The organism is Streptomyces sp. bgisy027 (assembly GCF_057710365.1).
In genome coordinates this window covers 1-55,581 of sequence record NZ_JBYIVZ010000063.1, presented here as the reverse complement: position 1 = coordinate 55,581, position 55,581 = coordinate 1, and the positions used below count along the sequence as shown (strand labels likewise).

General features: G+C 72.2%; 52 protein-coding genes and 4 pseudogenes (1 of these 56 only partly in view). 22 read left to right on the top strand and 34 right to left on the bottom strand.

The features are described 5' to 3' along the window. The 5 genes and pseudogenes from AC3ETA_RS41190 to AC3ETA_RS41170 form a co-directional block, all read right to left on the bottom strand. A protein-coding gene (locus AC3ETA_RS41190) for a serine/threonine-protein kinase (protein ID WP_432198029.1) crosses the window boundary here: on the bottom strand, nt 1-1,854 show its 5' portion. 387 nt of this gene lie to the left of the window's left edge; the window shows 1,854 of its 2,241 coding nt (coding positions 1-1,854); its start codon is at nt 1,852-1,854; its stop codon lies off the left edge, out of view. Further along, nucleotides 1,836-2,408: pseudogene (locus AC3ETA_RS41185) on the bottom strand (oxygenase MpaB family protein); the annotation flags it as partial. The gene AC3ETA_RS41190 and the pseudogene AC3ETA_RS41185, both read right to left, overlap by 19 nt. Before the next feature lie 33 nt (nt 2,409-2,441). Continuing rightward, a complete protein-coding gene (locus tag AC3ETA_RS41180; protein WP_432198028.1) occupies nt 2,442-3,620 on the bottom strand; it encodes an acyl-CoA dehydrogenase family protein in 1,179 nt (392 codons plus the stop codon). Nucleotides 3,621-3,692: 72 nt separating this feature from the next. Then, nucleotides 3,693-4,064 (bottom strand): four-helix bundle copper-binding protein, encoded by a 372-nt coding sequence (locus AC3ETA_RS41175; RefSeq protein ID WP_432198027.1) that lies wholly within the window; start codon nt 4,062-4,064, stop codon nt 3,693-3,695. A 58-nt stretch (nt 4,065-4,122) separates the two neighbouring features. Further along, a complete protein-coding gene (locus tag AC3ETA_RS41170) occupies nt 4,123-4,464 on the bottom strand; it encodes a hypothetical protein (RefSeq protein ID WP_432198026.1) in 342 nt (113 codons plus the stop codon). Nucleotides 4,465-4,600: 136 nt separating this feature from the next. Between AC3ETA_RS41170 and ppk2 the strand changes: the two genes are divergently transcribed. After that, entirely contained in the window at nt 4,601-5,404 is an 804-nt protein-coding gene (gene ppk2 / locus AC3ETA_RS41165; RefSeq protein ID WP_432198025.1) for a polyphosphate kinase 2, read from the top strand. 3 nt (nt 5,405-5,407) lie between these two features. On the opposite strand, the gene AC3ETA_RS41160 is transcribed toward ppk2, so the two are convergent. The 4 genes from AC3ETA_RS41160 to AC3ETA_RS41145 form a co-directional block, all read right to left on the bottom strand. Next, on the bottom strand, nt 5,408-6,292 hold the full coding sequence (locus AC3ETA_RS41160; protein WP_432198024.1) for a universal stress protein: 885 nt from the start codon (nt 6,290-6,292) through the stop codon (nt 5,408-5,410). Between the two features lie 365 nt (nt 6,293-6,657). Further along, nucleotides 6,658-9,051, bottom strand: a complete 2,394-nt coding sequence (locus tag AC3ETA_RS41155; RefSeq protein WP_432198031.1) for a glycoside hydrolase family 65 protein — start codon at nt 9,049-9,051, stop codon at nt 6,658-6,660. Between the two features lie 26 nt (nt 9,052-9,077). After that, entirely contained in the window at nt 9,078-9,821 is a 744-nt protein-coding gene (locus AC3ETA_RS41150) for an HAD family hydrolase (RefSeq protein WP_432198023.1), read from the bottom strand. 417 nt (nt 9,822-10,238) lie between these two features. Further along, the gene (locus AC3ETA_RS41145) at nt 10,239-11,093 is read right to left on the bottom strand and encodes a LysR family transcriptional regulator (RefSeq protein ID WP_432198022.1); all 855 of its coding nucleotides are present in this window, start codon (nt 11,091-11,093) and stop codon (nt 10,239-10,241) included. 68 nt (nt 11,094-11,161) lie between these two features. Here AC3ETA_RS41145 and AC3ETA_RS41140 point away from each other — a divergent pair, with 68 nt between their 5' ends. From AC3ETA_RS41140 to AC3ETA_RS41125, 4 genes are all read left to right on the top strand, one after another. Continuing rightward, nucleotides 11,162-12,088 carry an EamA family transporter gene (locus AC3ETA_RS41140; RefSeq protein WP_432198021.1) on the top strand — a complete coding sequence of 309 codons (927 nt, stop codon included), beginning with the start codon at nt 11,162-11,164 and terminating at the stop codon, nt 12,086-12,088. A gap of 329 nt (nt 12,089-12,417) precedes the next feature. Continuing rightward, nucleotides 12,418-13,410: a dihydroxyacetone kinase subunit DhaK gene (dhaK, locus tag AC3ETA_RS41135; protein ID WP_432198020.1), complete on the top strand. Its 993-nt coding sequence runs from the start codon at nt 12,418-12,420 to the stop codon at nt 13,408-13,410. Between the two features lie 76 nt (nt 13,411-13,486). Then, nucleotides 13,487-14,086, top strand: a complete 600-nt coding sequence (dhaL, locus tag AC3ETA_RS41130; RefSeq protein WP_432198019.1) for a dihydroxyacetone kinase subunit DhaL — start codon at nt 13,487-13,489, stop codon at nt 14,084-14,086. Then, on the top strand, nt 14,079-14,498 hold the full coding sequence (locus AC3ETA_RS41125) for a PTS-dependent dihydroxyacetone kinase phosphotransferase subunit DhaM (protein ID WP_432198018.1): 420 nt from the start codon (nt 14,079-14,081) through the stop codon (nt 14,496-14,498). Before dhaL ends, AC3ETA_RS41125 begins: the two co-directional genes overlap by 8 nt. Before the next feature lie 208 nt (nt 14,499-14,706). On the opposite strand, the gene AC3ETA_RS41120 is transcribed toward AC3ETA_RS41125, so the two are convergent. Then, nucleotides 14,707-15,402 carry a glycoside hydrolase family 75 protein gene (locus AC3ETA_RS41120; RefSeq protein WP_432198017.1) on the bottom strand — a complete coding sequence of 232 codons (696 nt, stop codon included), beginning with the start codon at nt 15,400-15,402 and terminating at the stop codon, nt 14,707-14,709. A gap of 445 nt (nt 15,403-15,847) precedes the next feature. Between AC3ETA_RS41120 and AC3ETA_RS41115 the strand changes: the two genes are divergently transcribed. Further along, complete coding sequence (locus tag AC3ETA_RS41115) at nt 15,848-16,831, top strand: fibronectin type III domain-containing protein (protein ID WP_432198016.1); 984 nt, start codon at nt 15,848-15,850, stop codon at nt 16,829-16,831. Between the two features lie 181 nt (nt 16,832-17,012). Continuing rightward, the gene (locus tag AC3ETA_RS41110; RefSeq protein ID WP_432198015.1) at nt 17,013-17,552 is read left to right on the top strand and encodes a hypothetical protein; all 540 of its coding nucleotides are present in this window, start codon (nt 17,013-17,015) and stop codon (nt 17,550-17,552) included. Between the two features lie 43 nt (nt 17,553-17,595). Here AC3ETA_RS41110 and AC3ETA_RS41105 read toward each other — a convergent pair whose 3' ends face one another. Beyond that, nucleotides 17,596-18,147, bottom strand: coding sequence for a PadR family transcriptional regulator (locus AC3ETA_RS41105; protein WP_432198014.1), 552 nt, complete (start codon nt 18,145-18,147; stop codon nt 17,596-17,598). A gap of 51 nt (nt 18,148-18,198) precedes the next feature. After that, entirely contained in the window at nt 18,199-20,214 is a 2,016-nt protein-coding gene (locus AC3ETA_RS41100) for an oxidoreductase (protein ID WP_432198013.1), read from the bottom strand. 270 nt (nt 20,215-20,484) lie between these two features. On the opposite strand from AC3ETA_RS41100, the gene AC3ETA_RS41095 reads away from it, so the two are divergent. Then, nucleotides 20,485-21,642, top strand: a complete 1,158-nt coding sequence (locus tag AC3ETA_RS41095) for a M20 family metallopeptidase (RefSeq protein WP_432198012.1) — start codon at nt 20,485-20,487, stop codon at nt 21,640-21,642. A 25-nt stretch (nt 21,643-21,667) separates the two neighbouring features. Here the strand turns inward: AC3ETA_RS41095 and AC3ETA_RS41090 are convergent, their stop codons facing one another. Both AC3ETA_RS41090 and AC3ETA_RS41085 read right to left on the bottom strand, forming a co-directional pair. Then, a complete protein-coding gene (locus AC3ETA_RS41090) occupies nt 21,668-22,048 on the bottom strand; it encodes a hypothetical protein (RefSeq protein WP_432198011.1) in 381 nt (126 codons plus the stop codon). 170 nt (nt 22,049-22,218) lie between these two features. After that, nucleotides 22,219-23,091, bottom strand: coding sequence for a hypothetical protein (locus AC3ETA_RS41085; protein ID WP_432198010.1), 873 nt, complete (start codon nt 23,089-23,091; stop codon nt 22,219-22,221). A gap of 267 nt (nt 23,092-23,358) precedes the next feature. On the opposite strand from AC3ETA_RS41085, the gene AC3ETA_RS41080 reads away from it, so the two are divergent. Further along, nucleotides 23,359-25,437: a SpoIIE family protein phosphatase gene (locus tag AC3ETA_RS41080; protein WP_432198009.1), complete on the top strand. Its 2,079-nt coding sequence runs from the start codon at nt 23,359-23,361 to the stop codon at nt 25,435-25,437. A 103-nt stretch (nt 25,438-25,540) separates the two neighbouring features. Here AC3ETA_RS41080 and AC3ETA_RS41075 read toward each other — a convergent pair whose 3' ends face one another. Together AC3ETA_RS41075 and AC3ETA_RS41070 are read right to left on the bottom strand one after the other, a co-directional pair. Continuing rightward, nucleotides 25,541-26,827, bottom strand: coding sequence for a SufS family cysteine desulfurase (locus AC3ETA_RS41075; protein WP_432198008.1), 1,287 nt, complete (start codon nt 26,825-26,827; stop codon nt 25,541-25,543). Further along, nucleotides 26,814-28,205 (bottom strand): family 2B encapsulin nanocompartment shell protein, encoded by a 1,392-nt coding sequence (locus tag AC3ETA_RS41070; protein WP_432198007.1) that lies wholly within the window; start codon nt 28,203-28,205, stop codon nt 26,814-26,816. Before AC3ETA_RS41070 ends, AC3ETA_RS41075 begins: the two co-directional genes overlap by 14 nt. 492 nt (nt 28,206-28,697) lie before the next feature. Between AC3ETA_RS41070 and AC3ETA_RS41065 the strand changes: the two genes are divergently transcribed. Next, nucleotides 28,698-29,408: a hypothetical protein gene (locus AC3ETA_RS41065; protein ID WP_432198006.1), complete on the top strand. Its 711-nt coding sequence runs from the start codon at nt 28,698-28,700 to the stop codon at nt 29,406-29,408. A 62-nt stretch (nt 29,409-29,470) separates the two neighbouring features. Here AC3ETA_RS41065 and AC3ETA_RS41060 read toward each other — a convergent pair whose 3' ends face one another. Continuing rightward, nucleotides 29,471-30,292: a putative protein N(5)-glutamine methyltransferase gene (locus tag AC3ETA_RS41060; RefSeq protein ID WP_432198005.1), complete on the bottom strand. Its 822-nt coding sequence runs from the start codon at nt 30,290-30,292 to the stop codon at nt 29,471-29,473. Between the two features lie 305 nt (nt 30,293-30,597). On the opposite strand from AC3ETA_RS41060, the gene AC3ETA_RS41055 reads away from it, so the two are divergent. The 3 genes from AC3ETA_RS41055 (at nt 30,598) to AC3ETA_RS41045 (ending at nt 32,630) form a co-directional block, all read left to right on the top strand. Beyond that, nucleotides 30,598-31,203 carry a sulfite oxidase-like oxidoreductase gene (locus tag AC3ETA_RS41055; RefSeq protein WP_432198004.1) on the top strand — a complete coding sequence of 202 codons (606 nt, stop codon included), beginning with the start codon at nt 30,598-30,600 and terminating at the stop codon, nt 31,201-31,203. Next, the gene (locus AC3ETA_RS41050; RefSeq protein ID WP_432198003.1) at nt 31,196-31,960 is read left to right on the top strand and encodes a ferredoxin reductase; all 765 of its coding nucleotides are present in this window, start codon (nt 31,196-31,198) and stop codon (nt 31,958-31,960) included. The genes AC3ETA_RS41055 and AC3ETA_RS41050 overlap by 8 nt, the downstream gene beginning before the upstream one ends. A 148-nt stretch (nt 31,961-32,108) precedes the next feature. Next, the gene (locus tag AC3ETA_RS41045) at nt 32,109-32,630 is read left to right on the top strand and encodes an Rv1733c family protein (RefSeq protein WP_432198002.1); all 522 of its coding nucleotides are present in this window, start codon (nt 32,109-32,111) and stop codon (nt 32,628-32,630) included. A gap of 70 nt (nt 32,631-32,700) precedes the next feature. Here AC3ETA_RS41045 and AC3ETA_RS41040 read toward each other — a convergent pair. Both AC3ETA_RS41040 and AC3ETA_RS41035 read right to left on the bottom strand, forming a co-directional pair. Next, nucleotides 32,701-32,916: pseudogene (locus AC3ETA_RS41040) on the bottom strand (8-oxoguanine deaminase); the annotation flags it as partial. 86 nt (nt 32,917-33,002) lie between these two features. Next, complete coding sequence (locus AC3ETA_RS41035; RefSeq protein ID WP_432198001.1) at nt 33,003-33,467, bottom strand: amidohydrolase family protein; 465 nt, start codon at nt 33,465-33,467, stop codon at nt 33,003-33,005. A gap of 141 nt (nt 33,468-33,608) precedes the next feature. Here AC3ETA_RS41035 and AC3ETA_RS41030 point away from each other — a divergent pair, with 141 nt between their 5' ends. The 4 genes from AC3ETA_RS41030 to AC3ETA_RS41015 all read left to right on the top strand — a co-directional run bounded on the left by AC3ETA_RS41030 (nt 33,609) and on the right by AC3ETA_RS41015 (nt 37,140). Further along, complete coding sequence (locus tag AC3ETA_RS41030; protein WP_432198000.1) at nt 33,609-34,577, top strand: acetylxylan esterase; 969 nt, start codon at nt 33,609-33,611, stop codon at nt 34,575-34,577. Nucleotides 34,578-34,586: 9 nt separating this feature from the next. Next, a complete protein-coding gene (locus AC3ETA_RS41025) occupies nt 34,587-34,991 on the top strand; it encodes a nuclear transport factor 2 family protein (RefSeq protein WP_432197999.1) in 405 nt (134 codons plus the stop codon). 108 nt (nt 34,992-35,099) lie between these two features. After that, the gene (locus AC3ETA_RS41020) at nt 35,100-36,266 is read left to right on the top strand and encodes a serine hydrolase domain-containing protein (RefSeq protein ID WP_432197998.1); all 1,167 of its coding nucleotides are present in this window, start codon (nt 35,100-35,102) and stop codon (nt 36,264-36,266) included. Between the two features lie 130 nt (nt 36,267-36,396). Beyond that, on the top strand, nt 36,397-37,140 hold the full coding sequence (locus tag AC3ETA_RS41015; protein ID WP_432197997.1) for a GntR family transcriptional regulator: 744 nt from the start codon (nt 36,397-36,399) through the stop codon (nt 37,138-37,140). Nucleotides 37,141-37,172: 32 nt separating this feature from the next. On the opposite strand, the gene AC3ETA_RS41010 is transcribed toward AC3ETA_RS41015, so the two are convergent. Continuing rightward, a complete protein-coding gene (locus AC3ETA_RS41010; RefSeq protein WP_432197996.1) occupies nt 37,173-37,904 on the bottom strand; it encodes a class I SAM-dependent methyltransferase in 732 nt (243 codons plus the stop codon). Nucleotides 37,905-37,914: 10 nt separating this feature from the next. Continuing rightward, nucleotides 37,915-38,472 carry a PadR family transcriptional regulator gene (locus AC3ETA_RS41005; RefSeq protein ID WP_432197995.1) on the bottom strand — a complete coding sequence of 186 codons (558 nt, stop codon included), beginning with the start codon at nt 38,470-38,472 and terminating at the stop codon, nt 37,915-37,917. A gap of 71 nt (nt 38,473-38,543) precedes the next feature. On the opposite strand from AC3ETA_RS41005, the gene AC3ETA_RS41000 reads away from it, so the two are divergent. The 4 genes and pseudogenes from AC3ETA_RS41000 to AC3ETA_RS40985 form a co-directional block, all read left to right on the top strand. Further along, the gene (locus tag AC3ETA_RS41000; RefSeq protein WP_432197994.1) at nt 38,544-38,942 is read left to right on the top strand and encodes a nuclear transport factor 2 family protein; all 399 of its coding nucleotides are present in this window, start codon (nt 38,544-38,546) and stop codon (nt 38,940-38,942) included. Between the two features lie 98 nt (nt 38,943-39,040). Then, nucleotides 39,041-39,868: a class I SAM-dependent methyltransferase gene (locus tag AC3ETA_RS40995; protein ID WP_432197993.1), complete on the top strand. Its 828-nt coding sequence runs from the start codon at nt 39,041-39,043 to the stop codon at nt 39,866-39,868. A 244-nt stretch (nt 39,869-40,112) separates the two neighbouring features. Then, nucleotides 40,113-41,249, top strand: coding sequence for a transcription termination factor Rho (rho, locus tag AC3ETA_RS40990; protein ID WP_432197992.1), 1,137 nt, complete (start codon nt 40,113-40,115; stop codon nt 41,247-41,249). A gap of 90 nt (nt 41,250-41,339) precedes the next feature. Further along, nucleotides 41,340-42,179, top strand: a pseudogene (locus AC3ETA_RS40985) (D-alanyl-D-alanine carboxypeptidase family protein); the annotation flags it as partial. 83 nt (nt 42,180-42,262) lie between these two features. Here the strand turns inward: AC3ETA_RS40985 and AC3ETA_RS40980 are convergent. From AC3ETA_RS40980 to AC3ETA_RS40930, 11 genes and pseudogenes are all read right to left on the bottom strand, one after another. Beyond that, nucleotides 42,263-43,618 carry a glycosyltransferase 87 family protein gene (locus AC3ETA_RS40980; protein WP_432197991.1) on the bottom strand — a complete coding sequence of 452 codons (1,356 nt, stop codon included), beginning with the start codon at nt 43,616-43,618 and terminating at the stop codon, nt 42,263-42,265. Next, nucleotides 43,615-45,009: a polyprenol phosphomannose-dependent alpha 1,6 mannosyltransferase MptB gene (gene mptB, locus AC3ETA_RS40975; protein ID WP_432197990.1), complete on the bottom strand. Its 1,395-nt coding sequence runs from the start codon at nt 45,007-45,009 to the stop codon at nt 43,615-43,617. The genes AC3ETA_RS40980 and mptB overlap by 4 nt, the downstream gene beginning before the upstream one ends. 159 nt (nt 45,010-45,168) lie before the next feature. Further along, entirely contained in the window at nt 45,169-46,110 is a 942-nt protein-coding gene (locus AC3ETA_RS40970; RefSeq protein WP_432197989.1) for a glutaminase, read from the bottom strand. 49 nt (nt 46,111-46,159) lie between these two features. Next, entirely contained in the window at nt 46,160-47,569 is a 1,410-nt protein-coding gene (aspA, locus tag AC3ETA_RS40965; RefSeq protein ID WP_432197988.1) for an aspartate ammonia-lyase, read from the bottom strand. Between the two features lie 117 nt (nt 47,570-47,686). After that, a complete protein-coding gene (locus tag AC3ETA_RS40960) occupies nt 47,687-48,703 on the bottom strand; it encodes an asparaginase (protein WP_432197987.1) in 1,017 nt (338 codons plus the stop codon). A 58-nt stretch (nt 48,704-48,761) separates the two neighbouring features. Beyond that, nucleotides 48,762-49,770: pseudogene (locus tag AC3ETA_RS40955) on the bottom strand (amino acid permease). Then, nucleotides 49,767-50,498: a FadR/GntR family transcriptional regulator gene (locus AC3ETA_RS40950; protein WP_432197986.1), complete on the bottom strand. Its 732-nt coding sequence runs from the start codon at nt 50,496-50,498 to the stop codon at nt 49,767-49,769. The pseudogene AC3ETA_RS40955 and the gene AC3ETA_RS40950 overlap by 4 nt, the downstream one beginning before the upstream one ends. A 107-nt stretch (nt 50,499-50,605) precedes the next feature. Beyond that, a complete protein-coding gene (locus AC3ETA_RS40945; RefSeq protein WP_432197985.1) occupies nt 50,606-51,442 on the bottom strand; it encodes an undecaprenyl-diphosphate phosphatase in 837 nt (278 codons plus the stop codon). 95 nt (nt 51,443-51,537) lie between these two features. Beyond that, a complete protein-coding gene (gene crcB / locus AC3ETA_RS40940; RefSeq protein WP_432197984.1) occupies nt 51,538-51,912 on the bottom strand; it encodes a fluoride efflux transporter CrcB in 375 nt (124 codons plus the stop codon). Beyond that, the gene (locus AC3ETA_RS40935; protein ID WP_432197983.1) at nt 51,909-52,289 is read right to left on the bottom strand and encodes a DUF190 domain-containing protein; all 381 of its coding nucleotides are present in this window, start codon (nt 52,287-52,289) and stop codon (nt 51,909-51,911) included. Before AC3ETA_RS40935 ends, crcB begins: the two co-directional genes overlap by 4 nt. Continuing rightward, a complete protein-coding gene (locus tag AC3ETA_RS40930) occupies nt 52,286-52,747 on the bottom strand; it encodes a FluC/FEX family fluoride channel (RefSeq protein ID WP_432197982.1) in 462 nt (153 codons plus the stop codon). Before AC3ETA_RS40930 ends, AC3ETA_RS40935 begins: the two co-directional genes overlap by 4 nt. A gap of 273 nt (nt 52,748-53,020) precedes the next feature. On the opposite strand from AC3ETA_RS40930, the gene AC3ETA_RS40925 reads away from it, so the two are divergent. Then, nucleotides 53,021-53,485: an SRPBCC family protein gene (locus AC3ETA_RS40925; protein ID WP_432197981.1), complete on the top strand. Its 465-nt coding sequence runs from the start codon at nt 53,021-53,023 to the stop codon at nt 53,483-53,485. An 11-nt stretch (nt 53,486-53,496) separates the two neighbouring features. Here the strand turns inward: AC3ETA_RS40925 and AC3ETA_RS40920 are convergent, their stop codons facing one another. Further along, nucleotides 53,497-53,784 (bottom strand): ArsR family transcriptional regulator, encoded by a 288-nt coding sequence (locus AC3ETA_RS40920; protein WP_432197980.1) that lies wholly within the window; start codon nt 53,782-53,784, stop codon nt 53,497-53,499. A gap of 182 nt (nt 53,785-53,966) precedes the next feature. Next, the gene (locus tag AC3ETA_RS40915; RefSeq protein WP_432197979.1) at nt 53,967-55,535 is read right to left on the bottom strand and encodes a glycoside hydrolase family 53 protein; all 1,569 of its coding nucleotides are present in this window, start codon (nt 55,533-55,535) and stop codon (nt 53,967-53,969) included. Nucleotides 55,536-55,581 lie beyond the last annotated feature (46 nt).

Below are 55,581 nucleotides of genomic sequence, written 5' to 3'. Positions count from 1 at the left end.
GCCGCCGTGGACGCGGGTGCGGTCGTCGACGAGATCGCGGTAGAGGCGGAACGCCTCCGCGCTGCGTCCGAGGCGGCCGAGGCTGATGCCGACCTCGTAGCGGGCGGCGAGGGTGTCGGGGTGGTCGGGGCCCAGAGCCTGGGCGCGGGTCTCGGCGACTTCCCGGTAGGTCTGCAGTGCCTCCGCCCAGCGCCCCAACTGACCGAGTGCGTAGGCGACTTCGTAGCGGGTGACCAGAGTGTCGGGGTGGTGCGGGCCGAGGATGCGGGCGCGCGCGGCGGCGACCTCGTCGGCCATGCGGTACGAGTCCTCCAGGCGGCCGAGTCTGCTGAGGCTGAAGGCGAGGTTGTGGCGGCAGCGCAGCGTGTCGGGGTGATCGGTGCCCATGGTCCGCTCGCGGGCCGACAGTACCGACGTATAGACCTGGTGGGCATCGAAGTGACGGCCCAACTGGCCCAGCACGTACGCCATTTCCTGCCGGGCCGCGAGCGTCTCGGGGTGGTCCGGGCCGAGGGCGAGGCTGCGGGCGCGGGCGACGTGCTTGTACTCGCGCAGGGCGTCGGCGGCGCGGCCGGTGCGGCTCAGGGTGAAGGCGACCTCGTAGCGGCTGGCGAGGGCGTCGGGGTGGTCCGGGCCGAGGAGGTGCGCGCGCTCGGCGGCGACGGCCCGGTGCACCTCGCCCGCCTCGGTCCAGCGGCCCAGCCGGCCGAGGCTCAGCCCGGCGTTGTGCCGCCCGGTGAGCGCGGCCAGCGTCGCCGCGGACGGGGCGGGCCGCCCCTCGGGTAGTGCGCTCTCGGCGGGCCTGCCCGTGGCGGGCCGCGGGATCCACTCGCCGGTGAGCCCGGCCCCGGCGTCCGGGGGTGTGGTGCGCAGTCCGGCGCCGGTGGCCTTGTGGCCGGTGGTCATCCCGCGGGTCCAGGACGGCAGCCGGGGCTCGCGGGTCGCCGGCTCCGGGTCTGCGAGGGCGGGCTGCGGGGTCACCACGGTCGGCACGTACACGGGTGTCGTACGGCCCAGACCGATCCTTCGGCCCAGCTCCCGTCCGTCGTGCGGGCGTTCCTCGGGGCGCTTGGCCAGCAGATCGAGGATGACCTTCTCGAAGAACTCGGGCAGCTCGGCACGGTGGCTGCGCGGCGGGCGGGGCGGGGTGTCACGGTGGCCGACGAGGATCGCCCACGGGTCGTCGAGGTCGAACGGCGGCACCCCGGTGGCGATCTCGTACAGCACGCACCCGAGCGAGTACAGGTCGCTGCGCTGGTCCACCTCCTTGCCGCCGATCTGTTCCGGCGACATGTAGTGCGGGGTGCCCATCGCGATGCCGGTGCCGGTCAGCCGGGAGGTGAAGCCGATGTCGTGGGCGAGGCGCGCTATGCCGAAGTCGCAGATCTTCACCGTGCCGTCGGCGAGCCGCATGATGTTCGCCGGCTTCAGATCGCGGTGCACGATGCCCTGCTGGTGGGTGTAGGCGAGGGCGGCGGCGACCTGGTCGGCGATCTCCACGACGTCCGCGACGGGCAGCGGATGGTGCCTGTTGTCCTCCAGGAGCTGGCTGAGGTTGCGGCCCTGCAGCAGCTCCATGACCAGGAACAGTATGCCGTCGGACTCGCCGAAGTCGTGGACGACGGTGACGCCGCGGTGCTGGAGGGCCGCGGCCACCCGGGCCTCCCGGCGGAACCGCTCCCGCAGCACCCGGGTGAAGGACTGGTCGTGGTGGGGTCCGAGCGGCTTGAGGCACTTCACGGCGACCTGCCGGCCCAGCGACTCGTCGCGCGCACGCCACACCTCGCCCATACCGCCGCGCCCGATCGGATCGAGCAGCCGGTACCGGCCCTGGATCAGCCTGCTGTCCCCCATCTACCGCGCTCGCCCCCCGTGCTGGTCCGCCCGCCTTCCCCCGGCTCGTCCAGTATGGCGAGCTGTCGTCCGAGTTTGTACGGTGCCGGGCGCGAGCCGGGACCGAGTCGTGCCATGGCGCGGACAATGTGTTTGGGCGGCAGTTGCCAGCGCAGACGTGCGGGAATACAGCGCAGCAGGGTGCCCGTGGCACGCAACTTACGGGTGGCGGTGGCGGGTTCCGGGGCCGGTCGGCCGTACAGCTCGTGGGCGTATGGCGGCAGGGCGGCGTACGCCAGGTTCGCCACGCGCCGCCACAGCACCTCGCGCGCCGGGACGAGCAGCGGGTGCGTGGGCGGGCGGAGCAGGAAGTCGTCCACGGCGCGTGCCTCGGGTCCGCACGCGAGCTCGGGGCGCACCTTCTCGAAGTACGCAGCCGTCTCGGCCCGGTTCGCCGGCACGGCGTCCGGGTCGAGGCCCACCAGGCGGGCGCTTGCCCGGCGTTCGGATATGTACCGGTCGGCCTCGGCGTCGGTGAGGCGGAAGCCGGAGCGGCGTCCGACCTGGAGGTAGGAGAAGAGTCATGGCCCGCGTCGCGCAGATGGTCGCTAACGCCGGACCCTCGGCATCCCCAGACCGATCCACGAGATGATCTCCCGCTGGATCTCGTTGTTGCCGCCGCCGAAGGTGAAGATCACGGCGGAGCGGTAGCCGCGTTCCAGTTCGCCGTGGAGGACGGCGCCCGCCGAGCCCTCCTTCAGGGCCCCCGGTGCGGCGACGATCTCCATCAGCCAGGCGTAGGCGTCGCGGCGGGCCTCGGAGCCGTAGACCTTGACGGCGGAGGCGTCCTGCGGGGTGAGTGTGCCGTCCTGGACGGCGCTGACCATCTGCCAGTTGAGGAGCTTGAGGGCGTCGAGCTTCGTGTGGGTCTGCGCGAGGCGGCGGCGCACCCAGGGCAGGTCGATCACCCGGCGGCCGTCGGCGAGTTTGGTCCCCATCGCCCAGCGCTGGACGTCGTGCAGGGCGCGGATGGCCATGGTGCCGTGCGCGGCGAGGGTGACGCGCTCGTGGTTGAGCTGGTTGGTGATCAGTCGCCAGCCCTGGTTCTCGGCGCCGACGCGGCGGGAGACGGGGACCCGGATGTTCTCGTAGTAGCTGGCGGTGGTGTCGTGCGAGGCGAGGGTGTTGATGAGGGTGCAGGAGTACCCGGGGTCGGTGGTGGGGACGAGGAGCATGGTGATGCCCTTGTGGGGCGGGGCGTCGGGGTCCGTGCGGGTCGCAAGCCAGACCCAGTCGGCCGTGTCGCCGTTGGTGGTCCAGATCTTCTGGCCGTTGACGACGTACTCGTCGCCGTCACGTACCGCGCGCGTCTTCAGGGACGCCAGGTCGGTGCCCGCCTCCGGCTCGCTGTAGCCGATCGCGAAGTCGATCTCGCCGGAGAGGATCTTCGGCAGGAAGTACGACTTCTGCTCGTCCGTGCCGTACTGCATGATCGTCGGGCCGACGGTGTTGAGCGCCATCAGGGGCAGCGGTACGCCCGCCTGGGCGGCCTCGTCGAAGAAGATGAACTGTTCGATGGTGGTCAGTCCGCGCCCGCCGTACTCCTTGGGCCAGCCCATCCCGAGCCAGCCGTCGCCGCCGAGCCGGCGGATCGTGCCGCGGTAGTGGCGTTTCTGCGCTGCCGGGTCGGTGAAGCGGGTCTGTGCGAGGTCCGGCACCAGTTCGGCGAAGTAGTCGCGCAGTTCGCTGCGCAGCCGCTGCTGCTCGGGCGTGTATTCCAGATGCACGGCGCCTCCAGGCTCCCCAAGGGCGGTCCTGACGGCGCACACCGTAGAACGTGTTCCAGAAATTGGGAACGGTCAGGCGAGGGTCCCCATGAACTCGGTACAGGCCCGCGCGCACCTGCGGCACGCCTCGGCCGTCTCCTCGCCGCCGGGAAACGCGTCGAAAGCGTGCGCGCACTCGACGCACACCGACCGGCACCACTCCAGCTGGGCGCGGATCGCGGCCTCGTCGAGGAGGTTCTGCTCGGACAGCACATGGCAGGTCGCGTCGCAGACCTCCGCGCACATGATGCCCTTGCGCCGCAGGGCTTCCATCTCCCCGGTCCCGTCCGGATCCACCAGACTCGCGCGCAGGGCACAGGCGCGGGCGCAGTCGGTACAGGCCTGGGCGCAGGTGAAGCGGTCCTCCAGGAACTGGACGAGCTGTTGCTGGGATGTCGTCGTCACACGGGCCGGGTAGCCGGAGGGGATGGGGCCAAACCCGGGTTTCCGCGGCGTCCGGGGCTCACTCGCCCTGCGCGAACCTCCGCGCGAGGTCGCGATGGTGCTCCGCCGCCCGGCCCGCCTGCGCCCCCGTGACGACGGCGCCCGGCATCGCGCCCAGCCGCTCGATCTGCTCGGCGAGACGGACGTGCTGGTCGTGGCCGTGCTCGCGGCAGGTCAGGCAGGTGACGCTCTCCGGCCGTGCGGAGGTCATCGCGTACGGCACCCGCAGCCCACAGCCGGTGGCGACCGTGTCCGGCAGGTCACCGGCCAGGCCGAACGTGCCGGCCAGCAGATTGCGCACCCGGGCGTCGTACTGGGACACCCGTCGGTCGACGTGGATGTGTGGATCGGCACCGTCCATGAGCCCATCCTGCCCGGCCGCCGGCCGTCCGCCCATGTGCGGTCGTGACCGGTTGTCCGGGGTGCGGCACGCGTCGACGGTCAGTACGGTGCTGTTCGATGCTGTTGGGGTGTTCGGGCACGATGCGGGAGGCGGCATGAGCGGCGACAGGGCGAAGAGGCTGCCCCGCAAGGAGTACGAGAGGGAACTGCTGCGCCTCCAGACGGAGTTGGTGCGGCTTCAGGAGTGGGTGCGGGCGACGGGCGCGCGGCTGGTGGTGGTCTTCGAGGGGCGGGACGCGGCCGGCAAGGGCGGCACCATCAAACGCGTCACGGAGCACCTCAACCCACGCGTCGCCCGGATCGCGGCCCTGCCCAAGCCCACGGAGCGCGAGCGCAGCCAGTGGTACTTCCAGCGGTACGTCGAGCATCTGCCGGCCGCCGGGGAGATCGTGCTGTTCGACCGCAGCTGGTACAACCGGGCCGGTGTCGAGCACGTCATGGGGTTCTGCACCAAGGAGGAGTACCAGCTCTTCCTGCGCCAGTGCCCCATCTTCGAGCGGATGCTGGTGGAGGACGGGATCCTGCTGCGCAAATACTGGTTCTCGGTGAGCGACGAGGAGCAGCAGGAGCGTTTCCGCCGTCGGCTGGAGGACCCCCTGCGCCGCTGGAAACTGTCCCCGATGGACCTGAAGTCCATCACCCACTGGGAGGACTACTCGCGGGCCAAGGACGAGATGCTGGTGCACACCGACGTCAGCGAGGCGCCCTGGTACGTGGTCGAGAGCGACGACAAGCGCAGGGCGCGGCTGAACATGATCGCCCATCTGCTGGGGTCGGTGCCGTACCAGGACGTGCCCCCACCGGTTCTGGAGCTGCCCGAACGGCCGGAGTCGACCGGCTACCGCCGGCCGCCGCGCGAGCTCCAGAACTACGTCCCCGACCACGCGGCGAATCTCTGAGCCTCACGCCTCCTCGGTGCGCACCACGGCCACCGGGCACTCGGCGTGATGGAGCACCGCCTGGCTGACCGAGCCCAGGAGCAGCCCGGCGAAACCGCCCCGCCCGCGCGCCCCGACCACCACGAGGCCGGCGTCCGCGCTGGCCTTGATGAGAGAGTGCCGCACCCGTCCGCGCACCAGCCTGCGGACCACTTCGACGTCGGGATACCGGTCGCCCAGCCCGCCCAGCGCCTCGGCGAGCACCCGCTCCTCCTCGTCCCGCAGCCGGTCCTCGTCGTACGTCACGAACGGCGGGTCGGCGGGAGCGCCGTAAGCGCGCTCGTTCCGCTCGCTCCAGGCGTGCAGCGCCTCCAGCCGTACGCCGTGCAGGGAGGCGTGGGCGAAGGCGAATTCGACCGCGCCGCGCGCCGCGGGCGAGCCGTCGACGGCCAGGAGAACGGGGCCGGCCGGGTTGGGTCTGCGGCGCACCACGAGCACCGGGCAGGCGGCGTGCGCGGCCATGTGTCCCGCGGTGGAGCCGAGCATCAGCGCGCCGAACCGGCTCAGTCCCCGGCTGCCGACGACGGCCAGGGACGCGGTGCGCGACTCGATCTCCAGGACCGTGATCGGCTCTCCGACGACGACCTCGCGGGTGATGTCGACGCCGGGTCCCGCTTCGTGCGCCCGCTGATGGGCCTCGGTGAGCGTGCCGTCGATCAGCTCACGCAGCCCCGCGGCGCTGCTGGGTTCCCAGGGCCGTCCGCCGGGCGGGATGTGCGCGCCGGGCCGGCCGAAGGCGTGCACCAGCCGCAGGCCTACGCCCCGCAGCCCGGCCTCGCGCGCCGCGACCTCCACGGCCGCCATGCTCGACGACGAGCCGTCCACCCCTACGACAACCGGGCCGATCATCGCGTCCCCCTTTCCGTGCCGTCCGCGGATGCCGGGCGGCCTGTGCGGGCCGGGACCGGGGAGCGGCGCGCGCCGGGATCCCGAAGGTGCCGTACGGCCGCACGGCACCTTCGCCGACCGATCCGCACCACGGCCGCCCCGGCCGAGCCCGACGACCGCCGTCCTCCCAGCCTCCCCCCACCGGCCGCATTCCGCACCGGCCCGGACCCACCGGCCCGGGCCGAAGGACAACGCAACCCGCACGACCTGGACCGCCCCGGAGCGGGCCGACCGCGCGACCGCCCGCAGGGCTCCGCGCGGGACCGACCCGGCCCGCCCACGCCGCCCGCCCACGCCGCCCGGCCCGCCCGCACCGGTCCCGCCCCTCAGTCCGGCAGCACCAGTCGCCCTTTCTCCCCCGGCTGGAGGGACACCTCGCGGTCCGGGAGGCGTACGTCGATCGGTGAGGCGTCGGAGGACGGGACCTCGATCTCCAGCAGGCCGTGCTCCAGACGGAGCCGTACGCCCCAGTTGTGCTGGTAGAGCAGGGCGAAGCCGTAGGTGGACAGCTCGGGCATCGGCACGGGGTCGAGCCACAGGGCGCCGCCCCGGGTCTCCAGGCCGGTCAGTCCGCGCTGGACGAGGTCGAGGGTGCCGGCCATGGCGCCCAGGTGGATGCCCTCGCCGGTGGTGCCGCCCTGGACGTCGGCGATGTCGCCCTGGAGGGCCTCCTGGACGAACTTCCATGCCTCGCTGCGTCGGCACCGGGCCAGCACCCAGCCGTGGACGAGACCGCTGAGGGTGGAGCCGTGGCTGGTGCGGTGCATGTAGTAGTCGACGGTGCGCCGCCACATGTCCTCGTCCAGCCGGTGGCCCAACCGCCGGAACAGGCCTCCCAGCTCGGCCGGTGCGAAGAGATAGCCGAGCATCAGGACGTCGGCCTGTTTGGATGCCTTGTAGCGGTTGACGGTGTCGCCCTCCGCCTCCAGGATCCGGTCCAGCCGCCGGATGTCGCCGTACCGGCTCCGGTAACCGTGCCAGTCGAGTTCGGACAGCTCGCCGTAGCCCTCGAACTGGCTGATGACGTCGTCGTGGAAGGGCACGTGCAGCGTGTGCGACACGTCCTCCCAGAGTTCGAGTTCGCCGGCGGTCAGGCCGGTGCGCTCGGCGAGTTCGCGGCGGCGGGGCTCGGGCAGGGTGTCCAGCAGTTCCAGGGTGCGCGCGAGCACCCAGGTCGCCGTGACGTTGGTGTAGGCGTTGTCGTCCAGGCCGGGCCCGTCGGCGTCCGGGTACGCCTCGTGGTACTCGTCGGGGCCGACGACACCCCTGATGCGGTAGCGCCCCAGGGCGTCGTCGTGGACGGCCTTGTCACCCCAGAAGCGGGCGATCTGCAACAGCATCTCGGCGCCTTTGGTGTGCCGGAACTCCATGTCGCCGCTCGCCTCGCAGTACTGCCACACGTTGTAGGCGATCGCCGATCCCACATGGTGCTGGAGATGGGAGTGGTCGGGCAGCCAGCGTCCCGAGCGCGGGTTGAGGTGCAACTGCTGGGTCTCCTCGCGTCCGTCGCTGCCGCTCTGCCACGGGTACATCGCGCCACGGCGGCCGGCGGCCGCGGCGGCGGTACGGGCCTGTTCGAGGCGGCGGTGGCGGTAGCGGAGCAGCGCGCGCGAGACCTCCGGGAAGTGCAGGTTGAGGTAGGGCAGCACGAACAGCTCGTCCCAGAAGACATGGCCGCGGTATGCCTCGCCGTGCAGTCCCCGGGCGGGCACGCCGACATCGAGGTCGGCGGTGTGCGGGGAGAGGGTCTGCAGGACGTGGAAGAGGTGCAGGCGCAGGATGCGGCCCGACTCGCCGGGTACGTCGAGTTCGGCCCGGCGCCAGAGCTGGTTCCAGGCCGCGCGGTGCCACGTGGCGAGCGCGTCGAAGTCGGGGGAGCGGCCGACCCGGTCGACGGCGGCGTGCAGCGGGTCGCTGATCGCCGGGTCGCGGGACGTGTGCAGGGCGACGGTCTTGTCGACGGTGACGGTGCGGCCGGCCTCCAGGTCGATCGTCAACTGCTGGATGACATGCGGAAGTTCATGCCGCACCACGATCGGTGTGTCCGCGCTGAGGCGGGCCGCGAGGCCGATCCGGACGTCGGAGGTGCGGGTGCGGCAGCGCAGCCAGACCGTGTCCGGGGCGGAGGTGCCGGTGTGGATGTGGGTCAGATGGCGGCCGTCGAGGTCCCGGTAGCGCGCCACGCCGGAGTTGGTGACCCCGCCGTCCAGGGCGGCCTCCACCTCCAGCGGGCCGGAGAACCCATCGACCGTGAACTCGGTACGGAGGGCGGCCACATGTGGGTCGGCCATATGCACCATCCGAAGCTGACGTACCATCAACACACGGTCGCCGCCGAGGTCGTAGCGTGTACGGCGCTCCAGCAGCCCTTCGGCCAGGTGCAGCATCTGCCGGTGTTCGAGGACGTCGGCGGTGTCGGGGTCGATCCAGGGCCCCTCGGGGATGCGGAAGCGCAGGGGCAGCCAGTTCGGGACGTTGACCATGTCCTCGTTCTCCACCTGGCGGCCCGAGACGTCCGAGGTGAGCCGGTTGTAGATGCCGGCCACATAGGTCCCCGGGTAGTGGACGTCGTCGGCGGTGCACTCGGGGAGCGCGCCCCGGGTGGCGAAGTAGCCGTTGCCGAGCACGCACAGGGACTCGCGCAGACGCTCGTCGGCGGGTGTGTAGCCGGCGTACTCCCAGCTCCAGCCGTCCACTTCGGTTTCCGTGCCCGGATCCATCGCCTCGGCCTGCCTGCCCGGCTCGGTCACTTCGCCTCCCCTCCCGCACAGAGTTCTCCGAGATCGCGTACGACGATGTCGGCGCCGTGCCGCAGCAGCCGCGCCCCCGTGTCCGCCCCGGCGGCCCGGTCCACGCCGACCACCAGGGCGAATCCGCCGCGCCGGCCGGCCTCCACGCCCGCCAGGGCGTCCTCGACGACGGCGGCCCGGTCGGCGGTCACTCCGAGCCGGCGCACCGCCTCCAGGAACAGGTCGGGCTGCGGCTTGCCCGCGAGGCCCAGCCGGGCCGCCTCATCGCCGTCCACCAGGGTGTCGAACAGTTCGAGCACACCCGCCCGGCTCAGCAGCTCACCCGCGTGCCGGGACGCGGAGGCGGCGGCTCGGGGCACGCCCGCCGCGCGCAGTGCCCGCACCAGCCGTACGGTGCCCGGGTAGGCGTCGACGCCCTGATCGCGCAGCCGCGCGGTGAAGAGGCGCTCCTTGGCCTCGGCGACGGTCCGGACGGTCTCCTGCGAGGTGTCGATGCCGCGCGCGGCGAGGAAGGCGGCGGCTCCGTCGAGGCGGGACCTGCCGTCCACGTGGCGCAGGTAGTCGTCCCGCACGTCGAAGGGGTGTCGCTGGTCGGGGTCGGCGGGCGGATGGGCGCGCAGGTAGTCGTCGAAGGCGGCCTTCCATGCCGCGGCATGCACCTTCGCGGAGTCGGTGATCACGCCGTCGGTGTCGAAGACGACCGCACGCACGTCCCGCAGGGCGGGCGCGAGCAGGCTCACGGAAGGGTCGGGGGTGACCCGGGATCCGCCCGCACCGGAGGGCCGCCGCACGGTCACGACCGCTGGGGCGGGACGGGACGCGGTCGGCGCACGGGGCGCCGTCGCGCGGCTACGGCGTCCGGGGGACGCCCGGCCGGCTCAGGACCATGGAATGCAAGGCGCACGGCCTCCCCACCTCCGCTCGACGGTTCACCCGCGCCCGGCGGGCTCCGGTCATGGGTACCCGTCCCGCCCATGTTGTCACCTCTGCGCCCTCATGAAGGGACGAACGGGGCCTGGCGCAGCCGCCGCCGGCATGGTGTGCTGGAGGTGACGGGAAGGACCCGGACAGGCGCGGGGAAGCGGTTCACGGCCGCGCACCGCGCAATCAGGATCCGCGAGAAGTGGATGGGGCCCTTCCCGCCCCCGTGTGCCGTGTCAGTCGCCCCGGTACAGGGCCGTCAGCAGCTCGATCGCCGCCTGTGCGGCGGGATGCGGGTCGTCGCGCCACCAGGCGAGCCGTACGGCGATGGGTTCGGCGTCCCGGACCGGCCGGTAGACCACACCGGGGCGCGGGTACTGGTGGGCGGTCGCCTCGGCGGTCATGCCGAGGCAGCGGCCGGTGGAGATCACCGTGAGCCAGTCGTCGACGTCGTGCGTCTCCTCGATCGCCGGACGCGAGTCGGGCGGCCAGAGGTCGGTGGTCGTGGTGCCGGTACGGCGGTCGACGACGAGGGTGCGCCCGCTGAGGTCGGCCAGCCGGACCGAGCGGCGCCTGGCCAGGGGGTCGTCGGCGGCCACCGCGCACAGTCGCCGCTCCAGTCCCACGATGGCGGAGTCGAACCGCCGGTCGTCCACCGGCTTGCGCACGACCGACAGGTCGCAGGCACCCTCGGCGAGTCCCGCGGTGGAGGAGTTGGCGCGTACGAGCTGCAGGTCGGTCCCCGGGTGGGCGGCGGCCCAGCGGCGCTGGAAGGCCGGGGTGTGCCTGCCGAGCGCCGCCCAGGCGTAGCCCATGCGCAGGCGGGCGTGCCCGGAGGTCGCCTCCCGGACCAGGCCGTCCACCTCGCCGAGCACTCGGCGGGCGTGCGCCAGGACGCGCAGACCGGTCCCGGTCGGGGTCACCTCGCGGGAGGTGCGCCGCAGCAGCCGGACGCCCAGAGCACGTTCGAGGGAGGCCAGCGAGCGGGAGACGGCGGCCTGGGAGACGCCGAGGGCAATCGCGGCGTCGGTGAAGGTGCCCTCGTCGACGATCGCGACGAGACAGCGCAGCTGCTTCAGCTCGACATCCATGACTCAAGCGTATAGATGGTCGGGGGAACGCATTTTGCGCAAGGATGGGGCGGTCCCACGATCGGCGTATGCGCACCCGCCCCGCTCCCGCCGCGCCGACGCGCGCGATGCCGTCGGCCATCTCCGCACCGGCCATCTCCGCACCGGCCGCCTCCGAACCGGGCGGCGGCCGTCTGGCCGGTGTGGCCACGATGGTCGGCAGTGGTCTGTCCAACCAGACCGGCGCCGCGATCGGCTCCCTCGCCTTTCCCGTGCTCGGCCCGGTCGGTGTCGTCGCCGTGCGCCAGTACGTGGCCGCCCTGGTCCTGGTCGCCGTCGGCAGACCGCGGCTGCGGTCGTTCACCTGGGCCCAGTGGTGGCCGGTGCTGCTGCTGGCCCTGGTGTTCGGCACCATGAACCTCTCGCTGTACTCGGCGATCGAGCGCGTCGGCCTCGGCCTGGCCGTCACCCTTGAGTTCCTCGGCCCGCTCACCATCGCGCTGGCGTCCTCGCGGCGCCGTGTGGACGTGGGCTGCGCGGTGATCGCCGCGGCCTCAGTCGTCACGCTGATGCGCCCGCGGCCCTCGACCGACTACCTCGGCATGGCCCTGGGCCTGCTGGCGGCCGCCTGCTGGGCGTCGTACATCCTGCTCAACCGCACCGTCGGCCGACGTGTGGCCGGGGCGCAGGGCGCGGCGGCCGCGGCCGGTGTCTCGGCCGTGATGTTCCTGCCGATCGGCATCGCCGTGGCCGTCCGGCATCCGCCCACGGTCGCCGCCGTCGCCTGCGCGGTCGCTGCCGGGGTCCTGTCCTCGGCCGTGCCGTATCTCGCGGACCTGTTCGCCCTGCGGCACGTCCCGCCCCGGGCGTTCGCCCTGTTCATGAGCGTCAACCCGGTCCTCGCGGCCCTGGTCGGCTGGATCGGCCTCGGCCAGGGCCTGGGCGCACCGGAGTGGGCGGCCATCGGGGCCGTCGTCGCCGCCAACGCGCTGAGCATGGCGACGTCCCGGAGTTGAGCCCCCTCCGCGGCGCGGTCGGCCGCGGAGCACGTACCGTGCACCAGATCACGGGCCATGCCCTCCCGCATGCCGCAAGCGGGCGGGCGTGCACGTGACCTTCGTTGCCGTAAGCGCGATACTTCGGACAGCAGGGCTCCGGCGACGACATCCACCACGACCACCGACACCTGACGTCCCGCCGCCACGGCGGCCGTCGATCCGGCACCCGCCCGCCGGGACCCTCCCCGACCGCTCGGGACCGCCCACCTCGACAACCGGCTCCACCCGTTCCGACCTCGGCGGACGCAGGTCGGAGGGACCGCCGTTCACATCACCAGGAGGCACCCATGAAGATGCTGATCAACGTCGCGGAGAACGTGGTCGCGGACGCGCTGCGCGGGATGGCCGCCGCTCATCCCGAGCTGGTCGTCGATGTGGACAACCGGGTGATCGTACGGCGGGACGCCCCCGTGGAGGGCAAGGTCGCGCTCATCTCCGGCGGCGGGTCGGGGCACGAGCCGCTGCACGGCGGATTCGTGGGTCGGGGCATGCTGTCGGCGGCCTGTCCGGGCGAGGTGTTCACCTCCCCGGTGCCCGACCAGATGGCGCGGGCGGCGGCCGCCGTGGACAGCGGGGCCGGCGTGCTGTTCATCGTCAAGAACTACACGGGCGACGTCCTCAACTTCGACATGGCCGCCGAGCTCGCCGAGGACGAGGGCATCCAGGTCGCGAAGGTGCTCGTCAACGACGACGTGGCCGTGACCGACAGCCTCTACACCGCCGGGCGGCGCGGCACGGGTGCGACGCTGTTCGTGGAGAAGATCGCGGGCGCGGCGGCGGACGAGGGGCAGCCGCTGGAGCGGGTGGAGGCGATCGGCCGCCAGGTCAACGAGAACTCCCGCAGCTTCGGTGTCGCCCTCAGCGCCTGCACCACGCCCGCCAAGGGCAGCCCCACCTTCGATCTGCCGCCGGGCGAGCTGGAGTTGGGCATCGGCATTCACGGCGAACCCGGCCGGGAGCGGCGGGCGATGATGACGTCGCACGAGATCGCCGACTTCGCGGTGGGCGCCGTCCTGGACGACATGACCCCGCGCAATCCCGTCCTCGTGCTCGTCAACGGCATGGGCGCGACACCGCTGTTGGAGCTGTACGGCTTCAACGCCGAGGTCCAGCGGGTGCTCGCCGAGCGCGGAGTCGCCATCGCCCGCACCCTGGTCGGCAACTACGTCACCTCGCTCGACATGGCCGGTGCCTCGGTCACGCTGTGCCAGGTCGACGAGGAGCTGCTGCGGCTGTGGGACGCGCCGGTGAGCACACCCGGGCTGCGGTGGGGCATGTGATCCGGAGTCGGACGATCCGAGGCCGGACGATCCGGGACCGGACGATCACAACACACCTGTCACGCAAGGAGATCCAGTGCTCGACGCCGCGTTCTTCCGCCGTTGGATGACGGCCACAGCCGCCTCCGTCGACCGTGAGGCGGAACGGCTCACCGCTCTCGACTCACCCATCGGGGACGCCGACCACGGCAGCAACCTCCAGCGCGGTTTCACCGCCGTGACGGCCGCGGTGACGAAGGAGGACCCGCAGACACCGGGCGCGGTCCTGACCCTCGCCGGCCGACAGCTCATCTCGACCGTCGGCGGGGCGTCGGGGCCGCTGTACGGGACCCTGCTGCGCCGGACCGGCAAGGCGCTCGGGGACGTCGGCGAGGTGAGCGAGACCCAGTTCGCCGAGGCGCTGCGGGCGGGCGTGGACGCCGTCATGACGCTCGGTGGCGCGGCCCCCGGCGACAAGACCATGATCGACGCTCTGGTGCCGGCGGTGGACGCGCTCGGCGACGGTTTCGTCGCGGCGCGGGCCGCGGCCGAGGAGGGCGCCCTGGCGACGACGCCGTTGCAGGCCCGCAAGGGACGGGCGAGTTATCTCGGGGAGCGCAGCATCGGTCATCAGGATCCCGGGGCCACGTCCTCGGCGCTGCTGATCGCGGGCCTCGCGGAGGCCGTCGATGAGTGACGCCAAGGACGAGCAGTTGGTGGGCATCGTGCTGGTCTCGCACAGCGCGCAGGTGGCCGCGTCGGTGGCCGAGCTGGCGCAGGGGCTCGCGGGCGGCGGCACGGCGGTGCCGGTGGCCCCGGCGGGCGGCACCGAGGGCGGCGAGCTCGGCACCAGCGCCGAACTCATCGCCGCGGCGGCGGCCTCCGTGGACCGCGGCGCCGGGGTCGCGGTCCTCACCGACCTGGGCAGTGCGGTCCTCACGGTGAAGGCGCTGCTCGCCGAGGGCGACGAACTCCCGGACAACACCCACCTGGTGGACGCCCCGTTCGTCGAGGGCGCGGTGGCCGCGGTCGTCACCGCGTCCACCGGGGCCGACCTGGCGGCGGTGGAGGCGGCGGCCGCGGAGGCGTACACGTACCGGAAGGTGTGAGGCGGGCCGCGCAGTACGAGGGCGGGACGCAGGGCGGTCAGCGGCCGGCGCCGCTCCGAGCTCCTCCCCCCGTACCGCACCTTCCGCCGCAACACTCGGCGCCGACCGCAGAGTTGCCGTCAGTTCGGCCTCTGCGGTCGCGCGGTCGGGGCCGGTGTCCGCGGTGTGCCGCGCATGTGCTCCACGGTCGCGCGCAGGGCCGTCTCACTCACTCGGCGCCGACGAACTTCTTCGCCAGCCGCTGCCCGGCCGCGGCGGCGGCCGGGGCGTCCTCGATCGGTGTCACCCGCGAGTTCTTGAAGACGATGTAGGTGACGCCGGAGGCCGTGCCGCCGCGTCGGGGGTCGGGCGGGATGCCCAGGGCCTTGGCGGTGGCGTACGAAGCCTCGCCGATGATGTCGCGCGGGCCGACGTCGCCGACGACCGCGTACTGCACCCGGCCCCCGTACACGACGGCCGCGACCGAGCCGCCGCGGATGCCATGGGCGCGGTAGTCCCAGATGCCGCTGGGCGTGGGCACGACAATGTACGGCAGGTGCTCGGCGCTCAGATAGCGGCCGTCGGACTGCCGGAAGGCCGTGGAGCCGGAGAAGTACGGGTCGGTGGCGCTGTTGCAGTGGCCGGTGGACTGCCCGTCGCAGTCGATGTCCATGTCGGCCTTCCAGAACACGGCGTCGCTGCGCCCGCACACCGGGATCGTCGCGGCCGAACCGCTGTCGCTGCGATAGCGCCCTTGGGAGACCGCCGTGCAGTCGCGCACCTTCGCCAGCAGGTCAGCGGCGCTGACGGCGGCTTCGATCTGGGTCTCCGGCCCGCCCAGGGGGTCGGGGGGATCGGGCGGTGGTGTCGTGGGGGCGAGCAGTGCGGCACTCGCCGCAGCCAGCGTCAACGACTGTATACGCACGATTCGGGACCCTCTCGCCGGGGACACTGACACGCGTCGGACTCCGCCGAACGCTCAGTCCAATGTGGTGGCGCCCGGATCATGCTGCCACCACAGGGGTCCGTACGGTGCACACCCCGACGACACGACGGCGAGTCCCCGGCGCTCCGCCAGAGGCCGGGAGCCCGGGCCCGCGATGGACCCCGGCCCCCCGGCCACCCGCGTCCGGCACCGGATCAGCGACGACAGCGGCCCGCGCCGGGACGGCATGAACTCACCATCCCTCAGGGAGAGTTCAGCCGCGAGGAGCTTCAGCATACGTAATCCTCCGGGCGGGACACCAACGACCGGTGGGTCACACGCGATCGCCGGGGTCACCGGCGCCCGCCCTCTTGATGTGATCGCGTCAGCCGCGTCATATTGGTCCGGACCATTGCCGCGAAGGCCGCCCCCGGGAGGCAGAGTCGTGCGACGCGTTCTCGTACTCGTATCCGCCGTGTGCGCGGCGCTCGCGCTGCTCTCCTCGTGTGCCTGGAGCGGGGCCGACGGGGAGGACGGCGGACGGCTGCCCGGGGCGCCCACGGGTGTCACGGCCGCCGCGGGCAGCGCGACCAGCGTGCACGTCATGTGGAACGCGGTCCCGGCGGAACGCGGCATCAAGGTCTACGAGGTGTACCGGGGCCCCACCAAGGCCAAGGAAGTGCCGGGTGCCGAGCACATGGTGGATGTCACCATGCTGAAGCCGTCCACCAGTTACGTGTTCACTGTGCGGGCCCGTGACGAGGACGGACGTCTCGGGCCGCCGAGCAAGGCGGTCCGCGCGACCACCCCCAAGGCCGTGGCCGCCGACCGCTCGGCCCCGACCCGCCCGGGGAAGGCCGACGGACGTGCGGTCGGCAGTCGGGCGGTCCAGCTGTCGTGGTCACCGGCCACGGACGACCGGGACGTGGTGTCGTACGACATCCATCAGGGCGGGGCGAAGATCCACAGTGTGGGCGGGAACCAGACGGCGACCGTCGTCACCGGGCTCAGGCCCGGCACCCGCTACTCGTTCACCGTCCGTGCCCGGGACGCCGCCGACAACCTCTCGCCGCCGACGGCGGCCGTTCGCCTCACCACACCGGGCACCGACGACGGGCGTGGCACCGCGCCCACCGGGTTCGAGGCGAAGACGACCCATCGTTCCGACGGGGCGTACTACCTCGAACTGAACTGGGTGCCGCCGCGCACCGACGGCGTCGTCACGGAGTACCAGATCCAGCTCGACGGCCGTGCGGCGACCTCGCTGGTGTACGGCGGGAGCGCGCCGCGCGAGCGGGCCACGTACAGCTTCTACCTTGGCCCGGAGCGCGGCGTGAGCCACCGGGTGCGGCTCCGGGGCCGGCTGCCGGACGGCACCTGGGGCGGCTTCTCGACGGAGCTGATGGTGACGACCGGGGCCGGGGGCTGACGGGACCCCCGAAGCGCGGGCCCGATGTCCCCCGGATGCAGCAGCCCATCACCTGTCCGGGCGACGCCCGCATGCGGCGGCGCCCCGGGCCGCGTTGGCTACCCCTGAGGCAGCACGGGCGTTCCCGACCCTCGGCGGCGCAACGGACGTACCGCCGACCGTGCCGCCGGAGGGCATTCACATGCGCAACTCATCGCTCTTCCTCCGCTCGGGCCTTACCGTGGCAGCCGCCTCCGCACTCTCCTTCCTCGTGGCCGCCGGCCCGGCCGAGGCCCAATCGGGCATCTCCGTGAGCACCACGGGATCCACGGTCTCCGTCACCACCCGCGCCTGCACGAACGTCAACGGCAGCTGGGGCACCGCCTCGCTCCTCAACAGCCGCCAGGCGAACTTCTCGCAGGGACGTCAGGTGTCCCTGTCGGGGACGACCGCGCTGCAGTCGGCGGCATGGTCGAACGTGAGCGCCGGCACCTACACCGTCATCGTCATCTGCTCGGACGGCACGACGGCGGGCACCCAGTCCGTCATCGTCTCGCCCAGCGTCAGGCCCACGATCTCGGCCACGGCCTCGCCGTCGCGCGGTGTGATGGGCGGCGTGGGCGGCGGCAGCCAGGACTACGGCACGCTGACACTGGTGGGCGGCGGGCTCCTGGTGGGCACGGGCGTCGCGGCCACGGCCTGGTACCTGCGCCGCAGGACGTCGAAGCCGTACCGCCTCTGACTCCGCGAGCGGGCGCCCGGCCGGGCGCCGGGTCCCGCGCGGCTCACGCCGTCCCGTGTCCCGGCAGTTCGGCGAACTCGTCCAGGGCATGCGTGAGCCACTGGATCCAGAAGGTCTCCAGATCGAGGCCCGCACGCAGCACCAGGTGTCGCAGCCGGTCCTGCGAGCTGTCCTTGCCGGGCGGGAAGTCGCGCTTGTCGATCTCCTCGTACTCGGCCAACTGCCGCTGGTGCAGGGCGAGATGGCGCCGCAGGTCGGCTTCGATCCCATCGGTCCCGACGACGGCCGCGGCGCGCATCCGCAGCAGCAGGGTGTCGCGGTGCGGCCGCGGATCCTGGGAGGCGGCCGTCCAGCGGGCCAGTTCGGCGCGGCCCGCGGGCAGGACTTCGTAGCTCTTCTTCTGCCCACGGGCCGGCTGCTGCGCCGGCAGGGTCCGGATGAACCCCTCGGCCTCCAGCTTTCCCAGCTCGCGATAGATCTGCTGGTGCGTCGCCGACCAGAAGTACCCGATCGACTTGTCGAACCGGCGGGTCAGCTCCAGCCCCGACGAAGGCTTTTCGAGCAGGGCGATGAGGATCGCGTGCGGGAGGGACATGGGGTCATCCTAGGGACGTGCGGCCGCCGCCTCGCGACCGCGCCCGTTCGTCTACAGGCTGGCCGCCAGCTCGGTGCCCTGCTTGATGGCCCGCTTGGCGTCCAGTTCGGCTGCCACGTCGGCACCGCCGATGAGGTGCGCGCTGTGTCCGGCGGCGACCAGTTCCTCGTACAGATCGCGGCGCGGCTCCTGGCCGGTGCACAGCACGATCGTGTCGACGGGGAGGACCGTGCTGTCCTCGCCGGCGGTGACATGCAGTCCGGCGTCGTCGATGCGGTCGTAGCGCACGCCCGGGATCATGGTGACGCCGCGGTGCTTGAGCTCGGTGCGGTGGATCCAGCCGGTGGTCTTGCCGAGGCCCGCGCCGACCTTGGTGGTCTTGCGCTGGAGCAGGTAGACGGTGCGCGGCGGCGCGGGGCGCTCGGGAGCGGCGAGGCCGCCGGGTCCCGTGTAGTCCATGTCGACGCCCCAGTGCCGGAAGTACGTCGCGGGGTCCTCGCTCGCCTTGTCGCCGCCGTCGGTGAGGAACTCGGCGACGTCGAAGCCGATGCCGCCGGCGCCGAGGACGGCGACGCGCCGGCCGACGGGGGCGCCGTCGCGCAGGACGTCGAGGTAGCCCACCACGCTGGGGTGGTCGATGCCGGGGATGTCCGGGGTGCGCGGCGTGACGCCGGTGGCGACGACCACCTCGTCGTAGGCGGCGAGGTCACCGGCCGACACCCAGGTGTTGAGCCGTACGGCCACGCCCTGCCAGTCGAGTTGGTGGCGGAAGTAGCGCAGGGTCTCGTCGAACTCCTGCTTGCCGGGGACCTTGCGGGCGACGTTCAGCTGGCCGCCGATCTCACCGGCGGCGTCGAACAGCGTGACGTCGTGGCCGCGTTCGGCTGCGCTGACGGCACAGGCCATTCCGGCGGGCCCGGCGCCCACGACCGCGACGCGCTTGCGCAGCCGGGTCGGCGAGAGCGTCAGCTCGGTCTCGTGGCAGGCGCGCGGGTTGACCAGACAGGAGGTGATCCTGCCGCTGAAGGTGTGGTCGAGGCAGGCCTGGTTGCAGCCGATGCAGGTGTTGATGGCCTCGGGGCGGCCGGCGGCGGCCTTGGCGACGAAGTCGGCGTCGGCGAGCATCGGACGGGCCATCGACACCATGTCCGCGCAGCCGTCGGCCAGCAACTCCTCGGCCAGTTCGGGGGTGTTGATGCGGTTGGTGGTGACGAGCGGGACGGACACCTCGCCCATCAGGCGCTTGGTGACCCAGGTGTAGGCGCCGCGGGGGACGGAGGTGGCGATGGTCGGGATGCGCGCCTCGTGCCAGCCGATGCCGGTGTTGATGATCGTCGCACCGGCGGCCTCGACGGCCTTGGCGAGCGTGATCACCTCGTCCAGCGTGGAGCCGCCCGGGACCAGGTCCAGCATGGACAGCCGGTAGACGATGATGAAGTCCTCGCCGACGGCCTCGCGGACCCGCCGTACGATCTCGACCGGGAAACGCATGCGGTTCTCGTACGAGCCGCCCCAGCCGTCGGTGCGGTGGTTGGTCCGGGTCGCGATGAACTCGTTGATGAGGTAGCCCTCGGAGCCCATGATCTCCACGCCGTCGTAGCCGGCCTGCCGGGCGAGGCGGGCGGCGCGGGCGTAGTCGTCGATGGTCCGCTCGATGTCGGTGTCGCTGAGCTCGCGCGGCGGGAAGGGGCTGATCGGCGCCTGGAGCGGGCTCGGGGCGACGAGGTCCTGGTGGTAGGCGTAGCGGCCGAAGTGCAGGATCTGCATCGCGATCCGGCCGCCCTCGCGGTGCACGGCCTCGGTGACGACCTTGTGCTGCTCGGCCTCCGCGTCGGTGGTGAGCCTGGCGCCGCCCTCGTAGGGCCGGCCCTCGTCGTTGGGGGCGATGCCGCCGGTGACGATGAGGCCCACTCCCCCGCGGGCACGCTCCGCGTAGAAGGCGGCCATGCGCTCGAAGCCGCGCTCGGCCTCCTCCAGGCCGACGTGCATGGAGCCCATGAGGACGCGGTTGGGCAGCGTGGTGAAGCCCAGGTCCAGCGGGCTCAGCAGGTGCGGGTAACGGCTCATCGGGGCCCCTCCGTGCGCGGTGTCGTGCCTGACGTAGTTGTAGAGGACGGGGAAGCCTTTATGCAACTAGTTGCACAACCGGGATGGGGTGACACGGGCCACTCACGGGTGTGCCGAGTGGGCGGCTGCGGATTGCGGGTGGTTGCTCGCACAGTTCCCCGCGCCCCTTGAGGTACGTCCGCTTCACGTCCCTGAGGGGCGCGGGGAACTGCGCGACCAGCCCCCACGCCCCCGCAGCCGCGACGCATCCCCTTCAGGCACAGTGACCCCATGACCTCGCACGCCGACACGATCGCCCTCGCCCAGCGCCTCGTCCGCTGCCCCAGCCGCGCCGGGATCGACGACTACGGCCCCGTCCTCGGCGTCCTGGAGGACTGGCTCGCCGGGCGCGAGCTGCCGTATCGACGCCTGCGCGGCGACGACGGCGTCGTCGGCCTGCTGATCGAGGTCGCGGGCGGTCGGCCCGGCCCCTGGTGGGCGCTGGACGCCTGCGTCGACACCGCGCCGTACGGGGACGAGAGCGCCTGGACGTTCCCGCCGGACTGCGGTGACGTCGTCGACGGCTGGCTGCGCGGCAGGGGCGCCGCGGACTCCAAGCTCGCCGCCGCGATGTTCTGCGCCGTCGCGGCCGAGCTGCACGACCGGGCCGCCGACCTGCGCGGCGGGCTCGCGGTGCTGCTCGACGTGGACGAGCACACGGGCGGCTTCGGCGGCGCCCGCGCCTATCTGGCCGACCCGGAGGCGGTCCGGCCGGCCGGAGTGATGATCGGCTACCCGGGGCTCGACGAGGTCGTCGTGGGCGGGCGCGGGCTCTGGCGGGCCACGATCGCGGTGCATGCCGCCTCGGGCCACTCGGGGTCCCGCAGCACCGCACCGGGTGCCGTCTCCCGCGCGGCGCGTCTCGTACGGCTCCTGGAGGAGACGGAGCTGCCCGGCGCCGACGGCGACTTCCCGCTGCCGCCGAAGCTGACGGTGACCTTCTGCCACGGCGGCCAGGGCTTCTCGGTGGTGCCCGACCTGTGTGAGCTGGGTGTCGACATCCGCACGACGCCCGGCTTCGACGCCCGTGCCGCGGAACGCCTGGTCCGCGAGGCGATGGGCGAGCTGGACGCGCGGGTGCCCGCCCCGGGGCCGACCGTGATCACGCCGGTGGCGTCCTGGCCGCCGTACGGGCTGGCCGCCGAGGAGCAGCCCGCGGCGGCGCTCCTGGACGCCGCCGCGCGGGAAGGGCTGCCGGTTCGGCCCAAGACCGCCGGCCCGTCGAACATCGGCAACCTGCTCGCGGGCGAGGGCGTCCCGGCGACGGCAGGCTTCGGGGTGCGGTACGCCGGGCTGCACGGCGTGGACGAGCGGGCCTGTCTTCAGGACCTGCCCGCCGTCCACGCCGTCTACCGGCACGCCGTGCTCGGCCTGCTGGGCCCGTCATGACCGAGCTCGCCCTTGCCGGACTCGGTCAGGACAGGCCGGGGCGGCTCTCCAGCACCACGTGCAGCTCCCGCTCCTGGTCGCCCGAGGCGGAGGCCAGGTCGTGCACCGCGAACAGGGAGTCCAGCGTCGTACGGAGCCGTTCGATGGCCCAGTAGCCCCCCTGCGCGTCGGCCTCGACGGAGGACGAGAGGCGGGCCGGTGCCGGGCACTCCTGCGCGTCGGTCACCTCGAACGTGCCGAGCCACACCATCGGGCGCGTCTCGTGGAGCTGCTGCGGTACGTCCTCGGGACCCCGGTCGGACTCGAAGCACGTGCACAGCGCGTCGAACACGATCCGGGCGTCTTCCTTACTGCATCCGCTGATCTCGACGGAGACGGGCTCCTCGTGCAGTCGTTCACGTTCCATCGTGATCGCTCCTCTCGTGGCCGCGTCGCGGTGCCACGGGTAGCCGCGGAACCGGACCCCAACCCAAGAAAAGCACCACCCACGCCGGAGCACTACCGGCGGAGCCGCCGGTCCGGGTCCGTCGGAAGCGCCAGGCGCCGGTCACCGGCGGCGCCGTCGTCGCGTCCGTGTCAGCCGCGCGTGAACTTGTACGTCTTGCTGTCGGTCAGCACGCAGAAGCCCGGCGAGACGACGATCACACGCAGGGTGCCGGTACGGCGGTCGTAGTCGATGCCCTCCGTCTCGAAGTCGCCCGAGCAGGAGCTGCGCAGCGGGAGCTGGCGCAGGGCCGTGACATGGCCGGTCACGTCGGCGCTGCCCGGCTCGGCCGAGAGGTCGATCCGGAGCAGCGGCTTGGTCATGCCGAAGAGGGTGCCCGCCGGGTCGTCGGAGGAGCACAGCAACGTCCTCGCGTCGAGGAAGTCGCAGCCCTGTACGTCGCGTACGGCGTGGTCGAGCCGGATGCTGGAGGTCCAGGGGAGGTTCGCCGAGGGCGAGGTGCTCGGGTTGACGCCGGGAGTGGGGTGGACCAGCAGGCGGGTCATGGTGCCCCACTCGCCCGAGACCATCCACTGGCCGGCGGGCGCGACCGCGACGAAGGAGTTGTTCAGCGCCTCCCCGGAGCCCAGCGCGTGCACGTATTCCGACCAGGTCCCGTTCGGCGCCTGCACCCGGAACATCTTCGCGGTGCCCGAGTCCGCCTGGTACGGCTCGACATAGTAGCCGTTGTAGGAGGCGTCGGGGTCGCCCACGTGGTTCCAGCCGCGGCTGGAGACCGAGAGGGGGATGGTGCCGATGCCGGTGTAGCGGTTGGCGCTGTTCGCCGGGACCTCTATGGAGGCCAGACCCTGGCTCTCGGTCAGCGGGTCGGCACGGTCGGAGCCCACCTCCGTCCAGGTGTCGGCGGCCTGCGCGGGCACCGCGGAGGACAGCACGGCTGCGGAGGCCAGGGCGACGAGGCCGGCCAGAACTGCATGACAACGTTGCCGGGCACACAGGGCCATGGGACGACTCCTCGGGGGGTGGGGGCGTGTCGGCGACAGTCTGGCGGCGCGATGTGGTCATGTACAGACCAAACAAGAGAACGCCCGCTGTCTGATGGGCCACAGTCGCGTGCTCCGGCGCCGCCTTCGGGGGACGGCCACCGCCGTGTTGAGGGATGGTGGAGGTGAGCGACCGAGGGGGCCCGGAGACGGTTGAACACGGTAGAACAAGGGGAGTCGGCACCGGGGAACGGCGTGCCGCGACGATGGGCGAAGGCGGTGCGTGGGATGTCTCCAGCCGAACCTCCCGGCGCCGAGGGCGACGAGCCGGTGCGCGGGCCGGTGGGTCCGAGCGGGCTGCTGGACGTGCTCGGCGTGGCATCGGTCGTGCTGGACGTCGAGGGGCGCATCGTGCTGTGGAGCCCCCAGGCCGAGGAGTTGTTCGGTTATTCGGCGCAGGAGGCGCTGGGCGAGTACGCCGCCCGGATCATGGTCCACGAACAGCACCTGGGCCTGGTCGTCAAGCTGTTCGCCGACGTCATGGAGACCGGTGAGGGCTGGGCCGGGGCGTTCCCCATCCGGCGCAAGGACGGCGGCACGCGCCTGGTGGAGTTCCGCAACATGCGGCTGCTGGACGACCAGGGCGACATCTACGCGCTGGGCCTGTGCGCCGACCAGACGACGGTCCGCCGGGTGGAGCGGGACGTGGCGCTGTCGACGCGTACCATCGCGCAGGCCCCGATCGGTCTGGCCGTCCTCGACACCGACCTTCGCTACGTCTCGGTCAACGCGGCGCTGGCCCGGCTCAACGGCATCCCCGCCGAGGACCACATCGGCCACACACCGCGCGAACTGCTGCCCGGCATCGACGCCGACGGCATCGAGGCGGCCCTGCGCACGGTCCTGGGCACCGGTGAGCCGCTCGTCGACCAGCGCATCGTGGGCCGTACGCCCGCCGATCCGGACCGGGAGCACTTCTGGTCCGTCTCGCTGTACCGCCTGGAGGACACGGCGGGCACGGTGCTCGGCGTGGCCGGGATGGCCGTCGACATCACCGAGCAGCACCAGGCCGCGCTGGAGGCCGCGACGGCACGGCGGCGCCTGGATCTCATCGCCGACGCCTCCGCGCGCATCGGCACCACCCTGGAACTGGACCGCACGGCGCGCGAGCTGGCCGAGGTCGCCGTGCCGGAGCTCGCCGACATCGCGGCCGTCGACCTCCTGGAAGCGGTGGTCGACAGCAGGCGCAGGAGCCTCGGCCCGGCCGAGGCGGCGGTGATCCGCGCCCTGGCCGTCCAGGCCGAGGGCCCCACGGAGGCTCTCGACGCCGCCGATCCGCCGGGTGAGGTCGCCCACTACGGCCCGGACCGCCTCGTCACCGAGTGCGTGCGCACCGGCAGCCCGGTGCTGGTCGCCCGCGTCCGGGAGGAGGACCTGCCGCGCATCGCCCGCTCCCCCGAAGCCGCCGGGCAGCTGGGCCGCGCGGGAGTGCACTCCTATCTCGCGGTGCCGCTCATCGCGCGGGGCGAGGTGCTGGGCGCCCTCGATCTCAAGCGCACCAGCAATCCGCTGCCGTTCAGCGACGACGACCTGCTGCTCGCCCGGGAGCTGGCGGCCCGCGCGGCGGTGCAGATCGACAACGCCCGCTGGTACCAGAACGCCCGCGACACCGCCCTGACCCTCCAGCGCAGCCTGCTGCCCAGCCACCCCGCGGTGACGGGCGGTCTGGAGGTGGCCTCCCGCTACCAGCCGGCGGGCGCGGGCGCCGAGGTCGGCGGGGACTGGTTCGACGTGATACCGCTGGACGGCGGCAAGACGGCGCTCGTCGTCGGTGATGTGATGGGCAGCGGCATCGACGCCGCCACGACCATGGGCCGACTGCGTACCGCGACGAACACCCTGGCGTCCCTGGACCTCGAACCGACACGGCTCCTGGAGCACCTCGACAAGATCACGCAGGACCTCGACCACTCCATAGCCACCTGCGTCTACGCCGTGCACGACCCGAAGCTGCGGCAGGTCCGGATCGCCAACGCCGGACATCTGCCGCCCGCTCGGGTGCGCCACGGTCATGCCCCGGAGTTCCTCGAACTGCCCACGGGGGCGCCGCTGGGCGTCGGCGGCGTCGCCTTCTCGACGACGGCCGTGGACCTCGAACCCGGCGACCAGCTGGTCTTCTACACCGACGGGCTCGTCGAGACCCGTCAGCATCCGCTCGACGAGCGCCTCGACGCCCTGCTGGAGCTCCTCGACGAACCCGACCGCCCGCTGGAGGAGTGCTGCGACCTCCTCCTGCGCACCCTGCACCGGCCCGACAACTCCGACGACGTGGCACTGCTCATCGCACGTGTGCTGCCCACGAGTTGAGCGGCGCCCGCCTCCGGGCATCCGCCTGACGCGCCGGGTTCGGGGCCGTACGGCCGTCTCCGGCGGCACGGCCCCGAACCGGGATCAGATCCCGCCCGAGCCGTCAGGCGGACTCTTGCAGTCTGTGCAGTGACGCGACGAGCTGGTCCACCTCCCCGTAGGTGTTGTAGAGCGCGAGCGAGGCCCGTGCCGCCGACTCGAGTCCGTAGTGGGCGAGGGCCGGTTGGGCACAGTGGTGACCGGCGCGGACGGCGATCCCGTCACGGTCGAGCCAGTCCGCGACGGCGGCCGGGTCCTGTCCCGCGAGCGTGAAGGTGAGCACCCCGATCCGGTCGGGCGCCGAGCCGATCAGCTCCAGCCCGCGAACGGTGGCGAGGGCCTGGTGCGCGTACGCCGTCAGGTCCCCCTCGTAGACCGCGACCGCCTCACGGTCGAGGGCCGTCAGCCAGTTCAGGGCGGCGAGCAGTCCGACGACTCCCCCGATGTGTCCGGTGCCGGCCTCCATCCGGTGCGGCACGGGCGCGAAGGTGGTCTCGCCGAACGCGACGGATTCGATCATGTTGCCGCCGCCCTGCCAGGGGGCCATCCCCGCAAGGAGTTCCGGCTTCGCGTACAGGGCGCCGATACCGGTCGGCGCGAACAGCTTGTGGCCCGAGAACGCGTAGAAGTCCGCGTCCAGGTCCTGTACGTCGACGGGGAAATGGGCCACCGCCTGGGCACCGTCCACCAGCACCTTGGCGCCGTAGCGGTGGGCCAGTGCCGTCATCTCCCCGACCGGCGGGACGGTGCCGAGGACGTTCGACGCGTGACTGATCGCGACGAGTTGCGTCCGTGAGGACAGCAGGTCACGGTACGCGTCCTGGTCGATCTCCCCGTCCTTCGTGAGGGGGATCGGCACCAGCCGGGCGCCGGTCTGCCTGGCGACCATCTGCCAGGGCACGATGTCCGAGTGGTGTTCGAGGACCGGCACCAGGACGTCGTCCCCGGGCCCGAGGTTGGCCCGCCCCCAGCTCTGGGCGACGAGGTTGACGGCCTCCGTCGTGCCGCGCACGAAGACGATGTCCTGCGGGCCGGCAGCGCCGAGGAAGTCGGCGACGGCCGCCCTGCCCGCCTCATACGCCTCGGTGGCCTCCCGCGCCATGGTGTGGGCGCCGCGGTGGATGTTGGAGTTGGCGGCGCCGTAGTAGGCGGCGAGCGCCTCGATGACCTGACGCGGTTTCTGGGTCGTGGCCGCGTTGTCGAGCCAGACGAGCGGGCGGCCGTTGACCGTGCGGTGCAGGATCGGGAAGTCCTGCCGGACCAGCTCGGCGCTGAAACCGCCGGGTTCACGCACCCGCGACGACGGGTCGGCCGACCGCGCCGGCCACGCCGTGACGTCAGGAGTAGTCATGGTACTTGGACACCTCGACGTTCTGGAGCACGGCGACGGCGTCGTCCACCAGCACCGCGGTGTTGAAGTACGCCGTCATCAGGTACGACGTGATGCCCTTCCGGTCCATGCCCATGTTCCGCATGGACAGGCCGGGTTCGACCTCGTCCGGCACCCCCGCGGGGCGCAGCCCCACCACGCCCTGCTCCGCCTCGCCGGTCCGCATCAGCAGGATCTCGGTGGTCCCGGCGGCGTCGCCGGAGCCGTTCGGGCAGGGCACCTTGTCGGAGGGGAGCAGCGGCACGCCCCGCCAGGTCAGCAGGGGGCTGCCGAACCGGCTGTCCGTCACCGGGGGCACGCCCCGCCGGGTACATTCGCGCCCGAACGCGGCGATGGCCCGCGGGTGCGCCAGGAAGCAGGCGGGCTGCTTCCACACCTTCGCGAGCAGTTCGTCGAGGTCGTCGGGGGTGGGCGCGCCGGTGCGCGTCTGCACGCGCTGACCGGCCGGCACGTTGTGCAGGAGCCCGAACTCCGGGTGGTTGAGCATCAGGTTCTCCTGCCGCTCGCGCAGGGCCTGGACGGTCAGGTTGGCCTGTGTGCGCGTCTGGTCCATCGGCCCGTTGTAGAGGTCGGCGACGCGGGAGTGCACCATCATCCGGGTCTGCGCGAGCGTCATGTGGTACTCGCGCGGCGCGTCCTCGTAGTCGACGTATGTGCTCGGCACGTCGACCTCGCCCGCGTGGCCGCCGCTCAGGTCGATCGGCGCCTCGGCGCCGGGTGCGGGCATGTCGCCCGCCGCGTACGAGTCGACGGCCCCGCGCAGTGCGTCGTCGCGGTCCACGAGCCGATCGAGCGCCGAACGCTCGGCGCGCAGCGCGACGCCCGGGGTGACGGCTTTCACGGCGTACGGCATGGACGCGCCCTTGGTCCACGCCTCCAGGTCGAAGTACTGCCCGTCGCCGATGACCTGGATCAGTGCTTCGTCGCCGTAGCGGCCGGTGGTCCGCTTCTCGGCGCGGCCGCGGACGATCACCCACAGGTGCTCGGCGGTGTCGCCCTCCCGCACCAGCGCCTGACCGGGCTCGAAGCTCATCTCCGTGAAGGCGTCGGCGAGTTGGCCGAGGAACGCGTCGTCGGCCTCGCGGAGGTAGGGGATCTCGCGTAGGTCCCCCGGAATCACACGAGGGTTTCCCGCATCGGTGTGGGTGCTGATGCGGTCGTCGCCGAGGACGTAGGTGCGGCGCCGGTTGACGCGATAGACACCCGATTCCACATCGACCCACGGAAGGGCACGCAGCAGATAGCGCGGGGTCACTCCACGCATCTGTGGTGTGGTCTTCGTGGTGGTCGCGAGCTGCCGGGCGGCCTCGGGGCTGAGGCTGATGCGGTCGGTCGTCACAGGGGTCTCCTCTGGTCGATCGCTCCGGACTTGGCCTTCGTTCGAGCGACGCCGATCGTGCAGGCGACGACTGCCCCTCACAAGGTGCGCGGGGCGCCGCTCGACACGACGCGGGCCGAAAACCCGCGCCCCGGAGCAGAGCCGGCGCGCCCCGCCCGTCCGCCCGGCCCCATGGCGCCACCAGTGACGGACCCGCGGACCATGTTCAGAGGCACGGCGTGACCCAACAGCGCGATGCCCGGTCGATCGCCGTACAGAGGTCTTGATCTGGCCCCGTATGACGGCTTTTGACTTCCCAAAGCACCGCTTATGCGACCTCATTTCCGGGCGTGATTGGGTGAATCGGAAAATACTCGCGAATGACAGGGTGGGTGCCCATGCGGGTGCCCCTTTTCACAGGAACTGATTACTGGTTCCTTATGGCGCGCATCCCACAATCACAGCAAGGCACGGCATGGGGATGCCGGGTGCCGTGACCGAGGGGAGCGAGCGGTGACACACGATCCGGAACGGGAGCACCCGCGCGGGGCGGCACCGCGCGCACTGTGGCGGCGGAGGTCCGGCCGCGCCAGGGCCGTGACCGCGGCGGCCACGGTCGCCGCCCTGGCCCTCGGGGGTACGGTCGCCTACGCCGCGACCTCCCCGGGCTCCGGGGACGCCGCCTCGCCCTCGGCCTCCGGGCCCGCCTCGCCGTCACCCGGCACGCCCGGCGACCGGCACGGGCCCGGCATGCGGTTCGGCCTCGGCGGAGCCGGCGTGCACGGCGAGTCGACCGTGAAGGACCCCGACACCGACGAGTGGGTCGTACGGATCTGGCAGCGCGGCACCGTCGGGAAGGTCGACGGCGACCAGGTCACGGTGAAGAGCGAGGACGGCGCCGAGTGGACCTGGACCGTCGGCTCGGACACCACAGTGCGCCACGACGGTGACAAGGGCTCCGGCACCGGCGATCTCAAGAAGGGCGACGACATCTTCGTCGTCGGCACCAGGGCCGACGACGACACCAGGACGGCCGACCGTGTCCTCGCGGGGAACTGGGAGGAACGGAAGAAGGAGAAGGGCAAGGACGAAGGCAAGGACCGGGACCGGGGGCCGGGTGAGTGGCGCGGCAGGTTCCCCGGGCCCAGGCACTGGGACCGCCCCGGTTCCGGCCCCGCGGACGGCCCTTCGGACGCTCCTTCGCACAGCGACGCCACGACCTGAGCCGATCCCGCCGACCCGCCACGACCTGCGCCGGCCCGCCGCCCTCGGCCCCACCCGGTCCCTCAGTGGTCCCGGACACGGCCGATCACGACGTTCGCGTGCAGTTCCTCGGAGACGACCAGACGTGCCGACAGCCCGCTGCCGGTGAAGGCCACCAGGGCCGTCGGCGCCTGACGCTCACTGGTCTCGATCAGCAGGCAGCCGCCGGGCGCCAGCCACTGCTGCGCCCCGGCAGCCACCCTGCGCAACACGTCCAGACCGTCCGGGCCGCCGTCGAGGGCGACGCGGGGCTCGTGGTCGCGGGCCTCCGCGGGCAGGAGAGCGACCTCGCCGGTGGGCACGTACGGCACGTTCGCGGCGAGGATGCCGACCCGTCCGCGCAGGCTGTCGGGGAGTGCCTCGAACAGGTCGCCCGTGTGGACCCGCCCGCCGTCGGAGGCCACGTTGCGGCGGGCGCAGCGCACGGCCGCCGGGTCGATGTCGGCGGCGTGCAGCTCGACGGGGCCGGGTGAGCCGAGGGCGGCGGCCAGGGCCGCGCCGACCGCACCGGAGCCGCAGCACAGGTCCACCACCACGGACGCGTCGGGCGCGGCGGCGACCGCCTGCTCGACCAGGAACTCGGTACGGCGGCGGGGCACGAAGACCCCGGGTTCAACGGCTATGCGCAGCCCGCGGAACTCGGCCCAGCCGACGACGAGTTCGAGCGGCACGCCCGTGACGCGCCGGTCCACCATGGCGGCCAGCTCGTCCGGGGTGCGGGCGGCGGCCAGGATCAGCCGCGCCTCGTCCTCGGCGAAGACACAGCCGGCGGCACGGAGTGCGGCCACGACGGCGTCGTGCGGCAGCGGTGAGGGGGAAGGCGAGGGGGGAGACAGAGAAGGCATGGAAGCCGAGAGCCTTTCGGAAGCCGAAGGATGCTCTCGCGGCCGCCTACTGGCGGTGGTCCGCGCCGATACGAGGTGAGAGCACCCGACCTGACACAGCGGTAATGGGTCTCACCTCCCGGTTCTCCACAGGACCGGGACTGCCCCGGCCGGACGGCCACACTACCCCAACGATCACGACCGCCGGGCCCTTCCCGGCCCTCCGTGGGGCGGCCCGGCCGGAACGCGTACGGTTGTACGAAGCACGTACCGATCACGCTCGGCCGGCGGGCCGTCGCCAACGCCGGCCTGGAGGCACCACCCGCATGAACGTCACCCGAGGCTTCACCGGACGCCCACGCGTCCACAACGAAGCGCTGCCGCCCGGCCAGTACGACGCGGGCGACGACTGGCCCGTCCTGTCCGCCGAGGTCACGCCCGACCTGACACCGGCCGAGTGGTCGTTCCGCGTGGACGGCCTGGTCGAGGAGCCGCGCAGCTGGAACTGGGACGAGGCGCACGCGCTGCCGGAGTCGGTGTACGAGGGCGACATCCACTGCGTGACGAGCTGGTCGAAGTTCGGTGTGCGATTCGGAGGCGTGTCGCTGGACGCCTTCCTCAATGTGGTCCAGCCCCATGTGTCGGCCACACATGTCGTCGCCTATTCGCACACCGGCTACACCACCGACCTTCCGCTGGCCGACGTGACCGGTGGGCGGGCCTGGATCGCCTGGGAGTACGACGGACGGCCGCTCGCCCCCGAGCACGGTGGCCCGGCGCGGCTGCTGGTGCCCCACCTGTACTTCTGGAAGAGCGCCAAGTGGATCGCGGGTCTGCGTGTCCTGGACCACGAGGAGCCGGGGTTCTGGGAGCAGAACGGCTACCACGCCCGGGGCAACCCCTGGGAGGAGCAGCGGTACTCCGGTGACTGAGACAGCCGAGACATACACGCCGCCGACCCGGTTCGCCGTGCCCGGCCGGATCTCCGTCGGCGAGCAGGCGGCCACGCTGTGGCAGACGGCGACGATCACCGGGATCCGGCGCGAGACCCCGCACGCCGCGACCTTCCGGCTCGCGGTGCCCGACTGGGCGGGCCATCTGCCCGGCCAGCACCTGATGCTGCGGCTGACCGCCGGGGACGGCTATGTGGCCCAGCGCCACTACTCCATCGCGTCCGCGCCCGACGACTCCGGGCACATCGAGCTCACCCTGGACCATGTGGACGGCGGTGAGGTGTCGGGCTGGTTCCACACCGTGGCCGGGCCGGGTGACACGGTCGAGGTGCGCGGCCCGCTCAGCGGCTTCTTCGCCTGGCCCGGGGACCGGCCGGCGCTGCTGCTCGGCGCCGGGTCCGGCGTCGTACCGCTGATGTCGATGGTGCGGCACCACCGGGCGCGGGGGCTGGATGTGCCGCTGCGGCTGCTGGTGTCGGCGCGCAGCCCCGAGGAGCTCGTCTACGCGCGGGAGTACGGCGCGGAGACGACGCCGGTGTTCACACGGAGCGCACCGGAGGGTGTGGCGGTGGGACGTATGGCCGCCGCACATGTGGCACCGCTCCTGGCCGAGCAGCCTCCGGGTGGGTGGGAGGCCTATGTGTGCGGCACCAACGGGTTCGCCGAACATGCCTCACGGCTGCTTGTGGCGGCGGGACAGCCCGTGGACCGTATCCGTATCGAACGCTTCGGCTGATCAGCGGGCCCACGCGGGGCTCTCCGTGTGTCCCGGGTCCGGATTCGTCAGGAACGTTGTCCGGTATGTGGGGTACCTGGACGCCATGCGAAGCCGGGTTCATGGCTGGCGCCTGCGGTCGAGTCCGTTGCGGCGCCGGTCGGATGTCATGGAAGCGTGGACGCTGGTGGCCGTGGCCGTCCTGCTGCTGGTCGTCGCACCCCTTGCCGGGGTGGCGGCGGCCTGGTGGGCCCACGGCGACGCCCGGGCGATGGTCCGGGAGCGGCAGGCGGCCCTCCGTCAGGTCCGGGCCGAGGTCGTCGAGCGGGACTCGCGCACCGCTCCTCTCGCGCAGAGCGGACGGCACCCGACCGCCACGGCCACGGTGCGCTGGACGGATCCGGAGCGGGGCCCTCGTACGGCCGTCGCACGGGTCCCGCCGGGGACGGGGGCGGGTGAGAAGGTCGATGTCTGGCTGGACTCCCGCGGCCACAGCGTGACCCCGCCCCCGGGCACCCAGGCGGTCTGGCAGAACACCGTCACCATCGGCGTCTGCACGACGGGCGGCGCGGCCGTCGTGATCCTCTTCGGCCACACCGTCGTACGGCATGCCACGATGCGTCGCCGTCTCGCCGAGTGGGACCGGGAATGGGCCCGCACCGAACCGGCGTGGACAGGCCGCCGGGCGTGAAGCACCGTGCTCTGACGCGCGCGGTGCCGCCGCCGATGAGCATGTCGGAGCTGGGGCAGTGCGCCGCACCGGCGCCGGCCGCGGCCAGGCGGCGCAGCTCGGCGTCGTCCGGACAGAAGCAGTGGGCGACCCAGCCGCGGTCGCTCGACCACCCGGTCTCCTCGAAGTACTCGACGCGACGGCAGCCGTAGGTCTCGAGGCGGTACGTGTCCTCGTCGTGGTCCTCGGCGAGATGGGTGTGCAGCCGTACGTCGTGCCGCTCGGCGAGTGCGGCGGTCGCGGTCATCAGCGAGCTCGTGACCGAGAAGGGTGAGCAGGGCACGAGCGCGACCCGTGCCGGCGCGCCCTGCTCGGGGTCGTGGTGGGTCCCGATCAGCCGCTCGCTGTCGGCGAGGACCTAGTCCCGCGTCTGGGTGACGCTCCTCGGCGGCAGTCCCCCGTCCGCGTCGACGAGACGGGGGCGGGGATGGAGGCAGAGGTGGTCGGAGGTCGTGGTGCGGCCGCCCATGAGGAGTTCGGCCATACCGACGCAGGCCGAAACGTCGCGGCCTTCTCGTCGAGACGGGACCGGATCGGGTAGAGGGTGGTGAGCCGGTCGAACAGCGAGCCGCTCAAGGCGGGCGCGTGGGAGCGGGTGAGGTTCTGGTAGAGGTGATGGTGCGTGTTGATCAGGCCCGGGGTGACGCGCCGGCCGGACGCCGGGAGGGTCGTACGGGCCTCGGGTTCGCTTCCGGCGGGGCCGACACCGGTCACCCGACCATCGGTGACGGCCGGCCAGCCGCCGGGGATCTCCCAGCCGCTGTCCACGACGAGCAGTTCGGCATCTCCGACCAGCACTTCCGCGTCTCGACCGAAAGGTCGACGGCAGACGTCATGGCGCCATCGTGGGCCCGGGTCGGGCCGGAGAGCTGGCGAGTCCTCCGATCATCGACGTACGGTGTGATCATCCGCAGTCACTCATCGCAAAGGCGGTCCGTCATGGCCCTGTTCGACCTTCCGCTCGACGAACTGCGCGAGTACCGCAGCGAGTCGGTCGAGCCCGAGGACTTCGACTCGTTCTGGTCCAAGACGCTCCAGGAGGCGCGCGAGCACGACCTGGACGCGCGCTTCGAACCGGTCGACACGGGGCTGAGCACCGTACAGGTGTACGACGTGACGTTCTCCGGGTTCGGCGGTCACCCGGTGAAGGGCTGGCTACGGCTGCCGGCCGGGGCGAGTGAGCCGTTGCCGCTGGTCGTGGAGTTCATCGGCTACGGCGGCGGGCGCGGACTGCCGCACGAGAACCTGCTGTGGGCCTCCACGGGCCGGGCGCACTTCATGATGGACACGCGCGGTCAGGGCAGCGCGTGGGGCGGTGGCGGCGGGACGCCCGACCCGGTGGGGGCCGCGCCCGCGTATCCCGGGTTCATGACGCGGGGCATCGACGTGCCCGAGAACTACTACTACCGCCGGGTGCTGACGGACGCGGTGCGTGCCGTCGAGGCGGCCCGCTCCCACCCCCTCACCGACGCCGCCCGCACGGTCGCGCTCGGCGCGAGCCAGGGCGGCGGCATCACGATCGCGGTCGGCGGCCTGGTCCCGGACCTGGTGGCGCTCGCGCCGGACGTGCCGTTCCTGTGCGACTTCCCGCGCGCGGCGACCCTCACGGACCGCCACCCGTACCGCGAGATCGGCCTCTACCTGAAGACGCACCGGGGCCGCACCGAGGACGCGCTGCGGACCCTGTCGTACTTCGACGGCGTCCACTTCGCGGCGCGCGGCCGGGCGCCGGCGCTCTTCTCGGCGGCGCTCGAGGACCAGACCTGCCCGCCCTCGACCGTCTTCGCGGCGTTCAACGCGTGGGCCCACGACGAGAAGGCCATCGAGGTGTACGACTTCAACGACCACGAGGGCGGCGGCCCGTTCCACGAAGTGGCCAAGCTGGACTGGCTGCGCTCGCACGCCTGAGCGCGCGGTATGGAGACTCGTGAGGCCGCGGAGCGGTTCGTGCGCGTCTGGCGGAGGGCCTGGGCCGAGCACGACGTGGACGCGCTGCTGGAGCTGTACGCCGAGGACTGCGTCCACCGCTCGATGCCGTTCCGCGCGCCGCATCGGGGACGCGCCGAGCTGGGCGCGTATCTGCGCTGGTCGTTCGCGGCCGAGCGGGTGACCGACGTGCGTTTCGCCGCCCCGGTCGTCGGGCCGGACGGTGTGGCCGTGGCCGAGTTCCGGGTCCTCTCCGAGGAGGACGGCGCGCCCGCCACACTGGCCGGCTGTGTCTTCGTGCGTTTCGACGCCGCGGGGCTGGCCGTGGAGACCCGCGACTACTGGCACACGACCGAGGGGCACCGGGAGCCGGAGGGCACGCTGTTCTTCGTGTGACTTCGGCCGTGCGGGCACCTTCCGCCCAGTCCGACCAGTCGGTACGTTCGGGAGCCCGGGTCGCGGCGTCGCGGCCCGGGGTTCCGGCGGACGACAAGGGGTGGGCCGATGGCGGAGCACGAGGCACAGGTGCACGGTCAGTGCGATCCGCGGTTCGCGGCGGTGCGGGCGGCGTTCGAGGCGAACTTCCGGGACCGCGAGGAGCTCGGCGCCGCGGTCGCCGTCACCGTCGGCGGCCGGACGGTGGTGGACCTGTGGGGCGGCTGGGCCGACGCGGAGCGCAGCCGCCCCTGGGAGCGCGACACGCTGGTCAACGTGTGGTCGACGTCCAAGGGGCCGACGGCGCTGTGCGCCCACATCCTCGCCGACCGGGGCCTGCTCGACCTCGACGCGCCGGTGGCCACGTACTGGCCCGAGTTCGCCGCGGCCGGCAAGGAGCAGATCCTCGTACGGCATCTGCTGTCGCACCGCGCCGGCCTGTCCGGGCTGCGGGAGCCGCACTCGTTCGAGCAGCTCTGCGACTGGGAGCTGACGACACAGCGGCTCGCGGCGATGGAGCCGTGGTGGGTGCCGGGGACCCGGTCCGGGTATCACGCCTTCACGTACGGCTCCCTGGTCGGGGAGGTCGTGCGGCGGGTGTCGGGGCTGCTGTCGGGGGCCTTCCTGGAGCGGGAGGTGACCGGGCCGCTCGGGCTCGACTTCACGATCGGGCTGCCCGAGAAGGAGTCCGGGCGGGTGGCCGAACTGGTGCAGCCGCCGGTCGCCGACACCAGTGAACAGGCGGCGATCTTCAGCCAGTTGACGCCCGCGGCGCTCGCCGCGCTGACCAACCCGATCCTGGGCGCGGCCCAGGCCAACTCGCCCGAGTGGCGGGCCGCGGAGATCCCCGCCGCGAACGGGCACGGCACCGCGCGCGCGGTGGCCGCGCTCTACGGGATCTTCGCGGGGCGAGGAACCCACGACGGCCATCGGGTCCTGTCCCCCGAGGCCGCCGAGCGGGTGCGCGAGGGACAGGGCAGCTGCCGCGATCTCGTGCTGGGCGCCGGGTTCGCACACGAGACGGAGATCGGCCTCGGCCTGTGGCTGAGCGGGCCCAACGGCTCCTACGGCCCCAACCCGAGGGCTTTCGGACACGACGGGTTCGGCGGCTCGTGCGGTCTCTCGGACCCGGAGGCCGGGGTGTCGCTGGGGTACACGATGAACCGGATGGGGCCTCATATCGCGGACGACCCGCGGAAGATGGCGCTGATCGACGCCCTGTACGGGGCCCTGTGACGGCCCTTCGACGCGGGCCGTTTCGGCCGAAGTGAGAGGCCTCCCTTCCCTGCTGGTTTAGACCACTGCTTAGATCTGGTGACGCAAGGAGCCCGCACGGCTACAACACGTCACCAACAGGAGGCGCGGCATGGCCCGCACCACCCCGCACGACCGCCCCCTCACCGAAGCCCAGCCGCTGTACTGGCGGATCGCCACCGAGCTCCTCGGCGAGCTGCGCGACGGGACGATCCCGCCGGGCGAACGGCTGCCGGGGGAACGGCATCTGGCGGAGCATTTCGGGGTCAGCAGGGAGACCGTCCGCCAGTCGCTGGAGGTGCTGCGCCGCAGCGGTCTGGTGGCCACCGACCGGCGCGGCAGTCACGCCACACTGCCGGGCCTGCCGGTCGAGACGGCCGCCTCGCTCACCTTCCCGGTCGGCGCCCGGAGCACGGGCCCGGGCGCCGTCGCCCACGCCACCGTCGCCTGGGAGACGCCCTCGCCGGCGCACGCCGAGGCACTGGGGCTGGCCCCGCACCGCCGAACCCTGGTGCACCGCTACGAGTCCGCGGGCGCCGACGGCCGGGGGCAGCGCACGGCCGTGACATCGTTCTCCGCGGTGGCACTGGCCGAAGTGGCGGAACTCGCCCGATACCGCGACCGCACCGACGCCACCGGTTCGGCCCAACTGCGCCTCGCCTACGACTGGATGCGCAGGGCGGGCCTCTCGCTGCACCACCGCGACGCCATCACCCGGCTCCCGGGAGCGTCCACGGTGCGCGTGACGCGATGCGTCCACGACCAGTACGCCCGCCCCCTGGAGATCACTGACCTCGTGGTGGACGCCCAACAGGACGCTCTGGTCTACGAGTTCACACTGCCCGCGGCAGGCTGAGCGCACCCGGCCGGTGCCGCACCATGTCGCCGTCAGTCCGGTCCCGGCCGGCGCGCCACGACCATCCGCACCCGCGGGCTCCCGTCCCGCCGCCGCCCGAACTCGGGCAGGGCCTCCAGCTCCACCTCGAACCCGGCACGGGCCAGCTCGGCGCGCACCTCCCCGAGCCGGAAGGCCCGGTAGTACATGACGAAGGGCGGCCGCCACACGGCGTTGCGCACCCGCATCACCGCGTCGAAGCCCAGCAGCATCCAGTACGCGACCGACAGGGGCCGGGGCGGGGCCACGAGAGGGAAGACGAAGCGGCCGCCGGGCCGCAGTACGGAGTGGACCTGCGCGAACAGGCCCGGCAGCTCACGGGGCAGGAAGTGCCCGAACGCCCCGAAGCTCACCACCAGGTCGAAGGCGGGGGCGAAGGGCAGGGCACGGGCGTCCGCACGGACCCAGCCGATACGCGGCTTCGCGTCCCGCGCCTGCCGCCGGGCCACCTCCAGCATGCCCGCGCTGAAATCGACGCCGGTGACGCTGCGCCGGCACACCTCGGCCAGCACCCCGACACCGGCGCCCGTCCCGCAGCACAGGTCGAGGCCGTCGTCGTACGGTCCGGTCCGCGCGAGCGCCGCCGCGACGGCGTCGAGCACCGAGTCGGGCGTACGGAACGGCGTGTGGTCGAACTTCGGGGCGAGCAGGTCGTATCCGCGCTCGACGGACGACAGGGCCTGGACGGTGAGTTCGCGCAGGGAGGGGCCTTCGGGACTGAACATCCGGCTCACCTCACCCCTGCGCCACACGCTGCTGCAGGACCACCAGCACCCGCTCGCACCAGCTCAGGATCTGTTCCTCGAAGGAAATCCCGGCCAGCAGCGTCAGATACGGCCCGACGCGGTCGGACTCGCGCAGGTACTCCTCCTCGGTCCGGCCGTCGAGCATGCGCGCGCGGACGCGCTCGTAGCGGCCGAGTTTGCCACGCGCCCAGGTCATGCGCTCCTCGATCATGGCGCGGGTGGTCCCGGAGTCGTCCATCGCCTGGAGCTTGATCAGGAGCTCGTCGCGGACGGCGGTGGGCCGCCGGGGCGGCTCGGCCGCGAAGCTCCGCAGATCCGCCCGTCCGGCCTCGGTGAGCGTGAACATCCGCTTGTTGGGCCGCCGCTCCTGCTGCACGAAACGGGCCTCGACCAGGCCGTCCTGTGCCAGGCGCTCCAGCTCCCGGTAGAGCTGCTGCGGGGTCGCGGGCCAGAAGTTGGCGAACGAGATGTCAAAGACCTTGGACAGCTCGTAGCCCGAGGCCTCGCCCTCCAGAAGGGCGGCCAGGACGGCGTACTTGAGGGACATGTGGACACCGTAACAGCAGGTGATTATTCTCATCCGCACCTACTCAACAAATTGACTATGAGGTGATCCCGATGCGCGCGTTCCGCGAGGCCGTCGAGGCGGGCGACGCCGATGCCATGGAGACCCTGCTGGCGCAGGACGTCGTCTTCACCAGCCCGGTCGTGTTCAAGCCGTATGCCGGCAAGGCGATCACGGCGGCGATCCTGCGCGGTGTCGTGCGGGTCTTCGAGGACTTCCGCTATGTGCGGGAGATCAACGACCCGAACGGCCGTGATCACGCGCTGGTCTTCACCGCGCGGGTGGGCGACCGGGAGATCACCGGCTGCGACTTCCTCCGGGTGAACGAGGAGGGGCTGATCGAGGACTTCATGGTCATGGTCCGTCCGCTGTCGGGCGCGCAGGCGCTGGCGGAGGCCATGGGCGCGCAGTTCGACCGGATCGAGAAGGAGGCACGGCTCCGGTCCGCGTAGCTTCCGGCGGGCGGAGAGGGGTGCACCCGGATCGACACCCGGGTGCCCCGTGGCGCGATCTCCGCCTGCGCGCGGGCCGGTCGGGGTTGGATGTCCCCATGACCACCGACGAGCACGCGCGGATGATGTCGGCCAACCAGGCGAACTGGGACGCCCGCACACCCGTCCACGTCGCCAGCCGGTTCTACGGCCTCGACCAGGACCTCGATCCCGCCCGCTGGTTCGCCTCCTTCGAGTGGGACGACCTCGGTGAGCTGGCCGGGCGTGATGTGCTGCATCTCCAGTGCCATCTGGGCACCGAGACGATCGCCTTCGCGCAGCGCGGCGCACGGGCCGTCGGCCTGGACTTCTCCGCGGCTTCGGTGGCCGCCGCGGACGGCGTCGCCCGGCAGGCGGGGCTGGACGTCACGTACGTGCAGGCCAATGTCTACGACGCCGTGGCGGCCCTGGACGGGCGGCAGTTCGACGTCGTCTACACCGGCAAGGGCGCGCTGTGCTATCTGCCCGACCTGGACCGCTGGGCCGGTGTGGTGGCCCGACTCCTGCGGCCCGGCGGGCGGTTGTACATCGTCGAGTTCCACCCGCTGCTCAACTCCCTGGGCCCCAAGCCCGCTCCGGGCGAGGGACCGGAGCTGCTGCTGCGCCACGACTACCTGAGCGGCGACGGGGCCGTGCACCGCGACGCCACGCACACCTACACGGACGGCCCGGCCGTTGCCGGCGCCACCGACAGCTTCGAGTGGATGCACGGAATAGGAGAGGTCCTCGGCGCGCTGACGCAGGCAGGACTGACCATCCGGCGCCTCACCGAGAGCGACGAGCTGCCCTGGCGGCGCTGGCCGCAGATGGAGCGCACGCCCTCCGGCTGGTGGCGGCTCCCCGAGCCGCGGATCCCCCTGCTCTACGGACTTCTCGCCACGCGCTGAACCACCGTGGTACGGTCCCGTCAGCACCTGTGTACGCCCGGTCCAGGGCGCCGGTGCCAGTTCCACCTCAGTTCGCCGGTCCGCGTACCGGCTTTCTCCGCACCGTCTCGTGACCGGCCTCGCGCCATGTCCGAGGTGCTGTTTCCCGCCGCCCGAAGGCGCGTCGACCGCCTTCCCGAAGTCCGCGGCACCTCCCTTCCTTCCGCATGCCCCATGCCTTCCGTCCGTGAAAGGACACACCACCATGACCACCACTCTCGAAAACCCACCCGTACGGCGGCAGCCCCCGGTCCGTGCCGTCACCGGCGTGCTCGACATCGACGCGAACGGCAAGGGACACCTGCGCGCCGAGCACCTGCTGCCCACCCAGGCCGACTGCCCGGTCTCCCCCGCGCTGATCCGCCGGTACGGCCTGCGCAAGGGCGACCTGGTCGACGGCGTACGCGGCGAGGGACGCACCCTCACCGACGTCGCCCGCGTCAACGGCCGCACCCCCGAGAAGAACCGCCGCCACTTCCGGGAGCTGACACCCCTTCACCCGCGTGAGCGGATCCGTCTGGAACACCCGGCGTCCGGTCTGACCGGCCGGGTCACCGACCTGATCGCCCCCGTGGGCAAGGGCCAGCGCGGCCTGATCGTGGCCCCGCCCAAGACCGGCAAGACGGTCCTCCTCCAGCAGATCGCGGCCGCGGTCGCCGGCAACCACCCCGAGTGCCGGCTGATGGTGGTGCTCCTCGACGAACGCCCCGAGGAAGTCACCGACATGCGGCGCTCGGTGCGGGGCGAGGTGTACGCCTCCACCTTCGACCGGGCGCCCAAGCAGCACATCGCGCTGGCCGAGCTCGTCATCGAGCGGGCCAAGCGGCTCGTCGAAGCCGGCGAGGACGTCGTCATCCTGCTCGACTCCCTGACCCGGCTGTGCCGGGCGCACAACAACGCGGCCGCCTCCGGTGGACGCACCCTGAGCGGCGGCGTCGACGCGGCGGCCCTGCACGGGCCGAAGCGGTTCTTCGGTGCCGCCCGGCTCGCCGAGGAGGGCGGCTCGCTCACCGTCCTCGCCACCGCCCTGGTGGAGACCGGCTCCCGCGCCGACGACTTCTACTTCGAGGAGCTCAAGAGCACCGGCAACATGGAGCTGCGCCTGAACCGGGACCTGGCCCACCGGCGTGTCTTCCCCGCCGTCGACATCAACGCGTCGGGCACCCGCCGCGAGGAACTCCTGCTGCCCCCGGCCGAGTCGGGCGTCGTACGCGGCCTGCGCCGGGCGCTCCAGACGCGGGACGGGCAGACCAACCTGGAGACGCTCCTGGAACGGCTGCGCGAGACACCCGACAATGCCACGTTCCTGCGGCGGATCCAGCCGACTCTGCCCGGCCAGTGACGGGCCGGAGCATCGCCCGTCCGGGTGCCCGCGCGCCCCGACCGGCCCGGGCAGCGCGGTCCGGGGAGACTCCGTTCCTAGCTTGGCAGTATGAAGATCGGACTTTCTTCCCGGGCTCTTGTGTCCGCGAGCGTGCTCTGCGCGGCCGGACTGCTGGCGCTCGCGCCCGCCGCCGCGGTCGCTCACGAGGGGCTCGCCCCCGACCCGCCCGGCGGCCCACGGGTCGCGGCGGTCCCGCGCCCCGCGTTGCTGTACCGGTCCGGCACTCAGGTGCATCCGCTCTCCGGGGCACCCCGGCTGCCGCGCGTCTCGGCGCTGTCGTGGCTGGTGGCGGACGCCGACTCGGGCGAGGTGCTCGCCGCGTACGAGGCGCACCGCAGGCTGCCGCCCGCGAGCACCCTCAAGACCCTGTTCGCCCTCACCCTGCTGCCGGCCCTGCCCGTCGGCGTCCCGCACACCGTGCGCCAGGAGGAGCTGGCCGGGATCGGGCCCGGCAGCAGTCTGGTCGGGGTCGCCGAGGGACGGACGTACCGGATCGCCGATCTGTGGCGCGGGGTGTTCCTCAGCTCCGGCAACGACGCCGTGCGGGTGCTGGCCACGCTGAACGGCGGCTGGCGCACCACGGCCGCCCGGATGCAGGCCAAGGCACGTTCGCTCGGCGCGCTCGACACGCGGGTGGTTTCGCCCGACGGGTACGACACGCCCGGCCAGGTGTCCTCGGCGTACGACCTGGCGGTGTTCGGCCGTGCCGGGCTGCGCAACGCGGAGTTCGCGCGGTACTGCGGCACGGCCGCGGCGTCGTTCCCGGGCGGGGGCGGCCGGGCCTATCCGATCCGCAATACCAACCGGCTGCTGACCGGCGCGGACGGGGTGGACCCGTACCCGGGGCTGATCGGCATCAAGAACGGCTACACCAGCAAGGCCGGCAACACCCTCGTCGCCGCCGCCCGCCGCGGTGGCCGCACCCTCGTCGTGACGGTGCTCAACCCCCGCGCGGGCGGCGGGCACGCCGTCTACGAGGAGGCCGGGGAACTGCTCGACTGGGGGTTCGGCGCGGCCGGCCGGGTCGAACCGGTCGGGTCGCTCGACGGCTTGCGGGCCAGACCCGGGCCGGGCCCCGCCACGGCACCCGTGGCGGCAGCGGTGACGCCCAAGGGCGAGGCGCCGGGCTGGGCGCAGGCCTGCGCGATCGCCGGAGCCGCCGGGTTGGGCGCGGGCGCCGTGTCGTTGGTGACACGCGGCAGGGTCGAGCGCCCGGAGGGCAACTGACCGACCGGCAACCGGAGCAGCAGGCCCAGGGTGATCCAGGCATAGGTGTTGCTGCCGAGGAAGCCGTCGACGCCGGACGCGTCGTCGAACCAGAGCCACACCACGCTGGTGCACAGCACCCCGTACAGGGCTGCGGCCACCCGTCGGTGCCCGGCCCGGACCAGGACGGCGAAGGACGGCAGCAGCCACACCAGGTGATGGACCCAGGTGATCGGGCTGACCAGACAGGCGGTCAGCCCGGTGAGGGCGAACGCCGCCGTCCAGTCCCCCGCCACCACCGCCCGGCGGGTGCGCGCCACCCACACGCCCAGGACGACCAGGACGACGACCGCCCAGACCTCCCGGCCCGTCACGTCCAGCCGGGCCAGGATCCCTTGCAGGGACTGGTTGGAGACGTAGTCGAGGCGGCCCACCCGGGTGGTGTCCCACATCGCGTGCGTCCAGTAGAAGCGGGACGCGCCCGGCGCCACCCACGCCGCCAGCGCCGTCGCCGCGGCGGCCACGGCCGTCGCCACGCCCGCGGCCCGCCAGCGACGGGCCACCAGCAGCACCCCGATGAACGCGGCCGGCGTCAGCTTGATCGCCGCCGCCAGGCCGATGCCCACACCCGCCCGGCGCTCCCGGCCCGTCGCCAGCAGCCGGCAGTCGAGGAGCACCAGGGCCAGCAGCAGGATGTTCACCTGCCCGAAGCTGAAGGTGTCCCGCAGCGGTTCGAACAGGGCCAGCCCGCACAGGGCCAGCGCGACTCCGTACCAGCCGTGGCGCCGCCACGCCCGCCCGGCCAGCACCCGCAGCACGAAGGCCAGCGCCACCAGGTTGAGCAGCAGCGCCACCGCGATGGCGGCATGCAGATCCAGCAGCGCCATGGGCAGCATCACGACCGCCGCGAACGGCGGGTAGGTGAAGCCGTACGTGGTGCCGGGCACCCGGTAGTCGTAGATACGGCCGTCGTGGTGCAGCCAGCTGTCGACGGTGCCGTGGTAGACGCGCAGGTCGAACCAGTCGCGCAGCAGCGGCACGGTGGCGGTGAAGACGGCGACGGCGGCGACGAGGACGAGCACGAGTGCCAGCCGGCCGCGGTCGGTGCGCGGAAGCCTCATGCCGTACGTCCCAACGCCGGGGCCTGTGCTACCAGATGCGCCTGCCAGAGAACGACCACGGCGAGCACGCCGCCGGAGACCGCCAGTACCAGCTGGCCGGCGTCGGCGGGGCCGCCGCTGGGCAGCACCGCGAGCGCGAGCACGCCCGTCAGGGCCGCGACCCGGTGCCGTACCGAGGTGCTGGGCGCGGCGGCCGCTACGAGGAACAGGCCCCACAGCGCGTACCAGGGGCGGATCGCCGGTCCGAAGGCGGCCACGGCCGCGAGGCTCAGGCCGAGCGCGTACACCGGGCGCGGACGCCAGCGCCACCATATGAGGAGCACCAGGACGCCGGTGAGGACGAGTCCGAAGGTGTGCCACACGGGTACGGCCAGCGGTGCCAGATCGCTGCCGGTCTGCTCCAGCAGCGAGGCGGTGGCCCGGCCGAGCAGGCTGGTCAGTGCCCAGTTCTCAGTGGAGACGGGGGTGTCCAGGGCGCCGATCCAGCCGTATCCCGTGCCTGCCACGGCCGTGGCGGCGACCGTGGTGGCGGCGGAGGCCGCTCCCGTGCTGAGGACGGCCTTCGCCGGAAGGTGTCCGGAGCGCATCTGGAGCAGTACGACGGCGACGAGGCCGAGCGCGGCGGGCGCCTTGACCAGCGCGGCCAGTGTCACGAGGACGGCGCCCAGGACGGGCCGGCGGCCGAGGGCGGCGACCAGACCGGCGCCGAGCAGGCCCAGCATGATGGCGTCGTTGTGGGCACCCGCCACGAGGTGCAGCAGCACGAGCGGGTTGAGGGCGCCGAGCCACAGCGCGGCGGCCGGGTCGGCTCCGCTGTGCCGGGCGAGGCGTGGCAGGGCGGCGGCCATCAGTGCCACGCCGAGCAGCGCTATCAGCCGCATGCCGAACAGTCCGGCGGGCACCTCGCCGCGGGTCGCGCCCGACAGCACGGAGGCGACGCCCATGAACACGGGGCCGTAGGGGGCCCCGGTGTGCCGCCACAGCGGGGCGACCTCGTCGGCGAGGGGGCCGCCGAGGTGGGAGGGTCCGTACGCGTAGACGTCGATGTGCGCGTCGACCATGGCTCCCTGAGCCAGGTAGCTGTACACGTCCCGGCTGAACAGCGGCGGCGCGATCAGCAGCGGGGCGGCCCACGCGGCCAGCACGAGCAGCAGGGCGCGTGGGGTCGGCGGGTCGGCGCTGCGCACGAGCCGGCCTAGCAGCAGCCACGCCGCTATCAGCAGGACGACGCCGAAGTACACGCCGACCAGGCCGAGGGCGGCGTGTGCCGAGCTGGGGGCCAGCAGTTCCCGGACCGGCAGCGCACCGGCCGTCTCCCCGCCCAGGGCGAGTATGGCGGTGCCGGCCAGACCGAGTATCTGGCAGCGGCGTAGATCGATGGGGAAAGCCATGGCCAACACTCGGTCAGCGTGTCAACGACGGGTGGCCGCCAGTTGACGGGGCTCCCTCCGGGGGGAGACCGCGGTGTGTCCGGCGCGTGATCAACGTGCGGCCCGGTGGGGGCTTGTCGCGCAGTTCCCCGCGCCCCTGGAGGGGCGCTGCGTCCCTCCTCAGAAGACCGACAGGCCCGTCAGTGTCGTGAATCTGTCCAGGGCCGCCACTCCTGCCACCGAGTTGCCGCGCTCGTCCAGACCGGGACTCCACACGCACAGGGTGCAGCGGCCCGGTACGACCGCGATGATGCCGCCGCCGACTCCGCTCTTGCCCGGCAGTCCCACGCGGTAGGCGAAGTCGCCCGCCGCGTCGTAGGTGCCGCAGGTCAGCATGACCGCGTTGATCTGCTTGGCCTGACTGCGGGTGAGCAGACGGGTACCGTCCGCCCGGACACCGTGGCGCGCCAGGAACGACGTGGCCAGGGCGAGGTCGGCGCAGGACGCCTGGACGGAGCACTGGCGGAAGTACTGGTCGAGCAGGGCCGGCACGGGGTTGTCGATGTTGCCGTAGGACGCCATGAAGTGGGCGAGCGCGGCGTTCCGGTCGCCGTTCGCCGTCTCGGAGGCGGCGACGTCCTTGTCGAAGTCCAGGGCAGAGTTGCCGCTCTCGGCGCGCAGGAAGGCCAGGAGTTCACCGGCCGCGTCTCCGGTACGGGTCTGGAGGCGGTCGGTGACGACGAGGGCGCCCGCGTTGATGAACGGGTTGCGGGGGATGCCGTTCTCGTACTCCAGCTGGATCAGGGAGTTGAAGGGGTTGCCGGAGGGCTCGCGGCCCACGTGCTCCCAGAGTTCGTCACCCTCGCGGGCCAGGTCGAGCGCGAGGGTGAACACCTTGGTGATGGACTGCGTGGAGAACGGCTCGCGCCAGTCCCCCACGCCGTACACCGTGCCGTCGAGTTCGGCGACGGCCATGCCGAAGCGGCGGGGGTCGCAGGCCGCGAGCGCCGGGATGTAGTCGGCGGGCCGGCCCCGGCCGGGGGTCCGCTCGATCTCCTCCGCGATGCGCTCCAGGATCGGCTGGAAGGTCAGTGACGACGTTGACGCTGCCATGATCACCATTGTGCCTCCCGGCCGGTCCCTTCGCGCATCCGAGGTGGGTTGCCGCTGGTCAGGCCAGGGCCTGACCGGTGCCCGCGACGACTTCCGGGCGCAGCAGGTCGGCCAGGGTCCCGGCCGGCAACAGGCCCTTCTCCAGGACGAGTTCGGCCACGCCCCGGCCGCTCGCGAGGGCCTCCTTGGCGATGTCGGTCGCGGCCGTGTACCCGATGTGCGGGTTCAGGGCGGTGACCAGGCCGATGGAGTTCTCCACGGTCCGGCGCAGCGCGTCGGTGTTCGCGGTGATGCCGGCCACACAGCGCTCGGCGAGGGTCACGCAGGCGCTGCGCAGGTGCGTGATGCTCTCGGACAGGGAGTGCAGGATGACCGGCTCGAAGGCGTTGAGCTGGAGCTGTCCGGCCTCGGCGGCCATGGTGATGGCGACGTCGTTGCCGATCACCTCGAAGGCGACCTGGTTGACGACCTCGGGGATCACCGGGTTGACCTTGCCGGGCATGATCGACGAACCGGCCTGCACCGGCGGCAGGTTGATCTCGCCGAGGCCGGCGCGCGGGCCGGAGGACAGCAGGCGCAGGTCGTTGCAGCTCTTGGAGAGCTTCACGGCGATGCGCTTGAGCACGCCGGACATCTGGACGAACGCGCCGCAGTCCTGGGTGGCTTCGACCAGGTTGGCGGCGGTGACCAGCGGCAGTCCGGTGATCTCGGACAGGTGGCGGCGGGCCGCCTCGGCGTATCCGGCGGGGGCGTTGAGGCCGGTGCCGATGGCGGTGGCGCCCAGGTTGATCTCGTGGATCAGCTCGACCGCCTCGGCGAGCCGGGAGCGGTCCTCGTCGAGCATGACGGCGTAGGCGGAGAACTCCTGCCCGAGCGTCATCGGCACCGCGTCCTGGAGCTGCGTACGGCCCATCTTCAGCACGTCACGGAACTCGACGGCCTTGCGGGCGAACGCGTCCTGGAGCACGGCCATCGCCTTGAGCAGCCCGCGCACCGCGAACACGGTCGCGATCTTGACGGCGGTCGGGTAGACGTCGTTGGTCGACTGACCGAGGTTGACGTCCTCGTTGGGGTGCAGGTGCCGGTACTGGCCCTTCTCGTGGCCCAGCAGCTCCAGCGCCCGGTTGGCGACGACCTCGTTGGCGTTCATGTTGGTCGAGGTGCCGGCGCCGCCCTGGATGACGTCGACGACGAACTGGTCGTGCAGCTCGCCGCTGCGGATCTCCCGGCAGGCGGCGACGATCGCGGCGGCCTTCTTCGGCTCCAGCAGACCGAGTTCCTCGTTGGCGAGGGCCGCGGCCTCCTTGACGGCGGCGAGCGCGTCGATCAGGTGCGGGTAGGCGGAGATGGGCGTGCCGGTGATGGCGAAGTTCTCGGTGGCGCGCAGGGTGTGGACGCCCCAGTAGGCGTCGGCGGGCACGTCCCGGTCGCCGAGCAGGTCGTGTTCGCTACGGGTGGCGGTGGTCATGAGGGAACGGTTCTTCTTTCTGAGAGGGTGAGTGTGCGCGCCCCTTCAGGGGCGCGGGGAACTGCGCGACCAGCCACATCCGGCTCGCAGCCGCCGTACAAGATCCGCGGCACATCCTTAGGCGCAGGCCGAAACGGCAACCGGCTCCAGCGAACGAACGGGCTGCACACACCCGACCGCCCGACCGCCACCCAGAAGCGCCTCACCCCGGAACTCGGTGAGCAGCTCCGGATCGACCCCGGCCCAGGCAAGAGCGGCGGCAGCCACCGGCACCCGCGCCCGGTTCGCCCCGTCGGCGATCTTCACGGCGACGGCCCGGCCGTCCGGCAGCGCGGCGACCTGCACGCCCTCGAAGCCGTCCTTGGCCAGCAGCCCCGGCACGGCCCGCATCAGCGCCGCCACGTCCCGGCCGGAGCCGGAGGCCATCTCGGCGTGCTCCCGCATCGCGTCGGCGACCCGGGCCTCGGGTGTGCCCGGCGCCGCGGTGGTGACACGCGCGGCGGCGCGGGCGAGCCCGTGCAGCGAGACGGAGAACAGCGGCGCCCCGCACCCGTCGACGGTCACGCGCGCGATCCGCTGCCCGGTGAGATCCTCGACGATCTCCGCGATGGCCTGCTGGAGCGGGTGGCCGGGGTCGAGGTAGTCCTCCAGGGACCAGCCGTTGAGCACGCAGGTGTACAGCATGGCCGCGTGCTTGCCGGAGCAGTTCTGGGCGAGCCGGGAGGGCGCGCGGCCCTCCCGCACCCAGGAGTCCCGGACCACGGGGTCGAACGGCATGTCCGGGACGTTGCGCAGGTGGTCCTCGGTGAGACCGGCGAGTTCGAGGACGCGCCGGGTTCCGGCGAGATGGCGTTCCTCGCCGGAGTGGCTCGCCGCGGCGAGGGAGAGCAGCTCGCCGTCGAGCGGGAGCCCCGCCCGGGCCATGGCGACGGCCTGGACCGGCTTCAGCGCCGAGCGGGGGTAGAAGGCGGCCTCGATGTCACCGAGCTGGAACCGGACGTCACCGTCGCCGCCGAGGACGACGACGGAGCCGTAGTGGATGCCTTCGGTCATTCCGCCGCGTATGAGGTGGGCGACGGGGGCGTGGAGAGGTTCGCGGACAAGGGGTGCGTCCGCCATGGAGCTGCTGTACATCACTGTCTGGCTGCCTGGTTGTCGTGGGTCGATGAGGGGTCGTCGACCGACACGGTTGTCACGCGTCGGCCTTGGTGGCGGTGCGCCCGGCCCGGCTGCGGATGGCGTACCGGCCCGCGACCAGCGCTGCGACGATCAGCGGCAGGCACAGCACTGTGGTGCGTCCCGCGCCGCCGTCGGCGTACATGAGGACCAGGACGGAGGCCAGGAAGGCCGGCGTCACGAGTTCGGTCCAGGGGGAGCCCGGCAGTCGGTAGCCGGGGCGGGTCAGCTCGCCGTTCTGGGTCTTCTGCCAGAAGAGCAGGTGGCAGACCATGATCATGCCCCAGGTGGCGAGGATGCCGATGGCCGCGAAGTTCAGCACGATCTCGAACGCCTCGGCGGGGACGACGAAGTTGAGACCGACGCCGAGGACACAGATACCGCTGGTCAGCAGGATGCCGCCGTACGGGACCTGGCTGCGGCTCATCACCGAGGTGAACTTCGGGGCGGAGCCGTTGACCGCCATGGAGCGCAGGATGCGGCCGGTGGAGTAGAGGCCGGAGTTGAGCGAGGACATCGCCGCGGTGAGCACGACGAGGTTCATGATCCCGCCGGCCGCCGGGACGCCGATGTCGGAGAGCACGGTGACGAAGGGGCTCTCGCCGGCCTTGTACGACGACCAGGGCAGCAGCATCGACAGCAGGATGACGGAGCCGACATAGAACAAGGCCGACGCGCCACATGATCGAGTTGATCGCCTTCGGCATGGTCTTCTCGGGGTTCTCGGTCTCACCGGCGGCGACGCCGACCAGCTCGACGGAGGCGTAGGCGAAGACGACGCCCTGGACGATCAGCAGCATCGGCAGCAGGCCGTGGGGGAAGACGCCGCCGTTGTCGGTGATCAGGGACGGGCCGGCGTCGGCGAGTCGGCCGCCGGCCCCGAGGAACAGGCCGGTGCCGATGGCACCGCCGATGGCGATCATGTTGACGTGCCGGGCCTTCATCGACTTGCTGTAGCCGTGGTCTCCGACGTCTACGTGACCGGACGAGGGGCGCGTCTCGTCTTTGAGGTGCTGCTCGCTCACGCCTCGGGTCCGCCTTCCGTGGTGCTGTCGGTGCGCGGGGGGCGCACGATGTCGGTGAGGGTCGTCTCGACGCGGTCCAGGTGGTGGGCCATGGCGTCGGTCGCGTCGAGTTCGGAACCGTCGATCAGCGCCTCGACGATCGCCCGGTGCTCCCGGTTGGACTGCTCGCGGCGACCGCCCAGCTCGTTGAGGAAGGCCGACTGACGCGCCAGTGCGTCACGGATCTCCTCGATGACCCGGCGGAAGACCGGGTTCTGGGCGGCCTCGGCCACGGCCAGGTGGAAGAGGGTGTCCATCGCGACCCACGCGGTGGTGTCCGTCTCCCGCTCCATGCGGTCCAGCAGGTGGGCGAGGTGGTCGAGGTTCTCCGGGGTGCGGCGCAGGGCCGCGTACCCGGCGACCGGGATCTCGACGTGCCGGCGCACCTCCAGCAGGTCGCTCGCCGAGTAGTCGCCGAAGGTGGGGTCCTCGACGGTGCTGGCCACGACGAAGGTGCCCTTGCCGGTCTTGGAGACGGTCAGGCCCATGGTCTGCAGGGCCCGCAGGGCCTCGCGCAGGACGGGCCTGCTGATCTCCAGGGTGCGGCAGAGCTCCGCCTCGGAGGGCAGCTTGTCGCCGACGGCGTACTGGCCGCGCTCGATGGCATCACGCAGATGCGCCAGCACCGCCTCCATGGCGCTCACACGACGGGGAGGCTGTCCGGCTGTCCGGCTGTCTGACAGGTTCACGGGAGAGATGTTCCGGGTGAGCGGACGGTGGTGTCAAGAGACCCCCAAGGAGAGATTCACCGGATGCGACGCCGCAGGTCCCTCGCCGACGTCACGTCCGGAGCCGGTCAGCTGTTGACGACACCCGCGCCGAGCAGCCCGAACAGCAGCAGCCCGACCACGATCCGGTAGATCACGAAGGCGTTGAAGGAGTGCTTGGCGACGAACTTCAGCAGCCAGGCGATGGAGGCGTAGGCGACGACGAAGGACACGAGGGTGCCGACGGCCAGCGGCAGCGCCGCCGTGCCCGTGCCGAGGGCGTCCTTCAGCTCGTAGATGCCCGCTCCGGTCAGCGCCGGAATGCCGAGGAAGAAGGACAGCCGGGTGGCGGCGACCCGGTCGAGGTCGAGCATCAGGGCGGTGGACATCGTGGCGCCGGAGCGCGAGAAGCCGGGGAACAGCAGGGCGAGGATCTGAGAGCTGCCGACGAGCATGGCGTCCTTGAAGGAGGTGTCGTCCTCCCCTCGCTTGTGCCGGCCCATCTGATCGGCCGCCCACATCACACCGCTGCCCACGATCAGCGAGCCCGCGACCACCCACAGCGAGGCCAGCGGCCCCTCGATCAGCGGCTTGGCGGCCAGGCCCACGACGACGATCGGAATGGTCGCGCAGATCACCCACCAGGCGAACCGGTAGTCGTGGTGGTACCGCTCCTCCTTGTCGCGCAGCCCGCGCAGCCACGCGGAGACGATCCGCACGATGTCCTTGAAGAAGTAGACGAGCACGGCGGCGATCGCGCCCACCTGGATGACGGCCGAGAACCCGACCACCGAGTCGTCGTCCACGGGAATGCCCATGAGCCCCTCGACGATCTTCAGATGGCCGGTCGAGGAGACGGGCAGGAACTCGGTCACCCCCTCGACGGCTCCGAGGACGATGGCCTGACCGACGCTGATGACGCTCATGTGATCCAGTTCCGGGGGTCGGCGGGACAGCTGGTGCGCACTGTCCTACCAGGCGCGGGTGTGACTCCCGCGCCGTCGACACCGCCGGTGACGGCCTACGGCCACACCGCCCCGGCCAGCGACACGCCGAGGAAGGCCGCGCCGAGACCCACGACCACGCTGCCCACCACATTGCCGAGGGCGTAGAGCCCGGCGCCCGTCCCGGTCAGCCGCAGGGTCTCGTAGGAGAAGGTCGAGTAGGTGGTCAGGGCGCCGCACAGCCCCGTGCCGAGCAGCAGCTGGAGGTGCGAACTCGCGGCACCCGAGGCCGCCGCGCCGGTGAGCAGGCCGAGGATCAGACAGCCGCAGGCGTTGACGAGGAAGGTGCCCCAGGGGAACACGGAGTCGTGCCGGGACTGCACCGCGCGGTCGGTGAGATAGCGCAGCGGCGCGCCGACGGCGGCGCCCGCGACGACCAGAAACCAGTTCACGGCTGCTTCTTACCTTTCCTGTCCGACTCGCCCGTTTTGCCGTCCCGGCCGATGTACCGGATGACGTCGCATTCGTCGATGGTGACGAGTCCCTCGGCGACCAGTTCGTCGAGCTGCGGCAGGAAGGCGCGCACCCGCTCCTCGGTGTCCACGATCACGATCGCGACCGGCAGGTCCTCGCTCAGGGACAGCAGCCGCGAGGTGTGGATCAGCGAGGAGGCGCCGTAGCCCTCGATGCCGCGGAAGACGCTGGCCCCCGCGAGGCCGGCCGCGTGGGCGCGGTGCACGATCTCGGAGTAGAGCGGCTTGTGGTGCCAGGTGTCGTGCTCCCCCACGAAGACGGTCAGGCGCAGGGCCCTGCCGGTCAGCCTGGTCATGACTGCCTCCACTTCAGGACGCGACGGGTGGCCGCCGCAAAGAGCCAGACCGCCGTGAGCGCGGCGATCAGGGTGGCGGCGAGGTAGGCCAGTCCGGTGCGCGGATGGCCGTGGTCCACCAGCTTCTGGATGTCGACGGCGTACGTCGAGAAGGTGGTGAAGCCGCCGAGGACGCCGGTGCCGAAGAAGGGACGGACGAGGCGATGGGCGGCCCACACCTCGGTGATGATCACCATGAACACACCTATCACGGCGCAGCCGACGACATTGGTCCAGAAGGTCACCCAGGGGAAACCGCCCGGCTGGACCGGCCACCACAGCGCGAGTGCGTAGCGGGCCGTGGCTCCGAGGGCTCCGCCGGCCGCGACCACCGCGACGACGGGTGCCTGCGTCCGCCAGGCCTGGGGGCGCGCGGTGCCGGCGGGAGCGCGCAGGCTGTCGGTGTCGGGGGCTGTCATGGGCGTACGTCTCCTACTCGCCAGGGCGGCCCGGGGCATGCGGGCCTCGCGGTTGCAAGTAGGGACCGTTGGCGGCAGCACTGCCGCGGTTCGGGTACGGCGGGCCCCACCGCCGCGCCGCGACGGTGATCGCGGCCGGTCAACAGGGTAACGCCGGGCGCGGGAAGGGGTCACCTCGGGAAGCGGCGGCCGCGGCTCGGCATGCCCGTCCAGTGCGGCGCGGCTACTGTCGAAGAGCCCGCTGAGCGGCCGAGGTGAAGGAGCGTGGTCGGCGTGGCGCGCAATCGCCGTCTGATCCTGAGCTCGCCGTCGGAGGTCTGGAGTCTGCTGTCCGACGGCCGCCGCTACGGGGAGTGGGTCACGGGCACCCAGGAGGTGCTCGCCGTGGACCCCGACTGGCCGGACGTGGGCGCCCGGCTGCGGGTCCGGGTCGGGATGGGCCGTCTGACCCTCGACGACACGGTCGTCGTCCGCATCCACGAACCGCGACGCCGGCTGGAACTGGAGGCGAAGGCGGAGCCCTTCGGTGCGGCCCGCATCGCCATGCAGCTGATTCCCTGGGGCGAGCACACCCTCTTCGTCATCGACTGGCACCCGCTGCGGGGGCCCGGGACCCGGATGCACGGTCTGCCCGTCGACTACGTGGTCGCGATCCGCAACGGGATGATGCTGACGAAGCTGGCGCGGATCGCTGTGCGCGAGCATGACGCTTCGCTGGGCGGGCCGCGTCCACGCTAGTTCCCGCGCCTCTACCAGCCCTTCTCGAACATGCGGGCCACCTCCGCGATGCGCATCTCGTCCCGTCGGTAGTGCGTGTGCTGCTGGACCTGTTTTCTGCGCAGCACGCCGATGCCGACGAGGAGGCCGAGGTGGGTCTCGGCGACGTGGGGCGGTACTCCGAGTTTGGCGGCCACCGCGTCCGCGGTGACGCCGTCCTCGGCCGGGTCGCCGTGGCATCCGTCCGGGAAGTGGACGGCCGGGTCCTTGAACCACTCCAGGATCTCCAGGCGCCGCCGGCCGGCGGGAGTCCTCAGCATCTCGTCTCCCTCCGTCGGGCCGCGTCGTGGCACGTGCTCCCACTGTCCCGCAGCGGCCACCGCCGTGTCCGGGACTCTGCGAGCCTTGTCCGGTACCGAACGGCCGTACGACGCCGGGCTGTTCGCGACGAACGTGCGGGGGCCCGGTCGCGGGGACGCGACCGGGCCCTTTGGTCACTTGCTCAACGGTGGCTGAACCACGACGTCGAGGAGAGCGCCCGGTCGTCGTAGCCGAACAGGGCCTGGTTCTCCCAGCCGTTGCCGGAGGCGGCGTCGGTCGGGTCCCAGCCGTTGCCGGTGACGGCGGTCCAGGTCGCCTCCCAGTAGAAGACGCCGAGACCGCGGCCGCCGGGGACGGCCTCCACGATGCTCGCCACGTCGTTCATCCACCTGGTCTGCCCGGTCACGGTGGCGGGGTAGCCGGCGACCAGCTCGGTGGCGAGGTCGATGATGTTCTCGTGCGAGTCCTCGCTGTCCAGGCGGAACGGGTAGGCCGTCTCGGCGACGAAGACCGGCTTGGCGTAGCGGGACGCCGCGTCGTCGAGGGTGGTCTGGAAGTCGTACAGCGTGCCGTGCCAGTAGCCGTAGTACGACAGGCCGACGGCGTCGAACTTCACACCGTTCGCGACGGCGTTGTCGAACCACCAGCGGGTGCCGGACAGGTCGCCGCCCTTGGCCAGGTGCAGCGCGACCGTGGTGGACGAGCTGACCGCCTTGACCGCGTCGTAGCCGGAGTTGAGCAGGCCGGCCAGCTGCGACCAGTTGTCGGTGGAGCCCTCGGACCACAGCATGCCGCCGTTGATCTCGTTGCCGACCTGGACCATGTCGGCGGTGGTGCCCTGTGCCTTCAGCGCGTTGAGCACGTCGTACGTGTGGTGGTACACGTCGGTCTTCAACTGGCCGTAGGAGTGGCCGGACCAGGCGGCCGGCTTGCTCTGGGCGCCGGGGTCGGCCCAGGTGTCCGAGTAGTGGAAGTCGACCAGCAGCTTCATGCCGGCAGCCTTGACGCGCTTGGCCGTGGCGAGGACGCGTGCCTTGTTGTTGTAGCCGTCGGCCGGGTTGACCCAGACCTTCAGGCGCGCGTAGTTCATGCCGGCGCTCTTGAGGATGGCGACCGCGTCGCCGGTGCTGCCGGAACCGGTCCTGTAGGTGCCGCCCTTGGCCTCGCTCTTGGCGAGGGAGGAGATGTCGGCGCCGTGGATCGAGGTGCCGCCCGTGCCGGCGGCGAAGGTCAGGTCGTCGACGTTGAGCCAATTGCCCGCGGCCGCGTCGCTGTTGATGCTGATCGTGCACTGGTTGTCGGTCACGCTGACCGGCACGACGATCCGGATCCAGCCGCTCGCGGAGACCGGCAGGTCGGTGCGCTGCTCGGCGCCGCCGCAGTTCTTCAGGGCGAGGTACGCCGAGTTCTGGCCACCGCCGGAGCGCACCCAGGCGGTGAGCCTGTAGCTCCCGTTGGTCAGCCCCGACAGGTACTGGTAGGTCTCCACCTTGTACGCGGACGCCGACCAGTGCGTCAGGCGGTAACTGCCGCCGTGGCCACCGGCCTCGGTGAAGGAGGCGGAGTTCTGTCCGGCCGCCGAGTAGGTGGACCAGCCGGCCGGGGTCGCGGTGCCGGTGCCGTCCGACTCGAAGCCGCCGTTGGTGAGCGTGCTCGCCGCCGAGGCGGTCTGCGCGGGCAGGGTGGTCAGGGCGAGTCCGGCGGCCAGCGGTATCAGCAGGGCCCTGAGGGTGCGTCTGGGATGGAACATCTTCGTCCGTCGTCCCTTCGACGTATGGGATGGAGGTTCCCCGGGG

Coding starts and splice junctions, on each gene's coding strand:
- AC3ETA_RS41075 (WP_432198008.1), bottom strand. CDS start 26,827: ATGACTACTCCTGACGTCACGGCGTGGCCGGCGCGGTCGGCCGACCCG.
- AC3ETA_RS41010 (WP_432197996.1), bottom strand. CDS start 37,904: ATGTTCAGTCCCGAAGGCCCCTCCCTGCGCGAACTCACCGTCCAGGCC.
- AC3ETA_RS40995 (WP_432197993.1), top strand. CDS start 39,041: ATGACCACCGACGAGCACGCGCGGATGATGTCGGCCAACCAGGCGAAC.
- AC3ETA_RS40920 (WP_432197980.1), bottom strand. CDS start 53,784: ATGCTGAGGACTCCCGCCGGCCGGCGGCGCCTGGAGATCCTGGAGTGG.
- AC3ETA_RS41045 (WP_432198002.1), top strand. CDS start 32,109: ATGGAAGCGTGGACGCTGGTGGCCGTGGCCGTCCTGCTGCTGGTCGTC.
- AC3ETA_RS41025 (WP_432197999.1), top strand. CDS start 34,587: ATGGAGACTCGTGAGGCCGCGGAGCGGTTCGTGCGCGTCTGGCGGAGG.
- AC3ETA_RS41170 (WP_432198026.1), bottom strand. CDS start 4,464: ATGGACGGTGCCGATCCACACATCCACGTCGACCGACGGGTGTCCCAG.
- AC3ETA_RS41055 (WP_432198004.1), top strand. CDS start 30,598: ATGAACGTCACCCGAGGCTTCACCGGACGCCCACGCGTCCACAACGAA.
- AC3ETA_RS41090 (WP_432198011.1), bottom strand. CDS start 22,048: ATGGAACGTGAACGACTGCACGAGGAGCCCGTCTCCGTCGAGATCAGC.
- AC3ETA_RS40960 (WP_432197987.1), bottom strand. CDS start 48,703: ATGTACAGCAGCTCCATGGCGGACGCACCCCTTGTCCGCGAACCTCTC.
- AC3ETA_RS40980 (WP_432197991.1), bottom strand. CDS start 43,618: ATGAGGCTTCCGCGCACCGACCGCGGCCGGCTGGCACTCGTGCTCGTC.
- AC3ETA_RS41060 (WP_432198005.1), bottom strand. CDS start 30,292: ATGCCTTCTCTGTCTCCCCCCTCGCCTTCCCCCTCACCGCTGCCGCAC.
- AC3ETA_RS41110 (WP_432198015.1), top strand. CDS start 17,013: ATGCGCAACTCATCGCTCTTCCTCCGCTCGGGCCTTACCGTGGCAGCC.
- AC3ETA_RS41140 (WP_432198021.1), top strand. CDS start 11,162: ATGCGCACCCGCCCCGCTCCCGCCGCGCCGACGCGCGCGATGCCGTCG.
- AC3ETA_RS41005 (WP_432197995.1), bottom strand. CDS start 38,472: ATGTCCCTCAAGTACGCCGTCCTGGCCGCCCTTCTGGAGGGCGAGGCC.
- AC3ETA_RS40930 (WP_432197982.1), bottom strand. CDS start 52,747: ATGACAGCCCCCGACACCGACAGCCTGCGCGCTCCCGCCGGCACCGCG.
- AC3ETA_RS41000 (WP_432197994.1), top strand. CDS start 38,544: ATGCGCGCGTTCCGCGAGGCCGTCGAGGCGGGCGACGCCGATGCCATG.
- AC3ETA_RS41085 (WP_432198010.1), bottom strand. CDS start 23,091: ATGGCCCTGTGTGCCCGGCAACGTTGTCATGCAGTTCTGGCCGGCCTC.
- aspA (WP_432197988.1), bottom strand. CDS start 47,569: ATGACCACCGCCACCCGTAGCGAACACGACCTGCTCGGCGACCGGGAC.
- rho (WP_432197992.1), top strand. CDS start 40,113: ATGACCACCACTCTCGAAAACCCACCCGTACGGCGGCAGCCCCCGGTC.
- AC3ETA_RS40915 (WP_432197979.1), bottom strand. CDS start 55,535: ATGTTCCATCCCAGACGCACCCTCAGGGCCCTGCTGATACCGCTGGCC.
- dhaK (WP_432198020.1), top strand. CDS start 12,418: ATGAAGATGCTGATCAACGTCGCGGAGAACGTGGTCGCGGACGCGCTG.
- mptB (WP_432197990.1), bottom strand. CDS start 45,009: ATGGCTTTCCCCATCGATCTACGCCGCTGCCAGATACTCGGTCTGGCC.
- AC3ETA_RS41145 (WP_432198022.1), bottom strand. CDS start 11,093: ATGGATGTCGAGCTGAAGCAGCTGCGCTGTCTCGTCGCGATCGTCGAC.
- AC3ETA_RS41125 (WP_432198018.1), top strand. CDS start 14,079: ATGAGTGACGCCAAGGACGAGCAGTTGGTGGGCATCGTGCTGGTCTCG.
- AC3ETA_RS41015 (WP_432197997.1), top strand. CDS start 36,397: ATGGCCCGCACCACCCCGCACGACCGCCCCCTCACCGAAGCCCAGCCG.
- ppk2 (WP_432198025.1), top strand. CDS start 4,601: ATGAGCGGCGACAGGGCGAAGAGGCTGCCCCGCAAGGAGTACGAGAGG.
- AC3ETA_RS41105 (WP_432198014.1), bottom strand. CDS start 18,147: ATGTCCCTCCCGCACGCGATCCTCATCGCCCTGCTCGAAAAGCCTTCG.
- AC3ETA_RS41030 (WP_432198000.1), top strand. CDS start 33,609: ATGGCCCTGTTCGACCTTCCGCTCGACGAACTGCGCGAGTACCGCAGC.
- AC3ETA_RS41095 (WP_432198012.1), top strand. CDS start 20,485: ATGACCTCGCACGCCGACACGATCGCCCTCGCCCAGCGCCTCGTCCGC.
- AC3ETA_RS41020 (WP_432197998.1), top strand. CDS start 35,100: ATGGCGGAGCACGAGGCACAGGTGCACGGTCAGTGCGATCCGCGGTTC.
- AC3ETA_RS41100 (WP_432198013.1), bottom strand. CDS start 20,214: ATGAGCCGTTACCCGCACCTGCTGAGCCCGCTGGACCTGGGCTTCACC.
- AC3ETA_RS40945 (WP_432197985.1), bottom strand. CDS start 51,442: ATGAGCGTCATCAGCGTCGGTCAGGCCATCGTCCTCGGAGCCGTCGAG.
- AC3ETA_RS41080 (WP_432198009.1), top strand. CDS start 23,359: ATGTCTCCAGCCGAACCTCCCGGCGCCGAGGGCGACGAGCCGGTGCGC.
- AC3ETA_RS40935 (WP_432197983.1), bottom strand. CDS start 52,289: ATGACCAGGCTGACCGGCAGGGCCCTGCGCCTGACCGTCTTCGTGGGG.
- AC3ETA_RS41155 (WP_432198031.1), bottom strand. CDS start 9,051: ATGGATCCGGGCACGGAAACCGAAGTGGACGGCTGGAGCTGGGAGTAC.
- AC3ETA_RS40970 (WP_432197989.1), bottom strand. CDS start 46,110: ATGGTGATCATGGCAGCGTCAACGTCGTCACTGACCTTCCAGCCGATC.
- AC3ETA_RS41160 (WP_432198024.1), bottom strand. CDS start 6,292: ATGATCGGCCCGGTTGTCGTAGGGGTGGACGGCTCGTCGTCGAGCATG.